Source organism: Novosphingobium sp. FG90 (assembly GCF_057808725.1).
Genome location: NZ_JBMDIO010000001.1, coordinates 225,643 through 280,056 on the forward strand (window position 1 = coordinate 225,643; position 54,414 = coordinate 280,056).

General features: G+C 66.7%; 55 protein-coding genes and 1 tRNA gene (2 of these 56 cut by a window edge). 36 read left to right on the plus strand and 20 right to left on the minus strand.

The window, feature by feature from the left end:
- The 5 genes from bamA to ACODRZ_RS01040 form a co-directional block, all read left to right on the plus strand.
- Nucleotides 1–1,958, plus strand: the 3' portion of a protein-coding gene (gene bamA / locus ACODRZ_RS01020) for an outer membrane protein assembly factor BamA (protein ID WP_488971172.1). 706 nt of this gene lie to the left of the window's left edge; the window shows 1,958 of its 2,664 coding nt (coding positions 707–2,664); its start codon lies off the left edge, out of view; it ends in the stop codon at nucleotides 1,956–1,958.
- Nucleotides 1,958–2,695: an OmpH family outer membrane protein gene (locus tag ACODRZ_RS01025; RefSeq protein ID WP_488971063.1), complete on the plus strand. Its 738-nt coding sequence runs from the start codon at nucleotides 1,958–1,960 to the stop codon at nucleotides 2,693–2,695. The genes bamA and ACODRZ_RS01025 overlap by 1 nt, the downstream gene beginning before the upstream one ends.
- A gap of 15 nt (nucleotides 2,696–2,710) precedes the next feature.
- Complete coding sequence (fabZ, locus tag ACODRZ_RS01030; protein WP_488971064.1) at nucleotides 2,711–3,163, plus strand: 3-hydroxyacyl-ACP dehydratase FabZ; 453 nt, start codon at nucleotides 2,711–2,713, stop codon at nucleotides 3,161–3,163.
- Nucleotides 3,164–3,308: 145 nt separating this feature from the next.
- Nucleotides 3,309–3,536 (plus strand): 50S ribosomal protein L31, encoded by a 228-nt coding sequence (gene rpmE, locus ACODRZ_RS01035; protein WP_008830262.1) that lies wholly within the window; start codon nucleotides 3,309–3,311, stop codon nucleotides 3,534–3,536.
- Between the two features lie 222 nt (nucleotides 3,537–3,758).
- Nucleotides 3,759–4,328, plus strand: coding sequence for a superoxide dismutase family protein (locus ACODRZ_RS01040; protein WP_488971065.1), 570 nt, complete (start codon nucleotides 3,759–3,761; stop codon nucleotides 4,326–4,328).
- A 139-nt stretch (nucleotides 4,329–4,467) separates the two neighbouring features.
- Here the strand turns inward: ACODRZ_RS01040 and ACODRZ_RS01045 are convergent, their stop codons facing one another.
- A complete protein-coding gene (locus ACODRZ_RS01045; RefSeq protein ID WP_488971066.1) occupies nucleotides 4,468–5,100 on the minus strand; it encodes a prolyl hydroxylase family protein in 633 nt (210 codons plus the stop codon).
- 178 nt (nucleotides 5,101–5,278) lie between these two features.
- Between ACODRZ_RS01045 and ACODRZ_RS01050 the strand changes: the two genes are divergently transcribed.
- The 10 genes from ACODRZ_RS01050 (at nucleotide 5,279) to ACODRZ_RS01095 (ending at nucleotide 13,746) form a co-directional block, all read left to right on the plus strand.
- Nucleotides 5,279–5,355 (plus strand) — tRNA-His (locus ACODRZ_RS01050).
- Nucleotides 5,356–5,489: 134 nt separating this feature from the next.
- On the plus strand, nucleotides 5,490–6,224 hold the full coding sequence (gene ccmC, locus ACODRZ_RS01055; protein ID WP_488971067.1) for a heme ABC transporter permease CcmC: 735 nt from the start codon (nucleotides 5,490–5,492) through the stop codon (nucleotides 6,222–6,224).
- Nucleotides 6,224–6,364, plus strand: a complete 141-nt coding sequence (locus ACODRZ_RS01060; RefSeq protein WP_197524414.1) for a hypothetical protein — start codon at nucleotides 6,224–6,226, stop codon at nucleotides 6,362–6,364. The genes ccmC and ACODRZ_RS01060 overlap by 1 nt, the downstream gene beginning before the upstream one ends.
- Nucleotides 6,364–6,834: a cytochrome c maturation protein CcmE gene (gene ccmE, locus ACODRZ_RS01065; protein ID WP_488971068.1), complete on the plus strand. Its 471-nt coding sequence runs from the start codon at nucleotides 6,364–6,366 to the stop codon at nucleotides 6,832–6,834. The genes ACODRZ_RS01060 and ccmE overlap by 1 nt, the downstream gene beginning before the upstream one ends.
- Nucleotides 6,835–6,847: 13 nt before the next feature.
- Complete coding sequence (locus tag ACODRZ_RS01070; protein WP_488971069.1) at nucleotides 6,848–8,815, plus strand: heme lyase CcmF/NrfE family subunit; 1,968 nt, start codon at nucleotides 6,848–6,850, stop codon at nucleotides 8,813–8,815.
- Nucleotides 8,812–9,363 (plus strand): DsbE family thiol:disulfide interchange protein, encoded by a 552-nt coding sequence (locus ACODRZ_RS01075; RefSeq protein ID WP_488971070.1) that lies wholly within the window; start codon nucleotides 8,812–8,814, stop codon nucleotides 9,361–9,363. Before ACODRZ_RS01070 ends, ACODRZ_RS01075 begins: the two co-directional genes overlap by 4 nt.
- Nucleotides 9,360–9,773 carry a cytochrome c-type biogenesis protein gene (locus tag ACODRZ_RS01080; protein ID WP_488971071.1) on the plus strand — a complete coding sequence of 138 codons (414 nt, stop codon included), beginning with the start codon at nucleotides 9,360–9,362 and terminating at the stop codon, nucleotides 9,771–9,773. Before ACODRZ_RS01075 ends, ACODRZ_RS01080 begins: the two co-directional genes overlap by 4 nt.
- Nucleotides 9,770–10,450, plus strand: coding sequence for a tetratricopeptide repeat protein (locus ACODRZ_RS01085; protein ID WP_488971072.1), 681 nt, complete (start codon nucleotides 9,770–9,772; stop codon nucleotides 10,448–10,450). Before ACODRZ_RS01080 ends, ACODRZ_RS01085 begins: the two co-directional genes overlap by 4 nt.
- Before the next feature lie 124 nt (nucleotides 10,451–10,574).
- Nucleotides 10,575–12,527, plus strand: a complete 1,953-nt coding sequence (locus tag ACODRZ_RS01090; protein WP_488971073.1) for a potassium transporter Kup — start codon at nucleotides 10,575–10,577, stop codon at nucleotides 12,525–12,527.
- A 103-nt stretch (nucleotides 12,528–12,630) separates the two neighbouring features.
- Complete coding sequence (locus tag ACODRZ_RS01095; RefSeq protein WP_488971074.1) at nucleotides 12,631–13,746, plus strand: TonB family protein; 1,116 nt, start codon at nucleotides 12,631–12,633, stop codon at nucleotides 13,744–13,746.
- A 115-nt stretch (nucleotides 13,747–13,861) separates the two neighbouring features.
- On the opposite strand, the gene ACODRZ_RS01100 is transcribed toward ACODRZ_RS01095, so the two are convergent.
- On the minus strand, nucleotides 13,862–14,527 hold the full coding sequence (locus ACODRZ_RS01100) for an extensin family protein (protein WP_488971075.1): 666 nt from the start codon (nucleotides 14,525–14,527) through the stop codon (nucleotides 13,862–13,864).
- A 197-nt stretch (nucleotides 14,528–14,724) separates the two neighbouring features.
- Between ACODRZ_RS01100 and ACODRZ_RS01105 the strand changes: the two genes are divergently transcribed.
- The 3 genes from ACODRZ_RS01105 (at nucleotide 14,725) to ACODRZ_RS01115 (ending at nucleotide 18,712) form a co-directional block, all read left to right on the plus strand.
- A complete protein-coding gene (locus ACODRZ_RS01105) occupies nucleotides 14,725–15,870 on the plus strand; it encodes a phosphoserine transaminase (protein ID WP_488971076.1) in 1,146 nt (381 codons plus the stop codon).
- Between the two features lie 199 nt (nucleotides 15,871–16,069).
- Entirely contained in the window at nucleotides 16,070–17,653 is a 1,584-nt protein-coding gene (gene serA / locus ACODRZ_RS01110; protein ID WP_488971077.1) for a phosphoglycerate dehydrogenase, read from the plus strand.
- Between the two features lie 150 nt (nucleotides 17,654–17,803).
- A complete protein-coding gene (locus tag ACODRZ_RS01115; protein ID WP_488971078.1) occupies nucleotides 17,804–18,712 on the plus strand; it encodes a bifunctional helix-turn-helix transcriptional regulator/GNAT family N-acetyltransferase in 909 nt (302 codons plus the stop codon).
- A gap of 4 nt (nucleotides 18,713–18,716) precedes the next feature.
- Here ACODRZ_RS01115 and ACODRZ_RS01120 read toward each other — a convergent pair whose 3' ends face one another.
- Nucleotides 18,717–19,463 (minus strand): EF-hand domain-containing protein, encoded by a 747-nt coding sequence (locus tag ACODRZ_RS01120; protein ID WP_488971079.1) that lies wholly within the window; start codon nucleotides 19,461–19,463, stop codon nucleotides 18,717–18,719.
- A gap of 156 nt (nucleotides 19,464–19,619) precedes the next feature.
- Here ACODRZ_RS01120 and ACODRZ_RS01125 point away from each other — a divergent pair, with 156 nt between their 5' ends.
- Nucleotides 19,620–20,744 (plus strand): ATP phosphoribosyltransferase regulatory subunit, encoded by a 1,125-nt coding sequence (locus ACODRZ_RS01125; protein WP_488971080.1) that lies wholly within the window; start codon nucleotides 19,620–19,622, stop codon nucleotides 20,742–20,744.
- Here ACODRZ_RS01125 and ACODRZ_RS01130 read toward each other — a convergent pair.
- A complete protein-coding gene (locus ACODRZ_RS01130) occupies nucleotides 20,741–21,598 on the minus strand; it encodes an alpha/beta hydrolase (RefSeq protein WP_488971081.1) in 858 nt (285 codons plus the stop codon). The two genes, ACODRZ_RS01125 and ACODRZ_RS01130, sit on opposite strands and share 4 nt — an antisense overlap.
- Before the next feature lie 272 nt (nucleotides 21,599–21,870).
- On the opposite strand from ACODRZ_RS01130, the gene ACODRZ_RS01135 reads away from it, so the two are divergent.
- The 7 genes from ACODRZ_RS01135 (at nucleotide 21,871) to ACODRZ_RS01165 (ending at nucleotide 28,976) form a co-directional block, all read left to right on the plus strand.
- Nucleotides 21,871–23,160 (plus strand): adenylosuccinate synthase, encoded by a 1,290-nt coding sequence (locus ACODRZ_RS01135; protein ID WP_488971082.1) that lies wholly within the window; start codon nucleotides 21,871–21,873, stop codon nucleotides 23,158–23,160.
- 5 nt (nucleotides 23,161–23,165) lie between these two features.
- Entirely contained in the window at nucleotides 23,166–23,660 is a 495-nt protein-coding gene (locus tag ACODRZ_RS01140; RefSeq protein ID WP_488971173.1) for a L,D-transpeptidase family protein, read from the plus strand.
- Between the two features lie 268 nt (nucleotides 23,661–23,928).
- On the plus strand, nucleotides 23,929–24,381 hold the full coding sequence (locus ACODRZ_RS01145) for a MarR family transcriptional regulator (protein WP_488971083.1): 453 nt from the start codon (nucleotides 23,929–23,931) through the stop codon (nucleotides 24,379–24,381).
- An 11-nt stretch (nucleotides 24,382–24,392) separates the two neighbouring features.
- The gene (locus tag ACODRZ_RS01150) at nucleotides 24,393–26,447 is read left to right on the plus strand and encodes an FUSC family protein (protein ID WP_488971084.1); all 2,055 of its coding nucleotides are present in this window, start codon (nucleotides 24,393–24,395) and stop codon (nucleotides 26,445–26,447) included.
- Nucleotides 26,444–26,659 (plus strand): DUF1656 domain-containing protein, encoded by a 216-nt coding sequence (locus ACODRZ_RS01155; RefSeq protein ID WP_488971085.1) that lies wholly within the window; start codon nucleotides 26,444–26,446, stop codon nucleotides 26,657–26,659. Before ACODRZ_RS01150 ends, ACODRZ_RS01155 begins: the two co-directional genes overlap by 4 nt.
- On the plus strand, nucleotides 26,656–27,564 hold the full coding sequence (locus tag ACODRZ_RS01160; protein ID WP_488971086.1) for an efflux RND transporter periplasmic adaptor subunit: 909 nt from the start codon (nucleotides 26,656–26,658) through the stop codon (nucleotides 27,562–27,564). The genes ACODRZ_RS01155 and ACODRZ_RS01160 overlap by 4 nt, the downstream gene beginning before the upstream one ends.
- Nucleotides 27,561–28,976, plus strand: coding sequence for an efflux transporter outer membrane subunit (locus ACODRZ_RS01165; protein WP_488971087.1), 1,416 nt, complete (start codon nucleotides 27,561–27,563; stop codon nucleotides 28,974–28,976). Before ACODRZ_RS01160 ends, ACODRZ_RS01165 begins: the two co-directional genes overlap by 4 nt.
- Nucleotides 28,977–29,090: 114 nt before the next feature.
- On the opposite strand, the gene ACODRZ_RS01170 is transcribed toward ACODRZ_RS01165, so the two are convergent.
- A complete protein-coding gene (locus ACODRZ_RS01170) occupies nucleotides 29,091–29,258 on the minus strand; it encodes a DUF1674 domain-containing protein (RefSeq protein WP_008832636.1) in 168 nt (55 codons plus the stop codon).
- Nucleotides 29,259–29,312: 54 nt separating this feature from the next.
- On the opposite strand from ACODRZ_RS01170, the gene ACODRZ_RS01175 reads away from it, so the two are divergent.
- The gene (locus ACODRZ_RS01175) at nucleotides 29,313–30,545 is read left to right on the plus strand and encodes an RsmB/NOP family class I SAM-dependent RNA methyltransferase (protein WP_488971088.1); all 1,233 of its coding nucleotides are present in this window, start codon (nucleotides 29,313–29,315) and stop codon (nucleotides 30,543–30,545) included.
- 4 nt (nucleotides 30,546–30,549) lie between these two features.
- Here the strand turns inward: ACODRZ_RS01175 and ACODRZ_RS01180 are convergent, their stop codons facing one another.
- Nucleotides 30,550–31,476, minus strand: coding sequence for a M48 family metalloprotease (locus ACODRZ_RS01180; protein WP_488971089.1), 927 nt, complete (start codon nucleotides 31,474–31,476; stop codon nucleotides 30,550–30,552).
- 116 nt (nucleotides 31,477–31,592) lie between these two features.
- Between ACODRZ_RS01180 and ACODRZ_RS01185 the strand changes: the two genes are divergently transcribed.
- Complete coding sequence (locus tag ACODRZ_RS01185) at nucleotides 31,593–32,219, plus strand: TetR family transcriptional regulator (protein WP_488971090.1); 627 nt, start codon at nucleotides 31,593–31,595, stop codon at nucleotides 32,217–32,219.
- Between the two features lie 130 nt (nucleotides 32,220–32,349).
- Here ACODRZ_RS01185 and ACODRZ_RS01190 read toward each other — a convergent pair whose 3' ends face one another.
- Nucleotides 32,350–33,525, minus strand: a complete 1,176-nt coding sequence (locus tag ACODRZ_RS01190; RefSeq protein ID WP_488971091.1) for an amidohydrolase family protein — start codon at nucleotides 33,523–33,525, stop codon at nucleotides 32,350–32,352.
- Nucleotides 33,526–33,694: 169 nt separating this feature from the next.
- On the opposite strand from ACODRZ_RS01190, the gene ACODRZ_RS01195 reads away from it, so the two are divergent.
- On the plus strand, nucleotides 33,695–34,675 hold the full coding sequence (locus tag ACODRZ_RS01195) for an NAD(P)H-dependent flavin oxidoreductase (protein ID WP_488971092.1): 981 nt from the start codon (nucleotides 33,695–33,697) through the stop codon (nucleotides 34,673–34,675).
- Between the two features lie 20 nt (nucleotides 34,676–34,695).
- Complete coding sequence (locus ACODRZ_RS01200; RefSeq protein ID WP_488971093.1) at nucleotides 34,696–35,478, plus strand: enoyl-CoA hydratase-related protein; 783 nt, start codon at nucleotides 34,696–34,698, stop codon at nucleotides 35,476–35,478.
- Between the two features lie 135 nt (nucleotides 35,479–35,613).
- Here the strand turns inward: ACODRZ_RS01200 and ACODRZ_RS01205 are convergent, their stop codons facing one another.
- Nucleotides 35,614–36,855 (minus strand): CaiB/BaiF CoA transferase family protein, encoded by a 1,242-nt coding sequence (locus ACODRZ_RS01205; RefSeq protein WP_488971094.1) that lies wholly within the window; start codon nucleotides 36,853–36,855, stop codon nucleotides 35,614–35,616.
- A 145-nt stretch (nucleotides 36,856–37,000) separates the two neighbouring features.
- On the opposite strand from ACODRZ_RS01205, the gene ACODRZ_RS01210 reads away from it, so the two are divergent.
- Nucleotides 37,001–37,783, plus strand: coding sequence for an SDR family NAD(P)-dependent oxidoreductase (locus tag ACODRZ_RS01210; protein ID WP_488971095.1), 783 nt, complete (start codon nucleotides 37,001–37,003; stop codon nucleotides 37,781–37,783).
- On the opposite strand, the gene ACODRZ_RS01215 is transcribed toward ACODRZ_RS01210, so the two are convergent.
- Nucleotides 37,780–38,691 (minus strand): GGDEF domain-containing protein, encoded by a 912-nt coding sequence (locus ACODRZ_RS01215; RefSeq protein ID WP_488971096.1) that lies wholly within the window; start codon nucleotides 38,689–38,691, stop codon nucleotides 37,780–37,782. The two genes, ACODRZ_RS01210 and ACODRZ_RS01215, sit on opposite strands and share 4 nt — an antisense overlap.
- Before the next feature lie 185 nt (nucleotides 38,692–38,876).
- Between ACODRZ_RS01215 and ACODRZ_RS01220 the strand changes: the two genes are divergently transcribed.
- A complete protein-coding gene (locus tag ACODRZ_RS01220) occupies nucleotides 38,877–39,353 on the plus strand; it encodes a VOC family protein (RefSeq protein WP_488971097.1) in 477 nt (158 codons plus the stop codon).
- On the opposite strand, the gene ACODRZ_RS01225 is transcribed toward ACODRZ_RS01220, so the two are convergent.
- A complete protein-coding gene (locus tag ACODRZ_RS01225; protein ID WP_488971098.1) occupies nucleotides 39,322–40,371 on the minus strand; it encodes a substrate-binding domain-containing protein in 1,050 nt (349 codons plus the stop codon). The genes ACODRZ_RS01220 and ACODRZ_RS01225 overlap by 32 nt on opposite strands.
- Before the next feature lie 170 nt (nucleotides 40,372–40,541).
- Here ACODRZ_RS01225 and ACODRZ_RS01230 point away from each other — a divergent pair, with 170 nt between their 5' ends.
- Complete coding sequence (locus tag ACODRZ_RS01230; RefSeq protein WP_488971099.1) at nucleotides 40,542–41,729, plus strand: acyltransferase family protein; 1,188 nt, start codon at nucleotides 40,542–40,544, stop codon at nucleotides 41,727–41,729.
- Nucleotides 41,730–41,885: 156 nt separating this feature from the next.
- Here ACODRZ_RS01230 and ACODRZ_RS01235 read toward each other — a convergent pair whose 3' ends face one another.
- The 8 genes from ACODRZ_RS01235 to ACODRZ_RS01270 all read right to left on the minus strand — a co-directional run bounded on the left by ACODRZ_RS01235 (nucleotide 41,886) and on the right by ACODRZ_RS01270 (nucleotide 50,341).
- Nucleotides 41,886–43,049: a thiolase family protein gene (locus tag ACODRZ_RS01235; protein WP_488971100.1), complete on the minus strand. Its 1,164-nt coding sequence runs from the start codon at nucleotides 43,047–43,049 to the stop codon at nucleotides 41,886–41,888.
- Nucleotides 43,049–43,453, minus strand: a complete 405-nt coding sequence (locus ACODRZ_RS01240) for a Zn-ribbon domain-containing OB-fold protein (RefSeq protein ID WP_488971101.1) — start codon at nucleotides 43,451–43,453, stop codon at nucleotides 43,049–43,051. The genes ACODRZ_RS01235 and ACODRZ_RS01240 overlap by 1 nt, the downstream gene beginning before the upstream one ends.
- 98 nt (nucleotides 43,454–43,551) lie before the next feature.
- Entirely contained in the window at nucleotides 43,552–44,472 is a 921-nt protein-coding gene (locus tag ACODRZ_RS01245; protein ID WP_488971102.1) for a TIGR03619 family F420-dependent LLM class oxidoreductase, read from the minus strand.
- A 40-nt stretch (nucleotides 44,473–44,512) separates the two neighbouring features.
- The gene (locus tag ACODRZ_RS01250) at nucleotides 44,513–45,715 is read right to left on the minus strand and encodes a CaiB/BaiF CoA transferase family protein (protein WP_488971103.1); all 1,203 of its coding nucleotides are present in this window, start codon (nucleotides 45,713–45,715) and stop codon (nucleotides 44,513–44,515) included.
- On the minus strand, nucleotides 45,708–46,868 hold the full coding sequence (locus ACODRZ_RS01255; RefSeq protein ID WP_488971104.1) for a CoA transferase: 1,161 nt from the start codon (nucleotides 46,866–46,868) through the stop codon (nucleotides 45,708–45,710). Before ACODRZ_RS01255 ends, ACODRZ_RS01250 begins: the two co-directional genes overlap by 8 nt.
- The gene (locus ACODRZ_RS01260; RefSeq protein WP_488971105.1) at nucleotides 46,865–47,620 is read right to left on the minus strand and encodes an SDR family NAD(P)-dependent oxidoreductase; all 756 of its coding nucleotides are present in this window, start codon (nucleotides 47,618–47,620) and stop codon (nucleotides 46,865–46,867) included. Before ACODRZ_RS01260 ends, ACODRZ_RS01255 begins: the two co-directional genes overlap by 4 nt.
- Nucleotides 47,617–49,047 carry an aromatic ring-hydroxylating oxygenase subunit alpha gene (locus ACODRZ_RS01265; protein WP_488971106.1) on the minus strand — a complete coding sequence of 477 codons (1,431 nt, stop codon included), beginning with the start codon at nucleotides 49,045–49,047 and terminating at the stop codon, nucleotides 47,617–47,619. The genes ACODRZ_RS01260 and ACODRZ_RS01265 overlap by 4 nt, the downstream gene beginning before the upstream one ends.
- A gap of 10 nt (nucleotides 49,048–49,057) precedes the next feature.
- Complete coding sequence (locus tag ACODRZ_RS01270) at nucleotides 49,058–50,341, minus strand: amidohydrolase family protein (RefSeq protein WP_488971107.1); 1,284 nt, start codon at nucleotides 50,339–50,341, stop codon at nucleotides 49,058–49,060.
- A gap of 192 nt (nucleotides 50,342–50,533) precedes the next feature.
- On the opposite strand from ACODRZ_RS01270, the gene ACODRZ_RS01275 reads away from it, so the two are divergent.
- From ACODRZ_RS01275 to ACODRZ_RS01285, 3 genes are all read left to right on the plus strand, one after another.
- The gene (locus ACODRZ_RS01275) at nucleotides 50,534–50,869 is read left to right on the plus strand and encodes a 2Fe-2S iron-sulfur cluster-binding protein (RefSeq protein WP_488971108.1); all 336 of its coding nucleotides are present in this window, start codon (nucleotides 50,534–50,536) and stop codon (nucleotides 50,867–50,869) included.
- Nucleotides 50,870–50,989: 120 nt separating this feature from the next.
- Nucleotides 50,990–52,321 carry a cytochrome P450 gene (locus ACODRZ_RS01280; RefSeq protein WP_488971109.1) on the plus strand — a complete coding sequence of 444 codons (1,332 nt, stop codon included), beginning with the start codon at nucleotides 50,990–50,992 and terminating at the stop codon, nucleotides 52,319–52,321.
- 67 nt (nucleotides 52,322–52,388) lie between these two features.
- Nucleotides 52,389–53,240: an SDR family NAD(P)-dependent oxidoreductase gene (locus ACODRZ_RS01285; protein WP_488971110.1), complete on the plus strand. Its 852-nt coding sequence runs from the start codon at nucleotides 52,389–52,391 to the stop codon at nucleotides 53,238–53,240.
- A gap of 46 nt (nucleotides 53,241–53,286) precedes the next feature.
- On the opposite strand, the gene ACODRZ_RS01290 is transcribed toward ACODRZ_RS01285, so the two are convergent.
- On the minus strand, nucleotides 53,287–54,069 hold the full coding sequence (locus tag ACODRZ_RS01290; protein ID WP_488971111.1) for an alpha/beta fold hydrolase: 783 nt from the start codon (nucleotides 54,067–54,069) through the stop codon (nucleotides 53,287–53,289).
- A 70-nt stretch (nucleotides 54,070–54,139) separates the two neighbouring features.
- On the minus strand, nucleotides 54,140–54,414 hold the 3' end of the coding sequence (locus ACODRZ_RS01295; protein WP_488971112.1) for an SDR family NAD(P)-dependent oxidoreductase. Its footprint extends 478 nt past the window's final position; the window shows 275 of its 753 coding nt (coding positions 479–753); the start codon falls outside the window, past its right edge; the stop codon is at nucleotides 54,140–54,142.

The window sequence follows — 54,414 nt, forward strand, 5'->3', positions numbered from 1 at the left end:
AGATGGTGACTAAGCAGGCGCGCTTCACCCGCCTGTTCAGCTCCGGCACCAGCTACGACCCTGACCGCATGGCCTTCGACCAGCAGAAGCTGCGCCAGTTCTACCTGACGCAGGGCTATGCCGATTTCCGCGTCGTCTCGGCCGTCGCCGAACTGACGCCGGACAAGAAGGACTTCATCATCACTTACGTGGTGGAGGAAGGTAAGCGCTACAAGTTCGGCGACGTGAAGGTCGAAAGCCAGCTGCGCGACTTCGACGGCGAAAAGATGGCGAAGAACCTGCCCATGCACAAGGGCGACTGGTACAACGCCAAGCAGGTCGAAGACACGATCGACAGCCTGAACGAGACTGCCGGTGCTTTTGGCTATGCTTTCGCCGACGTGCGGCCGCAGTACGATCGCGACAAGGAAAACCTCACCATGGGGCTGACCTTCGTGATCCAGGAGGCACCGCGCGTCTATGTCGAGCGTATCGACATCAACGGCAACACGCTGACCCAGGACAAGGTGATCCGCCGCGAGTTCCGTCTCGCCGAGGGTGACGCCTTCAACTCGCTGCAGGTCAAGCGTTCGACCAACCGCATCAAGTCGCTCGGCTACTTCCAGGAGAAGTTCGAGGTCGAGCAGAAGCCGGGCAGCGCCGACGATCGCATCCTGCTGGAAGCCAACGTCGAGGAAAAGCCGACCGGCGAACTCCAGCTTTCGGCCGGTTTCTCGAGCCTTGAAAGCTTCATCTTCCAGGCCTCGATCCGTCAGCGCAACTTCCGTGGTCGGGGGCAGACGGTCGGCCTTTCGGGCAGCATCTCGCGCTATTCGAAGAGCATCGAGGCGAGCTTCGTCGAGCCGTACCTGTTCGACAAGAACGTGTCGCTGGGCGTGAATATCTATCGCCGCGACTACAACAGCTTCAACTACTACAACTCCGACCGCAACACGACCTACGAGCAGTCGACCACCGGCTTCCAGGTCCGCGCGGGCGTGCCGCTGACCGAGTACCTGACCGCCGTGGCCAGCTATACGCTGAACTATGATGACGTCAGCCTGGATAAGAGCACGTACTATTCGTATCGTCAGGAACCCACCGACCTCTACCAGTGCGACCCGCTCTATGCTGGCCGTTACTTGTGCGATGCGATCGGCAAGCGCCTGAGTTCGATCATCGGCACTTCGCTGATCTACGATACGCTCGACAACCGGGTCCGCCCGACGCGCGGCACCACCGCTTCGATCAACGTCGATTTCGCGGGCCTGGGCGGCGACGTGAAGTACGCGCGCATTCGCGGCAATGCGTCGAAGTTCTTCAACATGGGGCACGGCTTCATCTTCTCGCTGTCCGCTGAAGGCGGCGCGATCAAGGGTCTGTCGGGTCAGGATATCCGCCTGACCGACCGCTTCTACCTCGGTCAGCCGCAGTTCCGGGGCTTCGCGATCCGCGGCGTCGGCCCGCGCGTGCTGCGCAAGCAACTCGACACCGACGGCAACGTCACGACCAATCGCGACAACTGGACCGATGACTCGCTCGGCGGCAACTACTACTACATGGGCCGTGCGGAGATGGAAATTCCGCTGGGTTCGGGCGCGCGTGAGATGGGCCTGCGCCCGTCGATCTTCGCCGACGTCGGTGCGGTCTGGAGCGTCAAGAAGCCGACGCTCACGCAGTGCGATCCCGGCTGTATTCCGACGTATTACACCAAGGATACCGACGGCAACAACACGACGACGACGACGACGTCTTCCACTGACTCGAGCGGTCGTCAGCTCACCGCGACCGGCGGCTATGCCTACAATTTCGTCGAGGAATTCGCAGGCGATACGTGGAAGCCGCGTGTCGCAATCGGTATCGGCGTGAACTGGAACTCGCCGTTCGGCCCGTTCCGCATCGACTTCTCGCGCGTTCTGCTCAAGCAGGACGGCGACGATCCCAAGGCATTCAACTTCAACGTGGGAACCCAGTTCTGATGACTACCAAGAACAAGACCGTCGCGCTGGCCGCGAAGAAGATTGGCGCGCTGGCTGCTGGCCTCGCGTTCGCCGCCGTCTCGGCACAGCCCGCGCTTGCCGCGAAGCCCGCTCCGGCTGCTGCTCCGGCAACCGGCGGCACCATCGTGCAGGGCCTCGGCGTCGCCAGCTTCGACGCGGTGATCGCCAACTCGAATGCGTTCAAGACCGCCGAAACCCAGCGCCAGACCACGTTCAAGGCGCAGTTCGACCAGGCGCAGACCCGCCAGAACGCGCTCAACGCTCAGATCAAGCCGCTGATCGACAAGTTCAACGCCGATCGCCAGGGCGGCAAGGCCACTCAGGCGCAGCTTGAGCAGCAGGCGGGGTCGATCCAGCAGATCCAGGAGAACGGCAAGGCCGAACTCCAGCGCATCCTGCAGCCGGTCGGCCTGTCGCAGGCTTACGTCAACGAGCAGATCGAGGACAAGCTGAACGACGCGGTCAAGGCCGCGATGACCAAGAAGGGCGTCTCGATCCTGATCTCGCCCGACGCGATCCTCGCGGTCAACGGCGGCGCCTACAACCTCAACCAGGACATCCTGAACGAGCTGAACACGTCGATCCCCTCGGCGCAGCTGGTTCCGCCCGCCGGTTGGGAACCGCGCCAGGTTCGTGAACAGCGTGCGCAGCAGGCTGCCGCGCAGGGCCAGGCTCCGGCCGGCGCGGCTCCCGCGACGCAGCCCTCGGGCCGCTGATCGGACGTCACGGGCATGAGCGATAAGGCCGAAATCGTGTACGATACCGCGAAGATCCTGGCGGCGCTTCCGCACCGCTACCCGATGCTGCTCGTCGACCGCGTGGTCTCGATCTCCGAGGAGGAGATCGAGGCGGTCAAGGCGGTGAGCTTCAACGAGGACTTCTTCCAGGGGCACTTTCCCGGCCGACCGATCATGCCCGGCGTCCTCCAGATCGAGGCGCTGGCGCAGGCTGCGGGGATCCTCGCGATCGAGAGCCTCGGCCTCGCCGGAACCGGCAAGCTGGTGTATTTCATGGCGATCGAGGACGCGAAGTTCCGCGCTCCCGTGACCCCGGGACACCTGCTGACGCTGCGCACCGGCTTCGTCCAGAAGCGTTCGCGCGTGTGCAAGTTCTGGGGCAAGGCCTCCATCGACGACAGGGTGACCTGCGAGGTCAACTTCACGGCGATGATCGCGGACGCCTGAGGCGGAACCTCTCATTCCCCTCCCGCTTGCGGGAGGGGGCAGGGGTAGGCTTCTTCACCCTTGCATTTCGCCGCGCTTCACTGTAAGCGCGCCGCTTTCCAAGCCAGGCCGGTCGGAACCGGCTACATGCGAAAGAGATAGACCCATGAAGGCCGATACGCATCCCGACTACCACACCATCACGGTGCAGATGACCGACGGCAGCACCTTCCAGACCCGCTCGACCTGGGGCAAGGAAGGCGACACGCTGGTTCTGGACATCGACCCGACCTCGCACCCGGCATGGACCGGCGGCAAGGCACAGCTTCAGGACGGCGGCCGCGTGGCCCAGTTCAACAAGCGTTTCGGCGGTCTCACGCTCAAGAAGAACTGATCGGGCGGGGCTTCGCGCTTCCGAACATCAGCTTCACGAAGAAGGCGGTCCTTGGGGCCGCCTTTTTTGTTGTCGGTCTCCTGCACGAAATTTCATCGCCAGTTGCGATTGCCTTTCATGTGCAGAGCTTTAGGGTCGCGGATGTTCACGTGGGGGCGGGGGAACGTCCATGCGTGCGGCTGCGTTTCGCAGCCATCCAGCCCGAAAGACCGGAGATACGATATGAAGCGATCCTCCCGCATCCTCGCCGCCTCGGCGGTCCTGCTCTCGCTCGCCGGCGCTGCCGGTGCGGCTGATGAACATACCGGCCACTCCGCAACGACAGCGGCTGCGGCGCCGATGATCCATGCCGATCTGATCGGGCTGGACGGCAAGACCATCGGCATGGTCATGCTGCAGGAGACCCCGGCAGGCGTCCTCGTCAGCGCCGAGGCCAAGGGCATTCCGGCGGGTGAGCACGGCTTCCACTTCCACCAGAAGGGCGTGTGCGACACCGCGACCAAGTTCGACAGTTCGGGCGGCCACTTCACCGGCGGCGATCACCAGCACGGCTACATGGTCGCGACCGGCCCGCATGGCGGTGACATGCCGAATCAGAATGTCGGCGCGGACGGCCTGCTCAAGACGCAGGTGCTGAATTCCGGCGTGACGCTCTCGCCGGGGCCGAAGTCGCTGCTCGACGCGGACGGTTCGGCGCTGGTGATCCACGCAGGCGTGGACGACTACACGAGCCAGCCTTCGGGCAATGCCGGCGGGCGCATCGCCTGCGCGGTGATCGCTGCGGCCAAGTAAGCCGGACTGCCAGCCGTCCCGGGCTCATCCCGGGACGGCTGGCGGCTTTTACCGATGGGGGTTCGACAAGCTCAGCCTGAGCGGATTTGAGAAGTCCTCTCTATTCCGCTCAGGCTGAGCTTGTTGAACCCCCATCGGTTCACCCCCAGGGCCGCTCGCGATACCATTGCGTGATGACGTACTTGCGGCCCTTGCGCACCTTCATCGCGTGATGAAGCGTCGCCGCGTTACAGCTGCCGTCGGCTCGGCGGTTGTTCCAGCCGATGAGCTTGCCGGTCTCGGGCTGGATCATCTTGTCGATGACTTTGAAGCGGGTCGCGCCCCCGGCCTCGACATCGTTCAGGTAGATCATGAAGGTCCAGGTCCGCTGTCCGGGCACCTTGCAGTATTTCTCGAAATCGGCGCTGTCGGGCTCGAAATAATCGGTGTGTGCCTTGAACTCCTGCCCGACTTCATAGCGCTGTCCCTGCAGTGGTTCCGCATGGGCAAGGTCGATGCCGGAAAGGCGGGATAGCGCCCGCGCCAGTTCGTCAACCACCGGATAGTCGCGTGACAGGTCGCAGGTCGAACTGGTGCGGAAGGCATCGTCTCCGTTGTAGTCGGCGATGGTCGAGGGGCGGTTGTTGGTTTCGATCAGGTCGACCAGTTGGGCGCAGCGATCGGCGTCGAGGAACTCGCGCAGAATGAACAGGTCGAGCCGGGACGATGGGAAGCGCTGAACGCCGGGGTGGGATAGCAGTCTTGCAGCCGATGATTCGCCGGGTCCGTCCATGTTCGGACCTTAGCCACGGTCGGGGCGCAGGAAAATCGCGAGCAGGGCAGCCGGCAGGTAAATTTCGCTCGCCCTCATTTTTGCTTTGCAAGAATCCGCGCGCTGTGCAAAAGGCGCGCTCCGCACCGGATGCAGCAGCGTCCGATGCAGGACGCGGCGCCTCTCGAGTGCGCCTGTGGCGATCGTAGCTCAGTTGGTTAGAGCGCCGGTTTGTGGTACCGGAGGTCGTGGGTTCGAACCCCATCGATCGCCCCATTTTCTCCCTTTTACCACAGTGTGATGCTCATAGCGGCATCATGATACCAATGCCCGATTGGCGCATGAAAAGCGCTGTGCTTTGATCTGAGTCACTTGCTCCTTTCAACACGCACTATAGAAGCGCGCCTGTCATGCACGGCTTTGCCAATCCCGCCCGTTTTCTGCGCATCGCCCGCTGGCTGATGCCCCTGTGCATGGGCACGGGACTGGTCGTCGCCTTCGCGGCGCTGGGCTGGGGGCTGTTCGTCGCCCCTGCCGAGCGCCTGCAGGGAGAGACGGTGCGCATCGTCTATCTCCACGTGCCCGCCGCCTGGCTGGGCATGGCCGGGTGGATGGGCATCGCGGGTGCGAGCTTCACCGAACTCGTCTGGCGTCATCCGCTCGCGGCCATCGCGGCGAAGGCTTGCGCGGTGCCGGGCGCGGTTTTTACCGCCGTCTGCCTGCTTACAGGTTCGCTGTGGGGGCGTCCTGCGTGGGGAACATGGTGGGTATGGGACGGACGGCTGACCTCGATGCTGGTGCTTCTGTTCCTCTACTTCGGGTGGATGGCGCTGTCGCAGGCGAGCGAGGCTGCGGACGGCGGCCAGAATCGTGCGCCCGCCATCTTCGGGTTCGTCGGCGCGGTGAATGTGCCGATCATTCATTACTCGGTGATCTGGTGGAACAGCCAGCACCAGCCGCCGAGCATCACCGTGGGCAAGTCCGCGATGTCGGGCGATTTTCTGGTGCCGCTGCTTGCCGCGATGCTCGGTTTCACGCTGATCTTCGCAGGCGTCGTGCTGGCGCGGATGCGTGCGATCCTGGCCGAGCAGCAGGCCGAGGCGCGGCTGCGCAGGAAAGCGCGTGCCGAAGTGGAGGCGTTCTGATGCGTGAGGCGATGGACCCATGGACCTTCGTGGTCGCGGCCTATGTAGTCGGCATCGGCGCGACGCTGGCGATGGTCGCATGGGCGCTGCTTTCGATGCGCCGCGCAGAAAAGCGCCGTGATTCGGCGAGGAACCGCTGATGGCGACGGTCGCCAAGAGCCCGATCAAGGCCAAGCACCAGCGCCTTGTGCTGCTGATCGTCGCGCTGGTCGTGCTCATCGGGGCGGCGTTGCTCGCCGCATGGGCGCTGCGCAATCAGGCGAGCTATTTCTACGTGCCGAGCGAGATCGTCGCCAAGCCGCCCGAGCCCGGCCGCGCCGTGCGTCTCGGCGGCATGGTCGAGAAGGGCTCGCTCAAGACAGCGGCGGACGGCGTGACGATCAATTTCGTTGTCGGGGACGGCAAGGCGCGCGTGCCGGTGACCTTCAAGGGCATCGTCCCCTCGCTCTTCGTCGAGGGATCGGGCGTCGTCGCCGAGGGCAAGATGGGGACGGACGGCACATTCGTCGCCGACAACCTCCTTGCCAAGCATGACGAGAACTACGTGCCCCGCGAGATGCAGGACATGTCCAGGGAACAGGCCCAGAAGGTCATGCAAGAAACCAAATGATCGCTGAACCCAAATGATCGCTGAACTAGGTCTTGCCGCCCTCTGGCTGGCCGCAGCGCTGGCGGCGCTGCAACTCGTTTCCGGGGCGCTGGGTCTGACGGAGCGCGGCGCGGTGCTCGGCGGGGCGGTGCGTCCCGTGGCAGTGGTGCAGGGCGCGCTGGCGCTATTGGCCTTTGCCTGCCTCATCTATGTCTTTTCGGTCACCGACCTGTCGGTGAAGCTGGTCGCGCTCAATTCGCATTCGATGAAGCCGCTGGTGTTCAAGATCGCCGGGGCCTGGGGCAACCATGAGGGCTCGATGCTCCTGTGGGTGACGGTAATGGGGCTGGGCGGCGCCTTCGTGGCGCTCGTCGAGAAGCGCCTGCCCGAGCGCACCATGCTGGCGACGCTGGCCGGGCAGGCGTTCGTGAGCCTCGGTTTCTACGCCTTCCTACTGATCGCCTCCAACCCGTTCGAGCGGCTGTCGCCGGTGCCGATGGAGGGCAACGGGCTTAATCCGTTGCTGCAGGATCTTGGCCTCGCGTTCCATCCGCCGACGCTCTACCTCGGCTATGTCGGGCTCTCGATCGCGTTCAGCTTTGCGATCGGTGCGCTGGTGACGCGCGAGGTCGGCCCGGCGTTCGCCAAGGCGATGCGCCCGTGGGTGCTGGGCGCGTGGATATTCCTCACCGTGGGCATCACCGCTGGTTCGTACTGGGCCTATTACGAACTGGGCTGGGGCGGCTGGTGGTTCTGGGACCCGGTCGAGAACGCCTCGCTGATGCCCTGGCTGGCGGCGACGGCACTGCTCCATTCGTGCGGCGTGCTGGCGGCGCGCAATGCACTGCGCGCCTGGACGATCATGCTGGGCGTGGTTGCGTTCTCGATGTCGATGATCGGCACGTTCCTGGTGCGCTCGGGCATCCTGACGAGCGTGCATGCCTTTGCCGTCGATCCGCAGCGCGGCACGTTCATCCTCGCGCTGCTGGCGATCTACATCGGCGGCGCGCTGGTGCTGTTCGGCCTGCGCGCCGCGACGGTGACCGAGGGTGAGCGCTTCGCCTTCGTCAGCCGCGAGGGCGCGCTGGTGGTGAACAATGTGATGCTCTCGGCGATCCTGGGCATCGTGCTGTTCGGCACGCTCTACCCGCTGTTCGCAGAGGCAATGGGAGCCAAGGTCTCGGTCGGGCCGCCATACTTCAATCCGATGAGCGCGCTGTTCGCGGTGCCGATGCTGGTAGTACTCATGGTCGGGCCGCTGCTGCGCTGGCGGCGGGACAAGTTCGGCCGCGTCGGCCGCGGGCTGGTGATCCCCGCAATGCTGGTCGTCGCGGGCGGGATCGGCGTGCTGGTTCTGGGCGGTGTTGCGCTGCTGCCCTGGATCGGTCTTGCGCTCTCGGTCGGGCTCGGCTGGGCCAGCCTGCTGCCGCTCAAGGGCCGCAACCTGCGCCGCACACCGCTGCCGATCTGGGGCATGGTCGTCGCGCACTTCGGCATTGCCGTCGCTCTGTTCGGCATGAGTAGCGAGAGCGCCTTCTCGGTCGAGAAGCTGGTCGCCGTGCGCATGGGCGAGGTCACGCAAGTCGGCCCATGGGGCGTCAAGCTCGACACCGTCGAGCCTGTCGCCGGTCCGAACTGGACGGCGATGGAGGCGCGCCTGCTGGTGCGCTACGGTATCGACGGTAAGGTGACGCGCATGCTCCCGCAGTCGCGCAGCTTCTGGGCACCGCCGCAGCAGACCAGCGAGTCGGCGCTGCTGACGCGCTGGAACGGCCAGCTTTACGCCGTGCTCGGCGGCGAGGCGCCCAAGGTCGATGGCGAGAAGGGTGCCCGCTGGCAGCTGCGCCTGTGGTGGAAGCCCTTCGCGCCGCTGATCTGGATCGGCGGCCTGCTCATCGCGCTGGGCGGCCTGCTGGCGCTGCTCGGCCGGGTGGCGGCAGACGTGCGGCGGATCGTCGCGAAGGACAAGATCGCTTATCGGCGCGAGAAGCAGGGACGATGAGCGAGAACACTCCGAAAGCCCCTCGTTGGGCGATCTGGCTGCCGCTGGCGCTGTTCCTCGGCTTCGTGGCGCTGGTGATCGTCGGGCTCTATCGTCCGGCGGACCGCAACGTCGCCTCCGCGCTCGTCGGCAAGCCGATGCCGCAATTCGACCTGCCGGCCGCCTTGCCGGGACGGCCCGGCCTCGACAGCAAGGTGCTCGCCAACGGCAAGCCGCACCTCGTCAACATTTTCGCCAGTTGGTGCATTCCCTGCCGCGTCGAGGCGCCGCAACTCGGAGCGCTGGCCAAGGCCGGGGTCCCGATCGAAGGCATCTCGGTGCGCGACACGACCGAGAACCTGCAGAGCTTCCTTCAAACGAACGGTGACCCGTTCCAGCGCATCGGCGCGGACGACGACGGCAAGGTGCAACTGGCGCTCGGCTCGTCCGGCGTTCCGGAGACTTACGTGGTCGATGGCAAGGGCACGATCGTCTACCAGCACATCGGCGAAATCCGGCCTGAGCACCTCGGCCTGCTGCTCGATAAGCTGAAGGAGGCGGACCAGTGAAGCGCCTCATCGCTCTCGTCGCTCTCGCATTTGCTTCGCCGGTATTCGCGCAGGAAGAACAGTCCACTGCGCCTTACGCCTACCGACAGCTCGACGATCCGGCGCAGGAAACCAAGGCGCAGGACCTCATGGAAACCCTGCGCTGCCTTCAGTGCCAGGGCCAGTCGATTGCGGATTCGGACGCGCCGATCGCGGGCTCGATGCGCTCGCTGGTTCGCGAGCGGATCAAGGCGGGCGAGACTCCCGAACAGATCCGCGCCTGGCTGATCGAGCGCTACGGCGACTACGTCAGCTATGCACCGCAGCTCACCGGCCTGACCTGGCCGCTGTTCGCGGTGCCGGGCGTGCTGCTCCTCATCGCCTTCCTGCTGCTGCGGCGCCGCTTTTCCGCAAAAGGAGCCGGGCAGTGACTTGGGTTTTCGTGATCGGCCTTGCCGTCCTCGTGCTGGCGGTGCTGCTTTTCGTATTCAAGGTGCCGCGCGGATGCCGCGAGGCGGTGGCTTCGGCGCTGCTGCTCGGCATCGCGGGATACGTGACGCAGGGCTCGCCGAGCTTGGCAGGAGCGCCGAAGGATTCGGCCGAGTCCGTGTCCGCCGACCCCGCTGCGCTGGTCGAAGGCCGCGCCAAGGTCACCAACAGCGGCATCCCGACCAACAACCGCTGGGTGGTGATCGCCGATGGCCTCGCCCGCAACGGTCAGTATGCCGATGCCGCCGAAGTCCTTCGTGGGGCGATCGAGGATGACCCGAAGAATGCCGACGCCTGGCTGGCGCTAGCCAATTCGCTGGTCGCCCACGCGGACAACATGCTGACGCCGCCCGCGCTCTACGCCTACCAGCGTGCGATCGACGCGGAGCCGGATGCGCCCGGCGCACGATTCTTCCTCGGCTTGGCTTACGCGCGCGAGGGCAAACTCGCCGAGGCGCGTGCCTTGTGGGTGGATGTTGTGAAGTCCGCACCCGAGGATGCGCCGTGGCGCCTGCCGCTCGCCCAGCAACTGATGCGTCTCGACGCCGCTATCGCGGCGCAAAGCGGGCAGGCTCCGGCCGAATCGGCGCCCGTTCAGCCCGGCCCGGCCAATCCCTGAACGGAACATTGCCGCCGGGCGCGGGGATTGTAAGTATCGTTGCTTGGCCCCATTCATGCTGCTAACGGCGCAAGCCTGCCGCAGCCGCTCTAGCGTGTCTGCGAGTCCATTACAGGACGCATGAATGAGTGATTCTCCAGCAGACACACCTTACGTTCCTTCGACGGCGGGTGAGTCTCACAGTTCGGGCGGCCATCACGGCCAGGGCTCGGGCAATATCACCAAGCTCGCGCTTGGCGCGGTCGGCGTCGTCTTCGGCGACATCGGCACCAGCCCCCTCTATGCCTTTCGCGAAACCTTCGTCGGCCCGCATCCGCTGGCGATCGACGAACTGCACGTTCTCGGCGTCGTCAGCCTGATCTTCTGGTCGATGACGCTGGTGGTGTCGGTGCAATACGTCGGCGTGCTGATGCGTGCGGACAACAAGGGGCAGGGCGGCAGCCTCGCGCTCGTCGCGCTGATCTCCGGCGCGATCCGCAAGTCCGGCTACGGCCCGCTGGTGGTGCTGCTGGGCGTCTTCGCGACCTCGCTGTTCTACGGCGACTCGATGATTACCCCGGCGGTGTCGGTTCTCTCGGCGGTCGAGGGCCTTACCGTCGTCCAGTCCGACCTCGCGCCCTTCGTGCTGCCGATCGCGCTGGTGCTGCTGATCGCGCTGTTCGTCATCCAGAAGAGCGGCACCGCCAAGATCGGCGCGCTGTTCGCGCCGGTCATGGTGACCTACTTCACCGTGCTCGCAGTGCTGGGCATCTACCATCTGGTCCAGATGCCCGAGGTGCTGGTGGCGCTGAACCCGTGGTACGCGATCCAGTTCTTCCTGACCGACAAGATCCTCGGCTTCCTCGCGCTCGGCTCGGTGGTGCTGGCGGTGACGGGGGCGGAGGCGCTCTATGCCGACATGGGGCATTTCGGGCGTGGCCCGCTGCGCCTTTCGTGGTTCGCCTTCGTGATGCCCTGCCTGCTCATCAACTACTTCGGGCAGGCGGCGATGATCCTCGGCCTCGACGATGCGCAGGCGGCGGTCGCGATGGAGAACCCGTTCTTCAACCTCGCGCCCGAATCGCTGCGCCTGCCGCTGGTGATCCTGGCGACCTGCGCCACCTTCATCGCCAGCCAGGCGGTGATCTCAGGCGCGTTCTCGATCACCCATCAGGCGATGCAACTGGGCTTCATCCCGCGCCTCTCGACCCGCCACACCAGCGAGCACGAGGCGGGGCAGATCTACATCCCCTTCGTCAACTGGGCGCTGATGACCGGCGTGATCGTACTGGTCCTGGTGTTCCAGAACTCGTCGAACCTCGCTTCGGCCTACGGCATCGCGGTGACCGGCGCGATGCTGATCGACACCTGCCTGATGGCGGTGATGCTGCTGGTCGTGTGGAAGTGGAACAAGGCGCTGGCGGTGCCGGTGATCGTCACCTTCTTCGTGGTGGACGGCGCCTACTTCGCCGCCAACGCCACCAAGATCCCCGACGGCGGCTGGTTCCCGCTGATGATCGGCGGCATCGCCTTCACCCTGCTGACGACGTGGAACAAGGGCCGCCGCCTCATGCGCGACCGCATGACAGAGGCCGCGCTGCCGCTCAACGTCTTCGCCAAGAGCGCCCACGGCAGCGCCGCGCGGGTGCCGGGCACGGCGATATTCATGGCGTCGAGCAACATGGGCGTGCCCTCGGCGCTGCTCCACAACATCAAGCACAACAAGGTGCTGCACGAGCGCGTCGTGGTGCTGACGGTGGAAGTGCAGGACGGCCCCTATGTGGAGCCGGAGGACCGCTTCACCGTCGTCGATCTGGGGCAGGGGTTCTATCGCCTGACGCTGCGCTACGGCTTCATGGAGGAGACCGACATTCCCGCCGCGCTCGCCCATGCGCCGATGTGCGGCGGCCCGTTCGAGATGATGAAGACCAGCTTCTTCCTCTCGCGCCAGACACTGGTGCCCTCAGAGAAGCCGGGCATGGCGATCTGGCGCGAAAAGCTGTTCGCGTGGATGATGCGCAATGCGGCGAGCGCGATGGAGTTCTTCCGCCTGCCGACGAACCGCGTGGTGGAACTGGGCAGCCAGCTGGAGATTTGATGCGTCGACTTCGGCGCCCAACCGCATCGATTGTGGTGCCGATCTGTCCTTGTCCTGTCTTGGCAACGTGTTAGCCTGAAATCTCCGGACAGGGAGATCAGGCATGGTGGCAGCGGCTCTGGCAGTTCTGATGGCGGTGGCGGCGCCTCCTGCGGTCCCTCCGCCGCCGGTCGTCGCCGATGAATTTCGCCGTTCGAGCGAACGCGGCCTTGCCGCCTGGACTCCCGGGGAGGTGCGCTGTGATGGCGGCGCTCTCGTCTCCGGCGCGCCGCTGCGCCGTCCGCTGAACACCATCGGCTGGCGCGGGCCGAACGCGCAGCAGTCGGTGACGCTGCGTTTCGACATCGACGCCAGTGGCCGACCTGTCTCGATCACGCGCGGGGATGCCCGCTTCGTGCCCAACGACGACATCGCGCCCGCGCTCGCCGCCAGTCGGTTCCCGTCCAAGGCGCACAGCGCCTGCTCGGTGACGTATGCGGTCGCGGTCGCGCCTTTCGCCACCGCCGCAGTGCCCGATCTGGTGTCCTACACGGTGACGCCGCTGAACGGACGGCTGCCGATGCCGGGCTGGGAGCGCATCCGCGAAGGCAGCAACTGCGCCGACGCCCCCCGCCCGCAGCCTCTGGTGCGCGCGCTCCCCGACTTCGGCAAGCTCCCTGGCACCCCCGGCATGAAGGAATGGGCGCTGGTGACCTACGACACCGATGCGGGCGGCAAGCCGGTGAACGTGCGGATCGGAACCGGCACCGGGAACAAGGCGCTCGACGCGGCGGCGGTCAAGGCGATGCGCGAATCTCGCTTCACCGGCGGCGCGCGCAAGGGGTGTTCCTATCCCTACTGGCGCCAGCCCGAAGTGCTGGCCGCGCCGCCGATGCCGGAAAAGAGCGCGTTTCCCGCAGGCGACAAGTGCCCGGCCGGGCAGGACTGGGCGAGCCAGCCGGTGCTGCGCTTCCCGCAGGCCTACAACCGCCGCCGGATCGAGGGCTGGGCGGTCGTCAGCTACGACATCGCGCCGTGGGGGGCGGTGGGCAATGCCAAGGTGCTGGCAGCGCAGCCTTCCGACGATTTCGGGCGGCAGGCGCTGCAGGTGATCCAGTCGGCCAAGGCGGTGCCCTCGCAGGAAGGCCGCAGCGGCTGCATCGAACGCATTCGCTTCGCGATCCATCCCGAAGCGGGCGACAGCGACGACGTAGCCGATCCGGTCATCCTCGGCGGCTGAGCCCCTCTGTTCGCAGAAAGCGTCACTTCGTCATTGCGAGCGCTGCGAAGCAATCCAGAGCGGTTTAGGCTGCCTTGGATTGCTTCGCAGCGCTCGCAATGACGAAGGGGCGTCGTCAGCGGCAGAAATTCGCGCCGTCCGCCTCCAGATGAAAGTGGTTCTCGTGCGCAGTATTGTAAGCGGGTCCCAGCGTCGTGCCGAAGCGCTTGCAGGCGCTGTCGTGGACTACGCGCAGGAAGCGGCGTTCGGCCGGGGTGCCGCCGTTCCAGTCGGCCAGCACGGTGATGCGCCGTCCGTCGCCAAGGACGAAGCCCGAGACGTCGATGGCATTGGCACTGGCATGACCCGACCGGCGTGAAGTGCCCGCGACGTTGCGGCACGAATAACTGCCGAACGTCTCGATCTTCACCAGTCGGCTGCCGAGGATCTGCTGCGCCGCACGGTCCACGCCGTAGCGTGCCCAGCCCGCAAATGCCGTCGATGTTGCGCAAGTCACGGGGCCGAGCCCGGAAACGGTCACCGTGGCGTCGTCTGTGTTGAGCGCGGCCAGCTTGACCGTCCCCACCGTGGAGCAGGCGCTGCCGTACCAGCGATCCTCGACCGGGGTGAACACGGCCTGCTGCGCGCTGAGAGTCGACAGGCACTGGCGCAGCTCAGGGCGCGGCGGCGAGGGTCGGGGGCGACTCGCCGTGTGATTCGGCCGTCGGTTCGAAGGCGCCGGACGGTCGATGCACCCGCTCATCAGGGCCAGCAGGGGAAGGGCGAACAAAATTCTACGCATGGTCCAAGCCCTTGGGGGGAGTGCCTTAACCTGTGCTTATCCGTGCCTTACACGGCGACAGGGCGCCATATGCGTGCGGTCGTTGTACACAGTGAACTGGCCTGCAAGACGATTGACATCCCCGTGGGCGACATTAGGAGCGGCTCCGGGCCACGCGGTCCCAACGCCGCGCGTGCTCTCTGTAAGGAGAGTCAGAAATGACTGATTTGATTGCCGTTCCCGCGCGTAAACCTGCTCGTCCGCATTTCTCTTCCGGACCTTGCGCCAAGCCGCCCGGCTATTCCCCCGAAAAGCTCGCTACCGAATCGCTGGGTCGTTCGCATCGTGCGAAGATCGGCAAGACTCGCCTCGCCTACTGCATCGACCTGATGCGCGAAGTGCTGCAGCTGCCCGACACCCACCGCATCGGCATCGTCCCCGGTTCCGACACCGGCGCCTTCGAGATGGCCATGTGGACCATGCTCGGCCAGCGCGCCGTGACCACGGTTGCATGGGAAAGCTTCGGCGAAGGCTGGGTGACGGACGCGGCCAAGCAGCTCAAGCTCGATCCCACCGTGATCCGCGCCGACTACGGCCAGCTGCCTGACCTCACCCAGATCGATTTCAGCACCGATGTGCTGTTCACCTGGAACGGCACCACCTCGGGCGTGCGCGTCCCCAACGCCGACTTCATCCCCGACGACCGCGAGGGTCTGACTTTCGCCGACTCGACCTCGGCGGTGTTCGCCTACGACATCGACTGGTCGAAGATCGACGTCGCCACCTTTTCCTGGCAGAAGGTTCTGGGCGGCGAGGGCGGTCACGGCGTCCTCATCCTCGGCCCCCGTGCGGTCGAGCGTCTGGAAACCTACACCCCCGCATGGCCGCTGCCGAAGGTGTTCCGCCTTGTTTCGAAGGGCAAGCTCGCTGAGGGCGTGTTCAAGGGCGAGACGATCAACACCCCCTCGATGCTCGCCGTCGAGGATGCGATCTTCGCGCTGGAATGGTCGAAGTCGCTGGGCGGTCTCAAGGGACTGCAGGCCCGTTCGGACGCCAACGCCGCTGCGCTGGGCAAGATCGTCGCCGAGCGCGACTGGCTCGGCCACCTCGCGGTGGACGAGGCGACCCGTTCGAAGACCTCGGTCTGCCTGACCGTCGAAGGTGCCGACGCCGACTTCATCAAGAAGTTCGCCGCCCTGCTCGAAAAGCAGGACGCCGCCTATGACGTCGCCGGATACCGCGATGCCCCTGCGGGCCTGCGCATCTGGTGCGGCGCCACGGTCGATACTCAGGACATCGAGGATCTCGGTCCCTGGCTCGACTGGGCCTACGCCACCGTCAAGGCCGAGCAGGTCGCAGCGTAAAATCTGACCGTCATCCCAGCGAAAGCTGGGATCGCTGGCCGCCACGCGCGCCCTGTCGTGCAAGGCCGATAGCGGTCCCAGCCTACGCTGGGATGACGGGGGGATTTCATCGCGCGATCCGATCTTACTCCGCGATTTTCTTCGAGAATTTCACTCCGCCACGGCCGCGCATTCCGGCCAGCGTGAAGGACCACATTCCATGACCAAGCCCAAAGTCCTCATTTCCGACAAGATGGACCCCAACGCCGCCCGCATCTTCGAAGAGATGGGCTGCGACGTAGACGTCATCACCGGCGAGAACCCGGAACAGCAGATCGCCCGCATCGGTGAATACGATGGCCTCGCCATCCGTTCGTCGACCAAGGTGACCAAGGAAATGCTGGCCGCCGCCAAGAACCTCAAGGTCATCGGCCGCGCCGGTATCGGCGTCGACAACGTCGACATCCCGGCCGCCTCCTCGCAGGGCGTCGTGGTGATGAACACGCCGTTCGGCAATTCGATCACCACCGCAGAGCACGCCATCGCCCTGATGTTCGCGCTCGCCCGCCAGCTGCCCGAGGCGAACGCCCAGACGCAGGCCGGCACCTGGCCGAAGAACGGCTTCATGGGCGTCGAAGTCACCGGCAAGACGCTCGGCCTCATCGGCGCGGGCAACATCGGCTCGATCGTCGCCAGCCGCGCGCTGGGCCTGCGCATGAAGGTCGTCGCCTTCGACCCGTTCCTGACGCCTGAGCGCGCCGTGGAAATGGGCGTCGAGAAGGCCGATCTTGAAACGCTGCTGGCCAAGGCGGACTTCATCACGCTGCACACGCCGCTGACCGACCAGACCCGCAACATCCTCTCGGCCGAGAACCTCGCCAAGACCAAGAAGGGCGTCCGCATCATCAACTGCGCACGCGGTGGTCTGGTGGACGAAGCCGCGCTGAAGGCGGGCCTCGATTCGGGCCACATCGCGGGCGCCGCTCTCGACGTGTTCCAGACCGAGCCGGCCAAGGAATCGCCGCTGTTCGGCACCCCGAACTTCATCTGCACCCCGCACCTGGGCGCATCGACCACCGAAGCGCAGGTCAACGTGGCGCTTCAGGTTGCCGAGCAGATGGCCGACTTCCTGGTCAATGGCGGCGTCACCAACGCGCTCAACATGCCGTCGCTGAGTGCCGAGGAAGCCCCCAAGCTCAAGCCTTACATGAAGCTGGCCGAAGTGCTGGGTTCGATGGTCGGCCAGCTGACCGTGGACTCGGTTCCGCGCATCTCGATCCACGTCGAGGGCGCTGCCGCCGAACTGAACCAGAAGCCGATCACCGCCGCCGTCCTCGCCGGTTTCCTGCGCGTGCAGTCGGCCACGGTGAACATGGTCAACGCCCCGTTCCTCGCCAAGGAGCGCGGCCTCGAAGTGCGCGAAGTGAAGACCGAGCGCGAGGGCGACTACCACACCCTGATCCGCGTCTCGGTGAAGACCGAAGCGGGCGAGCGCTCGGTGGCAGGCACGCTGTTCAACAACGTCGAGCCGCGCCTTGTCGAGATGTTCGGCATCAAGGTCGAGGCCGAGTTGGACGGCTCGATGCTCTACATCGTCAACGAGGACGCGCCGGGCTTCATCGGCCGCATCGGTACGCTGCTGGGCGAGAACGCGATCAACATCGGCACCTTCAACCTCGGCCGCCGCGCGGCTGGCGGCGAAGCGGTGCTGCTGCTCTCGGTGGACGGCGACCTCTCGGCCGGACTGCTGGAGCAGGCGCGTGCGCTGCCGGGCGTAAAGACCGTCAAGGCGCTGACGTTCTAAGCTGACGCTTTAATAGGCTCCCAACGGAAGAGGGGTCGGTGCCTTGCGGCGCCGGCCCCTTTTTTCGTTTTCGGGGCGCCGCTCATTTGTCGGGCGCCGGCGGCTATTGATATTGTTGACTCAGTCAACATAATGCATCAAGGCTGGCGCATGAGCCAGGCCATCGACGCGATCCGCACCTTCAACCGCTTCTTCACCAGGCACGTCGGCGCCATCGACGCGCGCTTTCTCGACAGCGATGCGAACCTGCCGGAAGCGCGCCTCCTGTTCGAGATCGCCCGGCTCGGGCCGGTGCTGGCCAATGTCCTGCAGGCGGAGCTGGGCCTCGATCGCGGTTACCTTAGCCGGATGATCGCCCGGTTCGAGGAGCGGGGCTGGGTGGCGCGGGACCGGCTCGACAGCGACGCGCGTGCCCGCCCGATCCGGCTGACGGAGGAAGGGCAGCAAGCATTCAGGGAGATCGACGGGCGCCAGCGCGATGCCGTCGCGCACGATCTGAAACGCCTGAGCGCGACCGAGCGCGACGATCTGGTGCAGGCGCTGACGCGGGCGCGGCTGCTGCTCGATCCCCATGCGCCCGATGCCTTCACGATTCGCGATGCACGGGTTGGCGAAGTCAGTCAGGTGGCAGCGCGCCAGTCGGTGCTTTACGCCGAGAGCCACAGTTGGGGGCACGGGCTCGAAGTGGTCGAGGCGGAAACCACTGCGGCGTTCCTGCGAAACTTCGATGCGGAGCGAGAGCGCTGCTGGGTCGCGGATATGGGCGGTGTCATGGCCGGCGCGGTGTTCCTCACCGACGAGGGGGAAGGCACGGCGCGGCTGCGCCTGCTCCACGTCGAGCCTTTCGCGCGGCGGCGGGGTATCGGCGACGCGCTGGTCGCCGGCTGCCTCGATTTCGCGCGGGAGAAGGGCTACCGGCAGGTGGTGCTATGGACGCATACCGTGCTCGAAGCCGCACGCCGCATCTACGCGCGCAACGGCTTCGAGTGCATCGACACTCAGGTCCACCATACGTTCGGCGAACCGGTTCAGGGCGAAACCTGGCGCGTGTTGCTCTGAAGGATCAGCGCGGCGGCGGGCCGCCCATCGGGCCGGGGCCGCCGGGACCGCGCATGCGTTCACCGTCCTTGCCCTTGGGGCGCAGTTCTTCCATCGACAGGTAGCCGTCGTGGTCGGTGTCCGCCGCATCGAACAGCTTGCCTTCGTAGGCCAGCAGTTCCTCCAGCGAGACGCCCGCGTCGTAATTGGTGTTGGCGCGGGCGATGACGGTGCCGCTCAGGGGCTCGATCAGCTGTGCGAGAGCGCGCTCGTCGCCGACTTCGGGCATCACCGCTTCGGCGATCGGGCCGCCGCGGTCGCCGGTGGCGGCATCGTCGCTGGCGGCGGCCGAACCCATCTTTCCCTGCCAGGCGCTGAATTCCGCCATGGAGATCGCGCCGTTGCGGTCAGTGTCGATCGCGGTGAAACGGTCCTTGATGATGACCGCGCGACGGGCTTCGACCATGGCGTGAAGCTCGTCGAGCGTCACCGTACCGTCGCGGTTGGTGTCGGCAGCGCGGAACATGTCGGTGACGATCTTGTCGAAGCGGGCGCGCTTGATCGGCTTGGGCGGCTGAGGGGCGCGAGCGCCACCGCCCGGAGGCCCACCGCCGTCCATGTCTCCGCCGCCCATATCGCCGCCCATGCCTCCACCCATGCCTCCACCACCCATGCCGCCGTCCATTCCTCCCATGCCCTGGGCAAGGGCAGGCGGAGACAGCGTCATCAGCAGTGCGGCGAGAAGCGGGGTAATGGTGCGGGCAGGGCGCATGGTTCGGCCTTTGTCGGTTGCAGGGAGTGCGTCCCGCCAGACGCCCGGCACGACTTAGCTGCTTGGCGCTTCGCCGCCGATGGAAAATTCGTCGCCAATCGTCGCAGATTTGTACATTCGACATCGGCGCGCACTCGGGCTAAGGGCGCGGCCATTATGCAGGAAAACGACCGCGATCTTCTGCCCGAGGGCTTGGGCGACCGTCTGCCGCAGCAGGCATGGGCATCCCAGACGGTGCGCCGTGCCGCCCATGACGTTCTCGCGAGCCACGGCTACGCGCGGGTCGAGACCCCGGTGCTGGAATTCGAAAAGGCGCTGGCGCACCGCATGGCGGGCGTGCAGGTGCGCCGCATGTTCCGCTTCGTCGATCCGGTTTCGATGCGAATGCTGGCGCTGCGTTCCGACATCACCGCGCAAGTCGCGCGCATCGCCGCGACCGGTCTGGCGCAGGCGCCGCGTCCGCTGCGGCTGTCCTATTCGGGGCAGGTGGTGACCATCAAGGGCGACGGCCTCGATCCGGCGCGTGAGCGGCTGCAGCTGGGCGCGGAACTCGTCGGTGCCGATTCGACCGAAGCGGTTGCCGAGATCGTCGAACTGGCGATCGAGACGCTGCGCGCGGCAGGCGTGACGGGCGTGTCAGTGGACTTCACGCTTCCCGACCTCGTCGACACGCTGTCCGCCGGGGCGCTGCCTTTGCCGTCGATGAACATCGAGGCGGTGCGCCAGATGCTCGACGCCAAAGACGCGGGCGGGCTGGTCGATGCGGGCGGCGAGGCGTACCTGCCGCTGCTCTACGCCGTCGGTCCGTTCGACAGCGCGATCGAGCAGCTTGCGGCGTTCGATGTCGGCGGTGTACTCGCCAGCCGCATCGCCGCGCTGCGGGCGATCGCCGCGCGCGTGAGCGGCAAGGCGCGGCTGACGCTCGACCCGTCCGAGCGGCACGGCTTCGAGTATCAGTCATGGTTCGGTTTCACGATCTATGCCGACGGCGTGCCCGGCAGCCTGGGGCGCGGCGGTACGTATTCGATTCTCGGGCAGACCGGCCGCAATCCGGAAGCCGCGACGGGCTTCTCGCTCTATCCCGATCCGCTGATCGAGAGCCTTTCGGCCGCTGCGGGCGAGGAGCGCCGCCTGTTTCTGCCGCTCGGCCACGATCGTGAGATTGCAGAGCGCCAGCGCGCGATCGGCTGGGTGACCGTCGCGGCGCTTTCGGAAGCGGACGACGCGCTGGCGCTCGGTTGCTCGCACATGCTGGAAGGCGGCGAGGCGGTCGCGCTCTAGCCGAACACGCGGGCGAGCCAGCGATCGACTACGCCGGTTGCGGCATAGTCCGGATTGCCCAATTCGCGGTTGATCTGCATGTGCCCCGGCAATCCACGCCCGGGGAAGCCTTCGCGCGTGACCTTGGTGCCGGCCTTGCGCAGGGCGGCTTCCAGTTCCTCGGCCTGGCGTATGCCGTCGGCGCGCTGGACGTGGAGGAGCAGGAACTCCGGCGCGTTGGGCGCGGCCGCCTGCAGAGAGGGCGAGAGCGCACGCTGGCGGGCGGGATCGGTGCCGAATGCCTGCTTGTATGTCCCGCCCATCAGCCGCCCGGCGTTCTGCATCTGGGCAGACACGTCGTAGGCCGCGCCGTCGATCGGGATCACGCCGCGAATGTCGGCGTAGGACAGGCCGGCGTTTCGCAAGTAGCGCGGATCGGTGCCGACCAGCGCCACCAGATGCGCGCCCGCGCTGTGGCCCATCAGCACGACCTTGCCGCGGGCAATGCCGAGGGCGTCGGCGCGGCGCAGCAATGCGGCGAGGGCGTCGGCAACGTCCTGTGCCTGCTGCTCGACGGTCGCGTCGGGGACGAGGCGGTAGTTGACGCTGGCGAAAGCGTAGCCCTCTTCGGTGTAGTGTGCGGCCTTGTAGCGGCCGGTGGCGCTGTCCTTGTCGCCGCGTTTCCATCCGCCGCCGTGGACGAAGACCACAAGCGGGACCGGACCCTTGCGCGCGGGTCGCCAGAAATCGAGCGTCTGAAGCACACTGGTGCCATAGGCGAGCGGCGCCGCCTGCTCCTGCGCAAGCGCCGGGGTAGCGGCAGCCAGCAGCAGCGCGCCGATCAGTGGAGTGGCTATCATCGGGGGGGTCTTCATCGTCGCATGTTCCCGCAGTGTGCCTTGCAAGGGTCGCAACCACGGCGGGCCGGAGCAAGTCGCCAAGTGTAATGAAGAGTAACCCGGCGGTGTCGCCGTTCTGTCATCGGCACCGCGGCTTCCCCTGCCGTCGCCCCTTGACTACCCGCCCGCCTTCCCCTTAGGGCGCGCACGAAAAGCCGGGGCGCGGTTGCCCCAAAGACAATCCTTATCGCCGAGTCCTGTCGAAGGGCGTTATAGGATCCGCCTTGGCAGGGTGGAGGAGTATATCCATGGCCAACGTAACCGTGATCGGCGCCCAGTGGGGCGATGAGGGCAAAGGCAAGATCGTCGACTGGCTCGCCAGCCGTGCGGACGCAGTTGTGCGTTTCCAGGGCGGCCATAATGCGGGCCACACGCTCGTCGTCGGCGAACAGGTCTACAAGCTGAGCCTGCTGCCTTCGGGCATCGTCACCGGCACGCTTTCGATCATCGGCAACGGTGTCGTGCTCGACCCGTGGCACCTCAAGTCCGAAGTCGAGAAGCTTCGCGGGCAGGGTGTCGAGATCAATCCCGAGAATTTCGCGATCGCCGACAACTGCCCGCTGATCCTCCCGGTCCACCGCGAACTGGACGGCCTGCGCGAAGCGGCTGCCGGTGCGGGCAAGATCGGCACCACCGGTCGCGGCATCGGCCCGGCTTACGAGGACAAGGTCGGCCGCCGTGCGATCCGCGTCTGCGATCTGGCGCACCTCGATGCGCTGGAGCCGCAGCTCGATCGCCTCTGCGCGCACCACGACGCGCTGCGCGCCGGTTTCGGCCAGCCGCCGATCGACCGCGAGGCGCTGCTGAACGAGCTGCGCGAGATCGCGCCCTTCGTGCTGCAGTTCGCCCAGCCGGTGTGGAAGCGTCTCAACAAGGTCCGCAAGGCGGGCGCGCGCATCCTGTTCGAAGGCGCGCAGGGCGTGCTGCTCGACGTCGACCACGGTACGTATCCCTTCGTCACCAGCTCCAACACCGTGTCGGGCACCGCCGCCAGCGGTTCGGGCCTTGGCCCTTCGGCGACCGGCTTCGTGCTGGGCATCGTCAAGGCCTACACCACCCGCGTCGGCTCCGGCCCGTTCCCGACCGAGCTGGAGGATGAGACCGGCCAGCGTCTGGGCGAGCGCGGCCACGAATTCGGCACCGTCACCGGCCGCAAGCGCCGCTGCGGCTGGTTCGACGCGGTGCTGACGCGCCAGTCCTGCGCGATCTCGGGCGTCACCGGCATCGCACTCACCAAGCTCGACGTGCTCGACGGTTTCGAGAAGGTGAAGATCTGCACCGGCTACCGCCTCAACGGCAAGGTGCTTGACTACTACCCCAGCCACGCTGCCGATCAGGCCGGGGTCGAGCCGATCTACGAGGAAATGGACGGCTGGCAGGGCACCACCGCGGGTGCGCGCTCGTGGGCCGACCTGCCCGCACAGGCGATCAAGTACATCCAGCGCGTGCAGGAACTGATCGAGACCCCGGTGGCGCTCGTGTCCACCAGCCCCGAGCGCGAGGACACCATCCTCGTGCGCGATCCCTTCGTGGATTGATGATGATGCGGGGCGTCCTGAGGTTCGCCCCGCTTGTCTTGCTGCTGGGTGCCACCGAGGCCCCCCGGCCTCTGAAACTGCCTGACATCGACCAGGTCCGCGTGCGCAAGGCGGCGCGGATCATGGAACTCTATTCCGAGGGCCGCCTCGTCCATGTGATCGAGCATATCCAGCTCGGCGACGAGCCTGTCGGCCCCAAGCGCTTAGAAGGCGACGAGCGGACCCCGGAGGGGCGCTACGTCATCGACTGGGGCAATCCGGCGAGCGCCTATCACCTCTCGCTTCATATCTCTTACCCCAACGCCGACGACCGCGCCTTTGCGGCGGGGCGGGGGCGCTCTGCGGGCGGGATGATCATGATTCACGGTCAGCCGAACGATTGGGCTGCGGGGCGTGTACCCGGCGACTGGACCGACGGCTGCATCGCGGTTTCCGACGAGGAAATCGAGGCGCTGTGGGAAGCGGTAGCCGACGGCACTCCGATCGACATTGAACCCTGAACCAATCCTCCCTGTCGCGCAGCGATGGGGTGGGGAACCGCCGACGTAGTCGGTGGTGGAGGGGAGAGGGCGTAACCCCTCCGTCAGTCGCTTCGAGACTGCCACCTCCCCATCGCTGCGCGGCAGGGAGGATATCGTGACCCCAACGTCCCACTTGCATGAATTGCAATTTCCGGCATTGCTGGCTTGTAAATCGCAAGGGCAACCCGGTTGCCCGATAATAGTTAGGAGCCTAAGTACCCGCCACCCCCCCATCCCCCCTGGACCCATGACCGACCGATCAAGCCTCGCCCACGATCTCGCCACGCAACTCGCGCCTGTCGCGCGGGCGTGGCGACAGCTTGCCGACCGTATCCTTGCCTCGTTGGAGATTTCCAACTCGGCGGGCTGGGCGCTCGTGCATCTGGAACGATTGGGTGCCGGTGCACGGCAGGCGGATCTGGCGCGGGCGATCGGCATAACCGAGGCCTCCCTGACGACCACGGTGCGCCAGCTCGAAACGGCGGGCCTCGTCGAACGCCTTGCCGATGCGGGGGACCGCCGGGCCAATCTTCTCCATCTGACGGGCGAGGGCGCGCGTATCGCCCGCAAGGCGGAAGTGCGGCTGGTGGCCCTGCGCGGCGAACTGCTCGACGGCATTCCCGATGCCGATCTCGAGGCTGCCGTGAAGCTGATAACCACCGTTGGCAACCGCGCCGCCGAGATGCGGGGGCGGTCATGAAGGGGGGAGGCATGAATGGGCCGGCCTTCCAGCGCTGGGGCGTGCCGGCGGCGATCTTCTCGATAAAGGCGTTCGCGGCGGCGATCCTGGCGGCGTATATCTCGTTCTCGATCGGGCTTGAACGGCCTTACTGGGCCTTCCTCACCGCCTATATCGTCGCTGCACCGCTGGCAGGGGCAGTGGTGTCGAAAGCCCTTTTCCGTGTCATCGGTACGTTCATCGGCGCGACTGCCTCCGTGCTCATGGTGCCGCCGCTCGTCCAGTCGCCCGAGTTGCTGACGTTGGCGCTGGCGGCCTGGCTGGGACTTTGCGTCTTCGTCTCGCTGCTCGATCGCACGCCGCGCGGCTACATGTTCGTGCTGGCAGGCTACACGGCCTGCCTGATCGTGTTGCCGACGGTGAATACGCCGGACCTGATCTTCGAGGATGCGGCGCTGCGGGTGCAGGAGATCACGCTGGGCATCCTGTGCGGCAGCCTGATCCATGGCATCGTCCTGCCGGGCTCGGTTTCGACGTTCCTGCTCGGCCGCGTGGCGATGATGCTGCGCGATGCCGAGCGCTGGAGCCGCGATTCGCTGGAACTGGAGCCCGATCCCTCGATCGAGGCGGAAAAACGTCGTCTTGCGCAGGACGTGACCGAGCTGCACCAGCTTTCGATCCACCTGCCGTTCGAGACGAGCCGCCTTGCGCCGCGCGTGCGCACGGTACGGGCGCTGCAGGACCAGCTATCGCTGCTGATGCCGCTGGGTGCCGCCGTAGCTGACCGCATCGCCGCCCTGCGCGAACATGACGCGCTCGGGCCGGATGGCGAGGCACTGCTGGCCGATACCCGCGCCTGGCTTTCCAACATCGAGACGGGCCGCGAGGAGCGTGAGCGGGTGGCCGCCGAGCTCAAGGCCCGCTGCGTCGCGCTGGAGCCGCAGATCGATGCCGGGTCCGACTGGAACGACATGCTCGTTCTCAGCCTCGGCTCGCGTCTCGCCAGCCTGATCGAGGCGCACCTCGATTGCCGCGACCTTGCGGAGCAGCTGGGCACGCGCAACCGCAAGCCGGTTTCCGCGCGTATCCCGCCGCTGCTGGAAGGGCGCCGCAACCGCGAGGTTCATCGCGACTACCGCGGCGCGCTGCGCGGTGCGGCCGGGGCGGCGCTGACGATCATCCTGGGATGCACGCTCTGGATCGGCAGCGGATGGAGCGACGGCGCCACCGCCGTCATGCTGGCGGGCGTCTTCCTTGCGCTGTTTTCGGCTTCGGACAATCCGCTGCTGCCGCTGTGGATGTTCTTCAACGGCACCCTGATCGCGACGATCCTGGGCATGATCTACGCCTTCGCGATCCTGCCGCGCATCGACGGCTTCCCGATGCTGGCGCTGACCCTGGCGCCTCCGCTGCTGGTGCTGGGCTCTCTCATGCATTCGCCGCGCTACGCCGGCGTCGCGCTCCCCGCGTTGCTCGGCATGGGCAGCCCCTTCATCATCGCCGAGAAGTACAGCGACAATTTCGCAAGTTTCACCAACGGCTCGCTGGCACAGTTGCTGGGTACGCTGTTCGCGATCATGATGGCGCGCCTTTTGCAGACTGCCGGGCTCGAAAGCGCTATCCGCCGCACCCTGCGCGCGGGCTGGCGCGATATCGCCGAGCGTGCCAACCTCTACGGACCGCCCGACGTGCGCGGCTGGATCAATCGCATGCTTGACCGTATCGCGCTGCTCAATCCCCGCCTTGCTCTCTCCGGCAAGAAACCGGGCGCGCCGCTCTACGACGTGCTGCGCGACTTGCGCACGGGCGTCGCCATAGGCGAACTGCGCGAGCTGCGGCTCGACCTGCCACCCGCCCGCAGCGCGCCGCTGACCAGCGTGCTGGCCGACGTCGCCGCCTACTATCGCCGCCTCGAGCCCGATCACCGTCCGCCCGCCGCACCCGAACTGCTGGAGGACATCGATGCGGCGCTGCGTGTCTTCACCCGCGACGAGGACCCTTCGGTGCGCCGCAAGGCTGCTCTGGCGCTGGTGTCGCTGCGCCGTAACATCTTTCCAGAAGCCGCCGCGCTGAAAGGCCAGCCATGAACGGCGAAGTCTCCATCCTGGGCGTCTACATGCCCACGCTCCTGCTGATCGCGGTGATCGCCTCGGTCCTGACCATGCTGCTGATGCGGGTGGCGGACTTCGTCGGCTTCTACCGCATCGTCGCCTATCGCGCGCTCGTCGATCTGTGCCTTTATGTCATGGTGTTCGGCGCGCTTTCCTTCCTCGCCACCTGGTCCGGTCTCCACCCATGAAGAACCTGCTTCCCGCCATCGGCCGCAGCGCCGCCACCATCGTCATCGTCCTCGCCGCGGCCTTCATCGCCTACTGGATGTGGATGCATTACGAGCGCAGCCCCTGGACCCGCGACGGCCGCGTGCGCGCCGACGTGGTGCGGGTGACGCCGGACATCGGCGGCCTCGTGACCTCGGTGGCGGTGCACGACAACCAGGTGGTCAAGGCAGGCGACCTGCTGTTCGTGATCGACAAGCCGCGCTACTCGCTGGCGGTCGAGGAAGCGCAGGCGAGCCTCGCCAGCGCGAAGGCGACCTTGGGGCAGGCGCAGCGCGAAGCCTCGCGTGACCTTGCGCTCGGCGATCTTGTCGCTACCGAATCCCACGAGCAGAACGTCGCCAAGGTCGCTACCGCCCGCGCCGCCGTGCAGGAAGCGGTAAGCGCGGTCGATCGCGCGAAGCTCGACCTCCAGCGCACGCAGGTCCACGCTTCGGTCAACGGCACCGTGACCAACCTTGACCTGCATCCGGGCGACTACGTGGCCGCAGGGAGTCAGGCTATGGCGCTGGTCGACGGCGATTCCATCCGCGTCGAGGGCTACTTCGAGGAAACCAAGCTGCCTCTGATCCACATCGGCGCGCCGGTCAGCGTGAAGCTGATGGGCGAGGGGCAAGTGCTCAAGGGCCGGGTCGAGAGCATCGCGGCGGCCATCAACGACGACACGCGCAGCGATTCGGGCAATCTGCTGCCCAATGTCGAGGCGACGTTCTCGTGGGTCCGCCTTGCCCAGCGTATCCCGGTGCGCGTGAAGCTTACGCAAGTGCCCAAGGACGTGCGCCTGATCCTCGGCCGCACCGCAACGGTGACGATTGAACAGCACGGCGAGAAGCAGAAGCAGCCCGCACCGCAGGGGACGGCGCAGTGAATTTGGCGCGCTTCCTTTCCTCGGCGGCTTTGGCGCTAACGCTTTCGGCCTGCGCCACGGCGGGGCCGGATTACCATCCGCCGGAGAACGCCGTCTACAGCACGCCTGCCGCGCAAGGTGCCTTCGCTTCGGCCAAGGGCGCGGCATTCTCGCAGGAGCCGCTGCCCGATCGCTGGTGGAAGCTCTACGACGACCCACGCCTCGATGCGCTGGTGGAGCAGGCGCTGGCCGCCAATACGGACTTGCGCGCCGCCGATGCCAACCTCGACCGCGCCCGCGCCGTGCTGCGTGAGGCGGCTGCTGCGCGCACGCTGTCGACAGCGGTGAGCGGCGGTGTCGACCTGTCGCGCCAGTCCTCCACCGGCGTTTCGATCCCCGGCGTGGTGACGGACAACCTCGGCCTTGCGCTCAGCTATCCGCTCGACCTCAGGGGCAAGCTGCGCCGCGCGATCGAGGCCAGCGCCGCCGATGCCGAGGCGACCGAGGCCGCGCGCGATGCCGTGCGCGTCAGCGTCGCCGCTGCGACCACCAGCGCTTATGCCAAGGTCTGTGCGGCCAATTACCAGCTCGCGGTGACGCAGCGGGTGGTGCAGTTGCAGCGCCAGACCCTCGACGCGACGCGGCGGCTGCAGAAGGGCGGGCGCGGCACCGCGTTCGACGTCAGCCGCGCCGCTGCCGCCGTCGAGACCAGCGCGGCTGCGTTGCCGGCGTTCACCGCCGCGCGGCAGAACTCGCTTTACCTGCTGGCGACGCTGCTGGGCCGTCCGCCTGCCGATTTCCCCGCCGAGGTCGCCGACTGTGCCACGTTGCCGCGTCTTGCGGGCGGCGTGCCGGTCGAGGACGGCGCCGCGCTGATCCGTCGCCGTGCGGACATCCGGCAGGCAGAGCGCACCATCGCCGCCGACACCGCACGCATCGGCGTGGCGACGGCGGACCTCTACCCGTCGGTCAGCATCGGTGGGTCGCTGGGCTTCTCCGGCCCGATCCACGACTTCGGCACCGGCGACAGCTTTGGCATGAGCCTTGGCCCGCTGCTTAGCTGGACATTCCCCAACCGCCCTGCCGTGCGGGCGAAGATCGATCAGGCCGACGCACAAGTACGCGCCGATCTCGCCAATTTCGACGGCACGGTGCTGGAAGCGCTGCGGCAGGCGGAATCGTCGATGGAGACGTATGCGCGCGACCGCGAGCGTGAGGCGGCGCTGGGCCGCGCGGCGGATGCGGCTGGGCTGTCGGCTTCGCAGGCGGGCAAGCTGTTCCGCTTCGGCCGCAGCGATTTCCTCGACCTGCTGAGTGCGCAGGCGAGCCTTGCCTCGGCGCAGGTGAGCCATGCGTCGGCGCAGACGACGCTGGTGGACGACCAGATCGCGGTGTTCCTGGCGCTCGGTGGCGGTTGGCGGCAGGCTGAGTGATCGCGTGTATGGACGAGGGGGCTTCGACAGGCTCAGCCTGAGCGGTTTTTAGAGCAGATCTTCAAACGCCGCTCAGGCTGAGCCTGTCGAAGCCCCGTCGTTCGAACGCAAAGCTCAAAAATCGATCGCGATGCCCTTTTGCACCCAGTCGCCGTAGCGGGTGGGCGAAAGGCCGTCGGGGTCCTGCTCGTCCTTGGCCTTCACGGGCGGGGGAGCGGGGTCGTTGGTCCAGTGAGCGGGCTTGGTGAAGGCCGCCGGACGTTCAGTGGCGCGCTTGGTCATGGACCCCATGTGGTGCGGGTGGCGGAAAAAGGCAATCCGGTATAGGGGCCGACGATGGACATACCCGGACTTCCTGCGCGCCGTGCCGCGCTCAACCTCATCGATGCCGTTCTGCGCAGGGGCGAGACGCTCGACCAGGCGGGCGGTTCCGCGCTCGCGCGCATCAAGGGCGACGCCGACCGCGCGCTCGCCCGCGCCATTGCCGGGGAGGTGCTGCGCTGGCGTGCGGACCTCGATGCGCTGATCGACTCCGCCACCCGCCTGCCGCTGGCCGACGATGCCAAGGCGCGCGCCGTGCTGCAGATCATGCTGGCACAGGTCCTGCGCCTGGAGACGCCCGCCCATGCCGTTATCGCCACCGGCCTGCCGCTGCTGATGGGCGGCCCGCGCCGTCTGGCGCACGGCGTGTTCTCGACCCTGACCAAGCGGGCCGTGACGCTGCCCGAAGTGCCCAGCCTGCCCGAGCCGGTGATGGAGCGCTGGGGTATCCGGGCCGAGACAATCGCCGCAGGTCTCGCCGTGCCGCCGCCGCTGGACCTCGCGCTGCGCGATGCGGGTGCGACGGCGGAGTGGGCCGAGCGTCTTGGCGGTGTCTCGCTGATGCCGGGCCATGTGCGCCTGCCGCGCGGGATCGCCGTGGAGCACCTCGAAGGCTTCCGCGACGGCGCGTGGTGGGTGCAGGACCTTGCCGCCAGCCTGCCCGCGCGGATGCTCGGCGCGGGCGAGGGCAGGACCGTGCTCGACCTCTGCGCCGCGCCCGGCGGCAAGACCATGCAGCTTGCGGCGGCGGGCTGGAAGGTGACCGCGCTCGACAACGCCAAGCGGCGGCTGGAGCGCCTGCGCGAGAACCTTGAACGCACCTCGCTGGACGCCGAAGTGGTCCTCGCCGATGCCTTTGCGTGGGAGCCCGAAGAAAAGTTCGATGCGATCCTGCTCGACGCGCCATGCACGGCGACGGGCACCTCGCGTCGCCATCCGGACGTGCTCCACCGCATCGGTCCGCGCCAGATCGAGGAGATGGCCGAAATCCAGACCCGCATGCTGGCACGGGCGGCCGAATGGCTGAAGCCCGGCGGCACGCTGGTCTACGCGGTGTGCTCGCTGGAGCAGGAGGAAGGCGAGGACCGCGCGGCGGAGGTTGAACTCTCTCTGGCGCCCATCACGGCGGCGGAATTGCCCGAAGGTCTGTCACCGACGGGCGAGGGCTGGCTGCGCACCGATCCCGGAATGCTCGCCGAGGCGGGCGGCCTCGACGGCTTCTTCATCGCGCGGTGGGTGGAGGGTTGAGGCGTCAGCCCCTGCGATTCGGATCTAGCGCCGACCGGCCACGCGGCGCGCTACTGCGCGGCACCGAGGCCATGGCCGGTCGGGCAGGCGCCGGTCGCGGAGGCACAGCCCCGCCGTCCATCGCCATCAACGCGGCGATGCGCTTCTCCGTCGCCGGGTGGGTCGAGAACAGGTCCGACACCGACGAGGGCACGATGTAGAGCTGCGCCGCCGCCGGGTTGCGCTCGACGGTGGGGTTGCGCAAGTGGGCGGCAGGCCCGGCGATCTTCTGCAGCGCCGAGGCCAGCGCGCGCGGGTTGCCGCTGATCTCGGCGCCCGCCTTGTCGGCGCCGTATTCGCGGGTGCGGCTGATCGCCATCTGCACGATCATCGCCGCGAACGGCGCCATGACCATCGCCGCGATCGCGGCCATCGGGTTGGGGCGATCCTCCGAATTGCCCATGTGGCCGAAGAACATGCCGAAGTTGGCGATCATCGAGATGGCGCCCGCGATCGTCGCCACCATCGTCATGACAAGGGTGTCGCGGTTCTTCACGTGGCCCAGTTCGTGCGCCATCACGCCCGCCACTTCCTCGCGGCTGAGCATGTCGAGCAGGCCCGTGGTCGCGGCGACGGCGGCGTGCTCGGGGTCGCGGCCGGTGGCGAAGGCGTTGGGTGCCTCGGTGTCGATCACGTAGACGCACGGCATCGGCAGCCCGGCACGCTGCGCCAGTTCGGCGACGAGGCGGTGGAACTCGCTCTCCGGGCCGACCTCGCGGGCGTTGTGCATCTTCAGCACGATGCTGTCCGCGTTCCAGAAGGTGAACAGGTTCATGCCCGCCGCCACGACCAGCGCGATGATGGCGCCGCCGGTTCCGCCTAGCATGTAGCCCAGCCCCATGAACAGCGCCGTCAGCGCCGCCAGCAGCATGGCCGTCTTCATTCCGTTCACTTTCAATTGTCTCCTTGAGCGTTTCTCCCGGCGAATCTAGGGTCTGGTGGAAGGGTTTCAATGGCGCGCGCCGTGCCCGACACACGCAGTCACGCAAGCGAAACCGGCAGGAAAGATTGACCGCCCCCGACCCGAAACCGAAACGTCGCCGCCGCTCCTCCGGGGAAGTGGCCGACCGCATCCTCGAAGCCGCTGCCGAGGAGTTCGAGGCATCGGGCTACGCTGGGGCGACGACCGCCGCCATCGCCCGCCGCGCCGATGTGACCGAGGCGCAGATCTTCCGCTTCCACGAGAGCAAGCAGGCGCTGTTCCGCGCGGCGATCTTCACGCCGCTGAACCGCCACTTCGCGGATTTCCAGGCCCGGACCGCCGGAGCGGGCGAGGGCAAGGACGTGGCGCGGGCCTACATCGGCGAACTGCTCGATTTCATGGCGAGCCATTCGAAGATGTTCCTCTCGCTGGCCGTCGCCAACGCCTATTCCCCCGAAGCTTCGGGCGGGATCGAGGCGCTCGACGGGTTGCAGGACTACTTCCGTAAGGGCGAGGCGATGAGCCAGGCGAGGGTCGGCGACGCGCCCCGGATCGCGCCGGAACTGATGGTGCGGGTGTCGTTCGCGGCGGTGCTGGCGAACCTGATGTTCCGCGACTGGCTGTTCCCGCCCGGCATGGCCAGCGAGGCGGAGATCAGGGACGCCATCGCGGCTTTCGTGATCCAGGGGATCGAAGCCAACGGGCCGGTCTAAGTTCCTCCCCGAGCTTGCTCGGGGAGGGGGGCCGCCGACGCAGTCGGTGGTGGAGGGGGAGAGTTCGAACAATTCCCCCTCCGTCAGCGCTTCGCGCTGCCACCTCCCCGAGACAAGCTCGGGGAGGAATTCAGAGGTCGAACCCGAATACCCTAGCCGCGTTTTCTGACAGCGTCGTGCGGGTGTCTTCCGGCGTCAGATCCGCCGTCATCTTCAGCGCCACGTCGCGAGAATGCGGCCAGATCGTCGCCGAGTGCGGGTAGTCTGACGAGAACATCGTCATCTTCGCCAGCCACGGCCAGAGCCCGGTCTGGATCATCTGGTAGCCGCACCAGTCGTCCACATTGGTGGTGAAGACGTTGCGGCCGATAAACTCGGTGGGCGAATGCCTGAGCTTCACCGGATGCCACGAGTTCTGGATCTCCCAGTGGTGCTCCATGGTCTGCACCCAGAACGGCGCCCAGCCGCAATCGACCTCGGCGCCGACCATCTTCAGGTTCGGGTACTGGTCGAAGATCCCAGCGAAGATCAGGTACGAGAACGGCTTGAGGCACGAGAAGTAGCGCGTCACGATCCCGCCGATGGAGACCTTGTCCTCCTGCAGCCGGTCCCAGTCGGTCGCGTCGGGCGGGCCGCCGTGGTTGCGGTGCATGCACAGCGTCAGCCCCAGTTCGTCCGCCGCCTGCCAGACGGGGTGATAGTGCGTAGGGTGGTTGTAGGGGATCGTCGGATTTCCGGGAATATACATCGCCCGCGCACCCTTCCTCGCGCAGCGGCGCATCTCGGCGACGGCGTGCTCGATGCCCAGTTCGGTCGGATTGATGGCGAGGCCGCACAGGCGCTTGGGGTCGGCGGACTGGAAGTCGTCGAGGATCCAGTCGTTGTAGGCGACGAATCCGGCGGCAGCTACTTCCGGATCGGGATGGGTATAGAACGACGGGCTGAAACCCGGATAGGTCACCGAGGCCCAGACCCCGTCGATGTCCATATCCGCGAGATGCGCGGCGCCATCGTAGTTGCCCCGCCTGAGGTCCGCGTGGCGCAGGCCGGACATGCGGTATTCGCTCTTGTCGTAGCCCGCCATGCATTCGAGGCCATAAGTGCGCTTGGGCGGCGTGCCGTCGATGCTCCAGCCTTCGCCGCCGTCGCGGCCCTCGATCACGCGCGGGGCCTTGTCCTTCAGGTGCACGGGGAAACGGTCGATGAACAGGCCCCGCGGTTCGTTAATGTGGTTGTCGGCGCTGATGAGCTTGATGCCCAGTTCCTCGATCCGATCCTGAACAGGTTCCAGAGCGGCGGTTGCCATGGCGATTCTCCCTTCTCGTTTGCAGGGGATCATACGCTTCTTGATTCATGTAGCAAGCGCTTGGTTATTCGCTGGCGCGATGCCCGCTCGCTCCCGCACCCGCTGCTTGAAGCCCCGCGCGGCATGACATAGCCCCGCATGCAACCATCAATAGGGAGCAGCGAGAACCATGCCATTCAAGACCCGCGTGACCGAGATGCTCGGCATCGAACATCCGATCGTCCAGGGCGGCATGCAGGGCGTCGGCTATGCCGAGCTGGCGAGCGCGGTGTCGAACGCCGGCGGCCTCGGCACCCTGACCGCGCTGACCCAGCCCAGCCCCGAGGCGCTGCGCGAGGAGATCGAGCGCTGCCGCTCGATGACCGACAAGCCCTTCGCGGTGAACATCACCGTGCTGCCCACGATCCTTCCGCCCGATTACAAGGCTTACGCGCAGGCCGTGATCGACGGCGGGGTCAAGATCGTCGAGACCGCAGGCACCCAGCAGGTGCGTGAGATCTGGGAGATGGTGAAGCCCCATGGCGTCACCGTGCTGCACAAGTGCACCGCCGTGCGCCACGCGCTTTCGGCCGAGAAGCACGGCTGCGACATCATCTCGATCGACGGTTTCGAATGCGCCGGGCACCCCGGCGAGGACGACATTCCTGGCCTGATCCTGATCCCTTCGGCGGCGGACAAGGTGAAGATCCCGATGCTGGCGAGCGGCGGCATCGGCGACGGGCGCGGCCTCGTCGCGGCGCTGGCGCTGGGGGCGGAGGGCATCAACATGGGCACCCGTTTCTGCGCCACCAAGGAAGCGCCGATCCACGACAACGTGAAGGCGAAGTACGTCGAGAACGATGAGCGTGGCACCAACCTCATCTTCCGCAAGTTCAAGAACTCGGCGCGCGTCGGCAAGAACGACGTGTCCGACGAAGTGGTCGCGATTTCCGAACGGCCGGACTCGACCTTCGAGGATATCCGCCATCTCGTCGCGGGCGCGGTGGGCCGCGAACTGCTGCAGAGCGGCGATCTCACCAAGGGCATCTTCTGGGCCGGGATGGTGCAGGGCTTGATCCACGACGTGCCCACCTGCAAGGAACTGATCGAAAGGATCGTTGGCGAGGCCGAGGCAATCGTGAAGGAACGCCTGGGCGCCATGCTCGCCTGATCGACGGAGAGGGAGATTCCATGAGTTACGAGCACATCCTCTATTCGCTGGAGGACGGCGTCGCACGCATCTCCCTCAACGATCCCAAGACCATGAACGGCGTCACCGAGGCGATGGGGCTGGAGATGGTTCACGCTCTCGACGTGGCGGCGCGCGATGCCCGTGCGGTATTGCTGACCGGCGAGGGCAAGGCGTTCTGCTCGGGCGCGAACCTTGCGGCGGCGCAGGATATGCTGGCCGATCCGATGCGCGACGTGGGTGGGCAGCTCGACCGGGCGTTCAACCCGGTGATCATGCAGATCAAGACCATGGAGCAGCCGGTCGTCACCGCGATCCGCGGCCCTGCGGCGGGCTTCGGCGCCGGGCTGGCGGCGGCGGGCGACGTGGTGCTGATGGCGGAGGGTTCGTATTTCTTCTGCGCCTTCTGCCACGTCGGCCTCGTGCCCGATGGCGGCGCGACGTACCTGCTGGCGCAGGCGGTCGGCCGGGTGCGCGCCATGCAGATGATGCTGCTGGGCGAGAAGGTCGATGCCGCCACCGCGCTCGACTGGGGCCTCGCGACCAAAGTGGTGCCCGAGGACGACCTCGATGCCGAGGCGATGAAGCTGGCGAAGCGGCTGGCCTCTGGCCCGCGCTCGCTTGGCCTCATCAAGCGGATGGCATGGGATGCGCTGGATTCGAGCCTCGAAACCGCGCTGCAGGCCGAACGGCGCGGCCAGCGCGAGGCGGGGCGGACCGAGGATTTCCTCGAAGGCGTCAACTCATTTCTCGAAAAGCGCAAGCCCGCGTTCAAGGGGCGCTGAGAGTAAATCCTCCCTGTCGCGCAGCGATGGGGAGGGGGACCGCCGACGCAGTCGGTGGTGGAGGGGAGAAAACCCCTCCGTCAGCCCTGCGGGCTGCCACCTCCCCATTGCTTCGCAACAGGGAGGATTGGGAGTTCATACCACCTTCGCGTCCCGCAATGCCGTGACTTGCGCCGCGTCGTAGCCCAGTTCCGTCAGGATGGCGTCGGTGTGCTCGCCCAGCATCGGCGGCGCCATGCGGATCGTTGCGGGGCTCACCGACATCTTCGCCAGCGGGCTGGCGATGAGATCGACCGAGCCGCTTTCTGCCCAGGCATGCGGAGTCGTTGCCTTCAGGCCGCGATGCTGCACCTGCGGGTCTTCCCAGACGTCGGCCAGTTCGTTGTAGCGCGCCGCCGGAATGCCTGCACCGTCGAGCATGGCCTGAACCTCCGTCACCGGGAAGCGGCCGCTCCAGTCGTTGATGATGGCCATCAGTTCGGCGCGATTGGTCTTGCCGCGCTTCAGGTTGGAATCGAAGCGGGGATCGTCGTTCAGTTCGGGCTGCTCCATCAGCACCGTCAGGCGGCGCCAGTGCTCGTCGGTCCCGGCGGTGAGGTAGATGATGCCGTCGGCGCAATGGATGAGGTCCGCCGGGCCGCCGCCATTGCCGCCGTTGCCGAGGCGGGGCGGGGCGTTGCCGCTTATCAGGTAGTCCTGCATGATGTGGCTGACCATCGCCACTGAACTGTCGAGCAGGGCGATGTCGATGTACTGGCCCTCGCCGGTGCGGGTGCGGTGCATCAGCGCGCCGAGGATCGCGAGCGCGGTGTTGTGGCCGGTCACGAAGTCGACGAGGCTGGGGCCGGTCTTGAGCGGGCCTGAGCCCGGCTGGCCTTCGGGAATGCCGGTCACTGCCATCATGCCGCCGGTCGCCTGGAACAGCCCGTCGTAGCCCGGCAGCGCGGCCATCGGCCCGGTCTGTCCGAAGCCCGTCACCGAGCAGTAGATGAGGCCCGGGTTGATCTCCCGCAGGCTCTCGTAATCCAGCCCGAAGCGTTTGAGGTCGCCGACCTTGTAGTTCTCGATCAGCACGTCGGCGCTCTTCACCAGATCGCGCAGGATCGCCTGACCCTCGGGCCGGGAATGGTTGAGCGTGATCGAGCGCTTGTTGCGGTTGGACACGGTGAAGAAGCTGGAGTGCCGGGTCTCGATCCCGTCCTTGCCGGGCACCCACGAGAAGCCGTAGCCGCGCCCGTCGTCGCCCACGCCCGGGCGCTCCACCTTGATGACGTCGGCGCCGAGGTCGCCGAGGATTTGCGCGCCGACGGGGGCGGCGAAGACGCGGCTCATGTCGATGACGCGGATGCCTTCAAGGGCGGCCTTGGGAGTGCTCATTGTGCCTGTTCGCTCATTGTCTGAGCCTTCTGACTAATCCTGTGCGGTCCGGGGACAAGGCAGCCCCGGGCAATACCGCCGGGGCGGTTCGACGCTTGCCGGGGCGGCGGCTAACACGATGCGGACAGCATGGGAGACAGGCGAAGTGAAGGTAGCGATCATCACCGGCGCGGGCAGCGGCATCGGCCTCGAAACCGCGAAGATCCTGCACGGCGAGGGCTTCGCGATCGTCGGTGTCGGCCGCTCGAAGGACAAGCTGGCGGCGCTGGAAGCCGCGATCGGCAATCCCGACCACGTCCTTGCCATCAGCGCCGACCTGACCGACCCGGCCGCGCCCGGGGCCGTCGTCGCGCAGGCGCTGGCCCGCTTCGGCCGCATCGACGCACTGGTGAATAATGCTGGGGTGGGCAGCCCCAAGCCGCTCGACGAGACGGACGACGATACGCTCGACGACTTCCTCGACATCATGCTCGTCGCCCCGTTCCGGCTGTGCCGCGACGTGATCCCGCATCTTGGGGAGGGCGCCAGCGTGGTCAACGTGACCAGCACGTTCGCGCATATCGGTGGACGGCGCGGCGGGGCCTATTCGGCGGCCAAGGGCGGGCTGAAGTCGATGACCGAGCACATGGCCTGTGAATACGGCCCGCGCGGCATCCGCTCCAACTGCGTGGCGCCGGGCGTGACGATGACCGACATGGTGCGCCACCGTTTCGAGGATGAGGGCTTCAAGCGCGCCAATGTCGAGACGACGCCCTATCCGCGCCTGGCGCAGCCGGAGGACATTGCCTCGGTCATCGCGTTCCTGTGCCTGCCGGGGAGCGAGATGATAAACGGCCAGTCGATCGTCGTGGACGGCGGCTGGACGGCAACGAAGTATCTCTCCCCGCGCGTCACCCGTACCACCTGGGTCGAGCCGGAGGGCGCTTAGGCCGCCACCCGCAGCACGTTGCGGCCGCTGCGCTTGGCGGCATAGAGCGCGGCATCGGCCGCCGCGAAAGTGGCTTCGGGCGATCCGCTGGTGAAGGCAAGGCCCGCACTGACGCCGATCGGGATCAGCGTGCCGCGCCACTCGACCCGGGTGACGAGGCGGTTGATGCGGCGGCGCACGGCGGTCTCCAGTGCGGTGGAGGGCACCGTGGCGGGCAGCAGGGCCGCGAATTCGTCACCGCCGATGCGGGCGATCAGGCGGGCGCCCGGGAAGGCACTGGCCAGCCGCTCGCCGAAACGGGCGATGCAGGCGTCTCCGGCGGCATGACCCCAGCGGTCGTTGATGCCCTTGAAGTCATTGAGGTCGAACATCGCCAGCGCGCCGATGCGCGACAATCGCTCCGAACCGGCAGGCAGGTCGAGAAATTCCGACTGGAACCGCGCGCGGTTGCCGAGGCCGGTGAGCGGGTCGTTCTCGGCAAGGCGGCGCAGCTGCTCCCACTGCAGGCGTTCCTGCGTGACGTCCTGCTTCATGCCGTAAAGCTGGACCGCGCGGCCTTTCTCCAACCGTGTACTGGCGGCAAGGCGCAGCCAGCGCATCTCGCCGCCCGGCTGCCGGATCTGCGCCTCCATCGAGAAGCCGGAGCCCGCCTCGATCGCCTGCGCGCGCAGGCGCAGCATGATCTCGCGCGATTCCTCGCAATAGAGCGCCACGGTGTCGCGGCGTTCGAAATGGGTATCCTGCGGCAGACCGAAGATCTGGAATACCCCGTCGGACCACTCGAGCTGTTCTGTGGCGAGATTGCAGCTCCACGCGCTGAGGCCGACCAAGGCGGCGGCCTGCGAGACGAGGCGGCCGTCGGTCAGCGGGCGAATGGCGGTGCGATGCCGGTTGGTCTGCAGATACAAGATTGGCCCCTTTGCGCCATCCCGCCAGATGGATCCACAATGGTTTAATCCCTTATGGTAAAATGTTGCCTAACGGAACTGCCATTCGGGTGTGGGCCGTGCTCCGATGGGGTCAAGCATGCGATGTTGTCATGCCCTTTCAATCTCCGGATATTGTGCCGCCGGGGCTTATGAGAGAGCGCGCCATGATCCGTGGTATCCATCACATCGGCATGAACTGCCGCGACATCGCACGGATGAAGCGCTTCTACTGCGAGGCGCTGGGCTTCGAGCCCGTGGACGAGGACGGCTTCGCCTGGGCGCACGAACCGGTCATGGACCATATCGTCGACTTGAAAGGCTCTGTTGCAAAGGGATTCATGCTGCGCGCCGGCAGTTGTTACATCGAGATGTTCGAATATGCCGCGCCGTCCTCCGACCTCGATCGTCCCTTGCGGCCCAATGATCGCGGTTACACGCATTTCTGCATCGACGTTACCGATATCGAGCGCGACATGGCCCATTTGAAGGCCTGCGGAATGACGTTCAACGAACGCGATTTCGTCGACGTCGGGCACGTCAGGACGCTCTACGGCTACGACCCCGAGGGCAACGTGATCGAGGTGCAGCAGTGTGCCCCCGGCAATGGCTTCACCCTGGAGGAGCTGCCGGCCCTTGCCTGAGCGGGCCGAGTGATTCGCGTTCCATCAACCGCCCCTCGAACGGTTCGAGCGGCGTGGCGCTTTCGTCCCGTATCCGTTTGGCGGCCTCATGGCCGATGCGTTCCCACGGCAGGCGCACCGAGGCCAGCGGCGGCAGCATGCGGCGGGCGAGGGGCGTGTCGTCGAACCCGACGACACAGAGCGCTTCGGGAACCGGTACGCCCGACTGCGCCGCTGCGTGCAGAACGCCCGCCGCCATGTCGTCGGAGCAGGCGAGGATCGCGGTCGGCCGGGGGCTGATTTCCAGCAGCAGGCGCCCGGCCGCAATGCCGGATTCAAAGCTGTCGTCGCCCGGCACGATCAGCGCGGGGCCACGGTCCAGTCCCTGTTCCGCCATGGCGTCGAGATAGCCCAGTTCCCGCTCGCGCGCGCAGGGCGACGTTTCCGGCCCGGCGACAAGGCCGATCCGCGCATGGCCCAGCGCGACCAGGCGACGCACGGCCAGCGCGGCGGAGGCCCGTTCGTCGCAGGACAGGCCATGCTGCGCGCCGATGCGCAGGCAGCGCGTGTGCGCATGCTGGCATATGTCGGCAAGGTCGGGCCGTGCGGCGAGCGGCGGTATCAGCACCACGCCGACCGGCCGGTGCCTTTCGAGAAGGTCCCGGAATGCAGCGACACTTCCGTCCGGCGGCAGGGCATGGATGGCGAGAAGGTGCGTTCCCGCCGCCAGCGCCCCGGCCATGCCGTCCTGTACGGCCTCGCGGATGGGGGATGCCCGTCCGTCATGGACAAGGAGCACGATGGCCCTGTCTGCCGTCAGGCCTGCCGTCCCGTTTCCCGCTATGTCCCCGATCCCCTCGACCGGGCGCAGCGCCCCGCCGCTAAGGTCGGGGACATAGGCCGCGCGTTCTATGGATGTGCTGCCGGCGACGAAAGTATCACCGGGAGGCGCGGGGCGTTTGCGTCGAGGCCGGGGCGCGACGGGCGCTTCGGGGGAAGTCATGCCCGCGATGTTCGGCGTTTCGGCGCGAGAGACCAACCACAGTTGCCTCCGGAATCGATGCGAACGCGGATAATCGTTGCGTTACCCTCTATTACAAGCCCGTGATTGCAGAGCGGTGACAACGCGCTTAATGAGCCCCAAAACCTACGCCGCTGCATGCGGGCACCCCTGACCCGCGTGGCGGGCCGAAGACTTGACGGATTGCGATGAACCCCGCCCCCAGCCAGCGCCACTACGGAATGGATTGGCTGCGCGTGGGCGCTTTCGTGATGCTGATCTTCTACCACGTCGGATTTTCATTCACGCCCTGGGGCTACCAGACGCCCTCGCGCGGGGTGGTGTGGTGGGCCGAAATCCCGCTGCTGGGATTGAGCGCCTGGCGCCTGGCGCTGCTCTTCGCGATTTCGGGATATGCCAGCGCGGCGCTGTTCACGAAGGAGCGGGACGCCGGGGCCTTCCTCAAGAGCCGGTTGCTGCGGCTCGGCATACCGCTGCTGTTCGGCCTGACGGTGATCGTGCCGCCGCAGCCATACATGGGACTGCTCAACAGCGGTTACACGCATGGCTACGGCTACTTCCTGTTCCATGATGCCTTCAGCTTCCGCCGGGTCATTCACGAGAACCTGCCGGCGATCATGCACTTGTGGTTCGTGATCTACCTGCTCGCCTACACGGTGGTGCTCTGCGCGGCGCTGATGGTGCTTCCTGCACACTGGCGCGCGGGACTGGCGCGTGGGGCGGAGAAGGTCCTTTCCGGGCCGTGGCTGCTGCCGTTCGGGTGCCTTGCCGTCTACGCCGTGCGCGCGCCGGGTGATGGCTGGACCGACACCCACAGCGTGCTGACCGATTTCTGCGCGCATCTTCATTATGGCGGCATGTTCCTGTTCGGCTACCTCCTGCGCGGGTCCGAGACCTTGCGGCAGGCGATCGCCCGGCAGTGGAAGGCCGCGCTGGTCGTCGGGCTGGCCGGTTACGCCTTCGTGGCGCTGGAAGCGTGGTACTTCCCCGGCAACGTGCGGACGCCGCGAGCGTGGATGGAACCGCTGGATTTCGCCAAGTCGGTGCAGTGCTGGGGCACGGTGATCGCCCTGTTCGGGATCGCCGACCGCTTCTGGAACCGCGACGCGCGCTGGCGCGGCACTCTGGCCGAGGCGGTGTTCCCGGTGTTCATCGCGCACCAGACCGTCATGGTGCTCGTCAGCTACTGGCTGCGCGACAAGGGGCTGACGGCACTGCCGGAATTCCTGGTGCTGTGCGCCACGGTGGCGGGCGGTTCCTGGCTGTTCTACCTCGTCGGGCGGGAAGTCGGCCCGCTGCGTCCGCTGATCGGCCTGAAGCGCGCCAACCCGGTGAAGCGGCCGGGGGCGAAGACACTGCCGTCGACGGTGGTTTGAGGCGCTGGTTTCGTGCTGGGGGCTTCGACAAGCTCAGCCTGAGGGGGTTGAGAGCAGGTCTCTAAATTCCGCTCAGGCTGAGCTTGTCGAAGCCACTGCGGCATCAGCCTGCCATCCCCGGCCCCGCAGGAGGAGAGCCCGCGAGGCCGGAGCCGTTCAATCCTTTGCCAGCAGCAGCGCCGCCGCCAGCGGTCCGCCGCCGGATGTGGCCACCGCCACCCTCGGGTCGCCCGGGATCTGTCGATCGCCCGCGTTGCCCCGCAACTGTGTCACCGCTTCGTGCGCGAAGCCGAAGCCGTGCAGGCGCCCGGCGCCCAGCTGCCCGCCCGCCGTGTTGAGCGGCAGTTCGCCATCTCGCGCGATGCGGGTGCCACCCTCGATGAAGCGGCCGCCTTCGCCCTTTTCGCAGAAGCCCAGCCCTTCCAGCCAGGTGATCGGCAGGAAGGCGAAGCCGTCGTAGAACTGGGCGGTGTCCACGTCGTCCACGGTGTAGTCGGTGTGCTGCCACAAGTCGCGGCCGGCATCGTAGGCGGCGGGCCACTCGACCTGGTCCCATGAATAGCGATCGACCGAGCCCGACATCGCGGCGATGCGGATCGGCTCGCACTTTATCTCGTCGAGGGCGTCGCCGGCGGAGACGATCACCACGGTCGATGCGTCGGAGAAGCGGTCGCAGTCGTAGAGGCACAGCGGGGTCGAGATCATCCGCGCCGACATGTACTTGTCGAGCGTCAGTTCCTCTTTCGTGATTGCCCGTGCCCGGGGATTGAGCAGCGCGTTCTTCGACCCGTTGATGGCGATCTGGCCCAGTTGCTCGCGCGTCAGCCCGTACTTGTGGACGTGGCGTGCGGCATACTGCGCGGTCCAGCAGGCGGCCGAAGTCGCCCAGAACGGACTCGTCCATTGCGAGGCGCCCGATACGGTATCCGACCTTGCTGGCATGTACTGCGCCGGGTCCGCCATTCCGCCCGCCTCGTAGACGGTGCGGTAGCACAGCACGTGGCGGCAGATGCCCTGCTTCACCGCCCATGCGGCCATGCCGATGGCGGAGAGCTGCGCGGGCTGCTCCATGCCGCCCATCTGCCACTTAGACTTGATGCCCAGCGCCTCGATCACCTCGTCGGTGCCGACGGGCGAGAAGGCGAGGTAGCCATTGACCTTGCCGGGAAAGGAGAACACGCCGTCGATCTGCGCGAAGGTGAGGCCCGCTTCGGCGATCGCCTCCTTCGCGGCGTCGAGCGTCAGCAGCAGCGGATGGCGCGGCAGGCGCACGCCCACCTCGGACTGGCCGACGCCGGTGATGTAAGCTTCGCGTGCCATCAGATCGCTCGTTCGAAGAGGGGATAGAATATGCCGTCCTGTTCCTCGAACACGACGCGCACGGGATCGCCGAACGCCACCGCATCGACCGGGCAGTTCACGATGTTGGTGGTGAGATAGACCCCCGGCACCCCGTCGAGCGCGACGCGGGCGATGATGTAGGGGACGGGCAGGTCCTTGGCCCAGGGCTGGTGGTTGATCGTGAAGGTATCGATCACGCCGGTGCCGGCGACAGCCTGGGCAGCGATGTTCTCGGACTGGCAGTGACGGCACAGGACGCGCGGCGGATGGGTGTACTGCCCGCAGTCGCCGCAGTGCACGATCCGCAGTTCACCCTCGGCGCCGCCGGTCCAGAACGCGGTGTTCTCCTGATCCAGCTTGGGCCTTGGCCTTGGTGGGCTCATGATCGTCTCTCCCCGGCCTTGGTGCCGCTGTGTGCCGTTAAGTGCCGCTGTGTGCCGGAGGTCAAGCATGTCCCGTCAGGCATCGCGGCGACGTTCGCTCAGCGGATGGCGGGCATGATCTCCTCGGCGATCCACTGGGTGTAATCGTAGTACGCGGCGATTGCGGGGAGCGCCGGAATGGGAACGGAACTCCATGTAATACCAAGGGATTTCAGCCATCCGAGGCGGTCGATGATTTCCTGCCTGGTCTGTCCGGGGCGGGCGGTGGGATCGTCGATCACCGCATGACCCTCGCCGACGCGGCTGGTGGACATGCCGTAATAGACGTCCGCCAGCTGGCCGTTGTAATCGGGCCGCGATCGGATGAAGTCGATGCGCGCGGGAATATCCTCGGGCTTGGTCAGGAACGGCCACCAGCCCTGCGCGTAGCGGGAAACACGCCTGAGAACGGCCTCGGCGTCGCCGCCGAACCACACCGGAAGATGAGGCTTCTGCACGGGCTTGGGTTCAAAGGCGACATCGCGGAAGGACACGTATTTTCCTTCGAATTCAGGACTTTCCTGAGTCCATAGGGCGATGATCGCCTGGATGTATTCTTCCGCCATCGCGCCGCGCTCGTGGAACGGAACACCCAGCAGTGCGAACTCCTCCTCCAGCCAGCCGACCGCGAAGGTGATCGTCACCCGGCCGCTGGAAAGCCAGTCCATCGTCGACAGCGCCTTGGCGGTGACGATCGGATGCTGGGCGGGCAGGATCGCAATGCACGAATTGACCCGAACCCGCTCGGTCGCCCCCGCGATATAGGCCATCGCGGTATAGGCATTGAAGTAGAACGGCCCGGAAAGGTCGATGTGCTTCCTTGGAATGACGTGATGCTCTGGCACCGCGATCATCTCGAAACCCAGCTTTTCCGCCCATTTTGCGAGGCGGGTCTGGTCGGCTCCCGTGACCTCGGTTTCCCACGGTTGCATCGTCGCCTTGAGCCGCAGCATGTGCGGCATCGCAAAGCCCAGTTTCATGGTGTCCTCCCCGGTACATGTCTCGACCGGGAGAGTGCTCCTAGTCGATCACCTTGCGTGCGATCAGATCGTCCATTTCGTCTTCCCGCAAGCCCAGCAGTTCGCGGTAGACATAGGCGTTGTGCTCGCCGAGCAGGGGGGCGCCGCGTTCGACGAGGGGCGGGTCGGGGGTGATCCGCCACGAAGGCCCGATGACCGGCCGGGTGCCGTGGCGGTGGTCCGAGACCATGCGATAGGCCTCGCGCTGCCACAGGAAAGCGTCGGTGGCGAGGTCCAGCGAACTCATCGACCTGAATGCCGGAACGCCCGCTTTCCTGAGCTTTTCGGCCAATTCCGTCGCATCGCTCAAGGCGGTTATCGCGCCGATCTGAGCGTCCAGCGCATGACGGTTGGCGAGGCGGTCGGCGAAGGTGGCGAAGCGTGCGTCGGCGGCCAGCGCCGGAGCTTCCAGCACGTCGCACAGCGCCAGCCATTCGGCCTCGTTCGCCACCGCGATACTTGTCCAGCCATGTTCCGCGCAAGCGTAGGCACCGTGGGGGCACATCCCGGGATGGTAGTTGCCGTCAGCCTCGGGAACCTCGCCGGTGACGCTGGCGGCGAAGAGGCTGTCGCCGACGAGGCTCGTCATCGCCTCCACGGCGGACAAGTCGATGAACTGGCCTTCGCCGGTGCTTTCGCGGTGATGGAGCGCCGCCACGCAGGCGAGCGCGGCGCACGCGCCTGCGGTCGAATCGCCGTAGCGGATGTTCATCCCCCCGGGTGTCTCGCCCTCATGCCCGACGAGCGCGGTGAGGCCGGAAAGCGCGGCGAAGCAGGGCGCGTAGCCCGTCTGGTAGCCGAGCGGACCTTCGCTGCCCCACATTTTGATGGCGCACTGGATGAGGTTGGGCCTGATCGCCTTGAGGCTCTCGTAATCGAGGCCGGAACGCTCCATGGCGCCGGGGCGGACGTTGTCGATCAGGATGTCGGCCGTAGCGATCATGCGCCGGACGAGGTCGAGGCCATCGGCAGTCTTCAAGTCGACCTGTACGGAAAGGATTTCCTGGTTGATCGACAGGAAGTAGGGCGCCGCGTCGATGTCCACGCCGCCGTATGCGCGCATCTCGTCGAGGTTGGAGCGGCTTTCGATCTTGATGACCTCAGCGCCGAGATGGGCAAGCAGCTTGCCGGCGTAAGGACCGGCCCAGACCTTTGTGAGCTCGATCACGCGGATACCCTTGAGCGGACCGCCCCGGTCACGCATCCGTGATCTCCCGCTGGTCCGCGCCGAGTCGCGGGGCGGGGGAGCGTACCTGCACGGGCGTCGCGCTCAGGCGGTAGCAGGCGCCGGGGTAGGCGACCTCGCCGAAGACCGGGTGTTCGCCGTGCTGGAAGAATCCGCGGTCGATGAACTGTGCGTGGCGCGGCAGGTCGCTTGCGGTGTTTACCGGGACCATCGAGACGCCCGCCTTCTGCGCCGCCTCGGTGGTCGGGAGCTTGCGCTGCAGGGCGATCCATGTGGCGAAATGCTTGCGGAAATCGGCCACGTTTTCCGGCGTACAGTCGAACTCCAGCCAGTCTTCGCGGAAGCGGGCAGTCCATCCGGGATCGCCCATCAGGCCGCAGAGGGCCTTCCAGTGATGGCGCGTGGTCATGAACAGGAAGACGTGGCCGTCCGCGCAGGCGAACGAAGCGCCGGGTCCGCCCATGTCGTAGGCCGTTCGCGCGTCGCTGGGCTCCGCCTCTCCTGCGAGCATTCGCCCCAGCACCGCGTCGATGCGGTTGAGTTGCACTTCGACTTCGGAGACATCGACGAACTGGCCCTTACCGGCCCGGCGCAATCGCAGCAGGGAGGCCATCGTGCACAAGGCCGCGTCGATACCGGCCTCGTAATCCGGGAGGAACCGGCCCGCGCCCTTGAGCGGTGGCTTGTCGGACGGGGTCTCGCTGGGGCTGTGATAGGCCCAGCCGCCGGCGTTGATGACGTTGATCGGGTGCAGATGCTGCAACTGTGCGGGCGCGCCTTGCCCGAACGGCGTGACGATTGTGTGGACGAGTGCGGGGTGGTCTGCCGCTACCAGCTCGGGCGTCATCCGCGAGCGCTGAGCCCAGGCATCCCCGTGGTCGTCGACGAGAGCATGGGCGCGGGCGAGCAGGCGATTCAGCAGGAGGCGGCCCGCCTGGTCCTGCAGGTCCAGGACGACCGACTGCTTGTTGGCGTTGAGATAGGCGAACAACGTGCTCTCGCCCTTGTGGAATGGCCCCATCGTGCGGGTGGGGGCGCCGCCGGGCGCCTCGACCTTGATAACCTGCGCGCCGAGGTCGGCCAGCAGCTTGCCGGTATATTCGCCACTGACCCGCTCCGCCGTCTCGATGATGAGGAGGCCGGCGAGGGCGCGCGGGGTTCCGGTGTTCACAGCGATTGCCCGTCGTCGAGGGTGAAGGTCGCGCCCGTCACTTGCGCCGAGGCGTCCGACAGCAGGTAGAGCAGCATCGGGTCGAGGGCGTCGGGGGCGAGGAGGCGTCGGCGGTGCAGGGCGGCAATATCGGTGCGGCCGCGCTCGCTTGCGAACCAGTCGGCATTGATCCCGGTCGGTATCCAGCCGGGCTGGAGCGTGTTGACGTTGATGCCCAGCCGCACCCATTCGCGCGCGAGTTGGCGGCCGAGGTGCGCAAGGCCTGCCTTCGTGGCGGCGTACATTGCATCGCCGGTGCCGTTCTGCTGCGCGGTGATCGAGCCGATGAGGACGATCCGCCCATTGCCCGCTGCGCGACTGCCGCTGGCGATCAGCCGTCGTGCGCCTTCGCGGGCGACGAGATAGCTGCCGAGCAGATTGGTATCGAGCACGCCGGAAAGACCGTCGACCGCCACGTCCGTCGCATGGCCGCCGGTGCCGATACCGGCGTTGGCGACGATGCCGTCGACGGTGCCGAAGCGGGCTTGTGCCGTGTCGAAAGCTGCGATCACCGAAGCCTCGTCAGTGACGTCGAGCGGCACGGCGAGCGCCTGATCGCCGATCTCTCCGGCCAGCGCCTGCGTGCGATCGAGGCGGCGTGCGCCCAGTACGACACGCCCCCCGGCCCTGGCGATGGCACGCGCGAATCCGGCGCCGATCCCCGACGATGCGCCGGTGACGAGCGTGGTTCGTCCTTGCAGCGAGACGCTCACCGGCCCTGCAGCGCCGTCCAGTCCGGGCGCTTCGGGGGCATGGCGATGTACTTGTCGATCGCCAGTTCGAAGTGCCGGATGCGGATTTCCTGGTAGTCGCCCAGCGTCAGGCCGGGCTTGGCAGAGGCTTCCAGCCCTTCCTGCTGAGCATGGAGATTGTCGGTGTCCTGATCGAGGATCACGCCGAAACCGGGGTCCATGCCTTCGGCCTCCGCGAAGGACTGGTGATCCTGCAGCACCTGCACTTCGGCGGTCTCCACCGCGCTGCCGTCGCGCGGCTTGGGGCGCATGAACATGACTTCGTAGATCGTGCGGCGATGGTCCTTCGCGTCCGGCCGGAAGCGGTAGACCATTGGCAGCGAGATGCCGGGAAACAGGAACAGGTTGGGGAAGAAGGTGTAGCTGTAGGTGTCGAGCAGTTCGGTGTCGGACACGGCCGAAAGGTCGGTGTTGGTCGCGGCTTCGAACATCTGGCGGAACATGTCGGCCATGACCTGCCGGGCGCGCTCGCCCTCTTGCAGCACCGGCTTCGAGCCACCCAGCGATGAACTGTCGCCCAGGGTGAAATTGGCGATGATGTCCTTTTCGGAGTAAATGTCGCGCAGTTTGGGGCTGACCACGCCCAGCGTCGAGATGAAGCGGTTCACGTGGCTGCCGTAGACGTCGTACTGGGAGTTCACGTCACCGTTGGCGGGCGCGACCTGCGGATGGGTGTCGCCGACGTGGTAGGCCTCCATGAATGCCTCCATCGTCAGCTTCCAGTTGGCCGGATAGCTCTTCTGGACGTGGAGGGTGATGTAACGCTCCTCCAGCTTCCAGGCCTTCATGTGCGCCATGATCTCTGGGCCTAGATAGTCGGCGAGTGTGGGCGCATCGGGGGCCATGTTGATCCACACGAAGCCGCCGAGGCATTCCACCCGCGCTTCGGGCAGGCAGTTCCTGCGGTGCGCGGTATGGGCGAAGTCCCACTTCTCGGGAATGTTCTTGAGCGACCCGTCGAGGTTCCAGGTCCAGCCGTGGAACGGGCATTTGAGGTTTGCCGCATACCCCGCCGTGCCCGAGGGCTTGAGCTTGGTGCCGCGATGGAGGCAGGCGTTGAAATGGGCGTGGATATCGCCATCGTCGTCGCGGATGACGACGAAGGACCAGGGTCCGATGTCAAAGACGTAGTAGTCGCCGGTTTCCGGGATGTGGTCCTCTCGGCAGGCCATCTGCCAGGTGCGGGTCCAGAGGCGTTCGAACTCTGCGGTGGCGAAGGCGGGATCGACGTAGCGGTCCTTGGAGACGTCCTCGCTGCCGAGGTATTCGTAACTCTCGCTGGCGGCCCAGGCGGGCGCGGGAACCTTGTCCCGGGCGATGATCTCCTGCGTGGTCTCGGCCGGGCACCGGGCCTCGCCGGGCTGCAACATGCCGGTTTCGACGTTCATGGGCTTTTCCTTATTCCGCGGCCTGGAGCACGGGCGAAGGCCGGCGCGCCCCGGCACAGAGGGTGGACTTCTGGACCGCGCCGCCCTTCATCACGAAGACGACCTTTTCCGGCCCGGACAGTACGGAGATGTCGGCGAGGGGATCGCCGTCGACGAGGATGATGTCGGCGAGTTTGCCCGCCTCCAGCGTGCCGAGGTCGGCATGGCCCATCGCCAGGCCGCCGTTGCGCGTGGCGCATACCAGGGCCTCGGCCGGGCTGTAGCCGTAATGCTCGACGAAGAACGCGAGGTCGCGCCCCTGCGTACCCTGCTTGCTCCATCCGAAGCCGTAGTCGCCGCCAATGAGGTGGCGGATGCCGCGCCTGCGCAATTCGGCGTGCGTGCGGATCGAATTCTCAAGCAATTCGGGGATGTTCATATAGCCGCCGACCTCGGGTGTCAGGCCGTGGGCGGATGCCTCGCCCGCCATGATCTGCGCGAAGAGGCCGACGGTGGGGACGACGAAGATGCGATCGCGTGCCTCTTCCATCAGGTCCAGCAGTTCCTCGTCCGAATATTCGGTGTGGAACAGGCCATCGACGCCGGCCCGCACGCAATGCTTGGAACCCTCGATCGAGCGGGTATGGGCGTTGATCCTGCGGCCGAAGGCATGGGCGGTCTCGGCGGCGACGCGAATTTCCTCGAAGGTCATCGGCGTCGTGTGACCGGGTGTGTTAGGGTAGAACGGGTCGCCCGAGACGTCGAGCTTCACGTTATCGACACCTTCGCGGCAGTGGAAGCGCACGGCGCGGCGCATCTCTTCAACGCCGTCGACGATGGTGGAGGGGCCGATACGCGGGTTGTGCAGCCTGCTCTCGTCGCCCATGCCGCCAGTGACGGTGATCTCCAGCCCTCCGGCACGGATGCGCGGCCCCGGCAGGCGGCCGGCATTGACCTCGTCGCGCACCGCCACCGCCAGCTTGAGCTTGGCCTCGGAGGCTCCGTAGGCGCTGGTGAAGCCCGCCTCGATCAGCGCCTTGGCCCCGCGCGCAGCGGTGAAAACCTGCGTTTCGGGGCAAGGGGCGATGAGGTCTTCGGTGGTGCAGACGTTCTCGAACGAGAGATGCGCATGGCCCTCGGTCATGCCGGGCATGCAGAACAGGCCCTGCGCCTCGATGACGATATCGTCGGGGCGGGCTTGCGTGCCGGGGCCGACCGAGACGATCCTTTCGCTTTCGACGACGAGGTCGCCGTCAAAGGCCTTCGCGCCGGTGGCGGGGAACAGCGTCGCGTTGCGGATGATGGTGCGGGCCACTCTTTCCTCTCCTTGCGGGACGAAGACTAGGCGGGGCCGTCACGGCGGCAAATGACTGGCCGGGCAGGGCTCATGTCCTCTGGCGGTGGGGCATTCCCGAACAGTCAAGCAGCCGGGCAGCGCTGGCAGTTCCAACGACGTCGCGGTCGAGGCATGACGGGCGGAACAAGGCGTAAGAGGATGGCGCGAAGCATGGGCACCCTGACAGTCACGATGACCGACGCGCAAGGTGAGGCGCACACCTTCGCCGGGGTGGAGGAAGGCATCAGCCTGATGGAACTGGGCCGCCGCAATGGCGTCGCAGGGATCATGGGCGACTGCGGTGGCGGCTGTGCCTGCGCGACCTGTCATGTCTACGTGGACGAGGTGTGGTGGGACAAGGTGGGCATGCCGGACGACGTCGAGTTCGCAATGCTCGACATGGTGGCGGACGTGATGAAGGAGACTTCGCGGCTCGGCTGCCAGATACGCATGTCACCGGATCTGGACGGGCTGGAAGTCACCGTGGCGCCGGCCTCTTCGTATTGAGGTATCAGCGCCATGAGTGCAGGTCGGGACAAGCGCGGCTTCGAGCGCGGGCATGGCCGATGCGGGGCCGTGCTTCCATAACCTGCAGGATAAAGCCGCAGGCAGGATGACAGGACGGACATGGCAACCCAGATTTCGCAGGATCGCATCTCCGAGCGGCAGCCCCTTAGCCCGGAACAGGAAAGGCTGCTGTCCGACGGCTCCCTGGCCGACACCGCGATACAGGCGCGGCCGCGCGAGTTCTACGCGGCGATGCGCCACGGCGATCCGATCCACTACGACGCGCGGCTGGGTTCCTGGCTGGTGACGCGGCACGAGGACATCGTGGCGGTGCAGTCTGACCCGGTCACCTTTTCGGTCAAGCACGGCTACTCCGAACAGCAGGCGCGCGGCATGCGCGAGGAGTTCGAGGCGTACCTGCGCGAGCATGGCGGTGGCTACTTTCCCGACGCGATCATGTCCGACCCGCCCTATCACACGCGGGTCCGCAAGCTGATGGAGCGGGCCTTCACCGCCCACCGGGTCAAGGAACTGGAGCCCCGGATCACCGACGTCGTGCGCGGCGTCATCGCCGAGGCCATCGCGAAGGGCGGGGACAGGTGCGACGCGGTGAAGGACATCGCGATCCCGCTTACCATCCGCGTGATCGTCGAGCAGCTCGGACTCGACCCGGGCATGGAGGCGCAGATCTCTCGCTGGTCGGTGGCGGTGACGGCGCAGATCGGCGCCATGCAGACGCGCGAGACGATGCTGGAGAATGCCGCGCAGATCGCTGAACTCCAGCAATACCTCATCGCCAGGATGAAGGCCTGCGAGGAGAACCCTGGTGAGGACATGATCTCCGACCTCGTCCACGCCGAAGTCGCCAACGAAGACGGAACCACGGAAAAGCTGACCTTCGCAGAGGCCGTCTCGCTCGTGCGGGCCACGCTGATCGCGGGCAACGACACCACCGCGACGGCGATCGGCAACTTGTTCCACGTCCTTACCACCCGGCCAGGAATGGCGGAACTGCTGGAAAAAGTGGTGGATGACGAGCGCCAGCTCAATCGCTTCATCGAGGAACATCTGCGCAGCGAACCGCCGGTGCGGGCGCTGTCGCGCATGACCACGCGCGAGGTCACGGTGAACGGCACGACGATCCCGGCCCATGCGCACATGCTGCTGGTCTACGGCTCCGGCAACGATGACGAGAGTGTATTCCCGGAACCGCGAACGTTCGACATTACGCGCCCGAATCTGGGGCGTCACGTGGCTTTCGGAGGCGGCCCGCATCGCTGCATCGGCCTTGCGCTCGCCCGCATGGAAGTGAAGGTGGCGGCCCGCGAAATCGCCCGGCAGATGAAGAACATCCGTCTCGCAATCCCCGAAAGCGAGATCCGCTACACGCCGACCGTGGCGACGCACACCATCGAATCGCTGCCGATCACGTTCGAGAAGCGCGGCGACTGACACGGATCGAAGGCCGACAGAGAGCGTACAGCGGCACACAGCGGCACTCAAAAGGGACACAGGCAGCGTGGAACAGGAACTGGGAGGCAAAGTCGCGATCGTAACTGGAGGCGCCGGTGGCATCGGCCGCGCCACGGTGGAATTGTTCGTGGCGCAGGGGGCGAAAGTGGTCATCGCCGACCTCGCCGACGAACCCGGCGAAGCGCTTGCGGAGCGGCTTGGCGACGCAGCGCTCTATCTGCACACGGACGTCAGTGAGCCCGAGGCGATGCAGGCGCTCGTCGATGCGGCGGTCGATCGCTTCGGCGGGCTGGACGTGATGTTCAACAACGCGGGCATTTCGACCCGGCCCTGGCCAAGCTTCCTTGACGATGGGCTCGATGACTTCGACCGCGTGATGCGCGTCAACGTGCTCGGCCCGATGCTGGGGACGCGCAATGCGGCGCGGGTGATGCAGCGGCAGGGGCGAGGCGGGGTGATCCTCAACAACGCCTCGATCGCGGGGACGCTGGCGGGGATGGGCATGATGACCTACCGCGCATCCAAGGCGGCGCTGATCCAGTTCGCCAAGTCTTCGGCGATCGACCTTGCGCGGCATGGCATCCGGGTGAACTGCCTGGTCCCGGGCCATGTCCGCACCGAACTGTCCTCGTTCGGGCAGGCCGGGGCGGACGCCGCGCTTGCGGCCCGGATCGAGGCGGGGGTGGACGCGGTGTATCTCTCCAACCAGCTCATCAAACGGCGCGGCGAGCCCGAGGACGTGGCGCAAGTCGCCCTGTTCCTCGCCAGTGATCGCGCACGGCACATGACCGGAGCGGTGATCCCGGTCGAGGGCGGGGTTACCGTCGGCGATCCGGTCAACCACCTTCAGGATATCCTCGACGCGCGGCATGCGGCGATGACGGTGGAGCAGGTCTAGTACCCGGTTCGCAATGACGAAGGATGGCTGGACCAAGGGTAGTGGTTTACGACAGGAAGCGCTCCATCTCGCCGGCCATGACTTCGGGGATTTCGAGGTTCAGCATGTGGCCGGCGCCTTCGTGGTCGATGCGGGTGACGGCCCGGCCCATGGCGGCGATCGCATCGCCGATCATACGGAAATCGGCGGTGTCGCGCGCGCCGGTCAGGAGCAGGGTGGGCACGGAAAGGTCGCCCAGTCGCTCGCTGTCGGGGAGGGCCGGGCGCTGTTCGTCGAGAACCCACTGGCGACCGTGGAATGATTCGATCGATGCGCGCATTACGGCGGCGGCAGAGGTTTCACGCAGCGCGTCGAACAGGGGATGGCTCCACCACAGGCCCCGGGCCTGCGTCATGTCGCCGGCGCGCGCGGCGCGGCCGATGGCTTTCCAGCGCTCTATCCAGTCGTTCGTCCAGGTCCAGCCGACCATCAGCGGGCTCACCAGCACCAGCCGCCTGACCCGTTCCGGGTGGTCCATCGCGAAGTTGAGGGCGGTCGCCCCGCCCAGCGACATGCCGCAAAGGTCGGCCTCGGCGATGTCGAGGGCGTCGAGCAGGGCGAACAGGTCTTCGGCGTGGGAGTAGGGACCGCCTTCAGCCTCGGAGGCACCGAAGCCGCGCTGGTCGTAGGCGATCAGGGCGCGGTCGGGGGCGAGCCCGGCCACCAGCGGGTCCCAGTCGCGCCGGGATCCGCCGAAGCCGTGGACCAGCACCAGCGGCGGTCCTGCGCCCTCGCGCCGTTCTCCCGAAAGCACGGCGCCATCGACGGCTATGCGAAACTGAGTCGGCATCCCGGCACGCTAGCGCGCCGGGATGGGGTAGCAAGACCCGTCAGGCTGCTCCCCTTCAGGCCGCCCACCTTCAGGCCGAGCCCATGTAGCGGCCGCCGTTGGTGCTGATCGTCTGTCCGGTCATGTAGCTGGCTTCTTCGGAGGCCAGGAACGCTGCCGCTGCGGCGATGTCCGCAACCTGGCCCAGTCGTCCGACCGGCAGCGAGGCGCCATAGGCGTCCGCGTCGATCGGCGCGCCGCGCAGCATCGGGGTGTCGATCGAGCCGGGCGGGATCATGTTGGCGGTGATGCCGGTCTTGCCCAGTTCCATCGCCAGCGCCTTGGTGAGCCCGAGCAGTCCGCCCT

What these genes read in the sequence shown, in the direction of transcription:
- ACODRZ_RS01195 (WP_488971092.1), top strand. Translation starts at nt 33,695, where the DNA reads ATGCCATTCAAGACCCGCGTGACCGAGATGCTCGGCATCGAACATCCG.
- ACODRZ_RS01095 (WP_488971074.1), top strand. Translation starts at nt 12,631, where the DNA reads ATGGTGGCAGCGGCTCTGGCAGTTCTGATGGCGGTGGCGGCGCCTCCT.
- ACODRZ_RS01265 (WP_488971106.1), bottom strand. Translation starts at nt 49,047, where the DNA reads ATGAACGTCGAAACCGGCATGTTGCAGCCCGGCGAGGCCCGGTGCCCG.
- ACODRZ_RS01140 (WP_488971173.1), top strand. Translation starts at nt 23,166, where the DNA reads ATGCGGGGCGTCCTGAGGTTCGCCCCGCTTGTCTTGCTGCTGGGTGCC.
- ACODRZ_RS01025 (WP_488971063.1), top strand. Translation starts at nt 1,958, where the DNA reads ATGACTACCAAGAACAAGACCGTCGCGCTGGCCGCGAAGAAGATTGGC.
- ACODRZ_RS01290 (WP_488971111.1), bottom strand. Translation starts at nt 54,069, where the DNA reads ATGCCGACTCAGTTTCGCATAGCCGTCGATGGCGCCGTGCTTTCGGGA.
- ccmE (WP_488971068.1), top strand. Translation starts at nt 6,364, where the DNA reads ATGGCGACGGTCGCCAAGAGCCCGATCAAGGCCAAGCACCAGCGCCTT.
- rpmE (WP_008830262.1), top strand. Translation starts at nt 3,309, where the DNA reads ATGAAGGCCGATACGCATCCCGACTACCACACCATCACGGTGCAGATG.
- ACODRZ_RS01160 (WP_488971086.1), top strand. Translation starts at nt 26,656, where the DNA reads ATGAAGAACCTGCTTCCCGCCATCGGCCGCAGCGCCGCCACCATCGTC.
- ACODRZ_RS01230 (WP_488971099.1), top strand. Translation starts at nt 40,542, where the DNA reads ATGAACCCCGCCCCCAGCCAGCGCCACTACGGAATGGATTGGCTGCGC.
- ACODRZ_RS01090 (WP_488971073.1), top strand. Translation starts at nt 10,575, where the DNA reads ATGAGTGATTCTCCAGCAGACACACCTTACGTTCCTTCGACGGCGGGT.
- serA (WP_488971077.1), top strand. Translation starts at nt 16,070, where the DNA reads ATGACCAAGCCCAAAGTCCTCATTTCCGACAAGATGGACCCCAACGCC.
- ACODRZ_RS01075 (WP_488971070.1), top strand. Translation starts at nt 8,812, where the DNA reads ATGAGCGAGAACACTCCGAAAGCCCCTCGTTGGGCGATCTGGCTGCCG.
- ACODRZ_RS01100 (WP_488971075.1), bottom strand. Translation starts at nt 14,527, where the DNA reads ATGCGTAGAATTTTGTTCGCCCTTCCCCTGCTGGCCCTGATGAGCGGG.
- ccmC (WP_488971067.1), top strand. Translation starts at nt 5,490, where the DNA reads ATGCACGGCTTTGCCAATCCCGCCCGTTTTCTGCGCATCGCCCGCTGG.
- ACODRZ_RS01045 (WP_488971066.1), bottom strand. Translation starts at nt 5,100, where the DNA reads ATGGACGGACCCGGCGAATCATCGGCTGCAAGACTGCTATCCCACCCC.
- ACODRZ_RS01220 (WP_488971097.1), top strand. Translation starts at nt 38,877, where the DNA reads ATGATCCGTGGTATCCATCACATCGGCATGAACTGCCGCGACATCGCA.
- ACODRZ_RS01235 (WP_488971100.1), bottom strand. Translation starts at nt 43,049, where the DNA reads ATGGCACGCGAAGCTTACATCACCGGCGTCGGCCAGTCCGAGGTGGGC.
- ACODRZ_RS01200 (WP_488971093.1), top strand. Translation starts at nt 34,696, where the DNA reads ATGAGTTACGAGCACATCCTCTATTCGCTGGAGGACGGCGTCGCACGC.
- ACODRZ_RS01040 (WP_488971065.1), top strand. Translation starts at nt 3,759, where the DNA reads ATGAAGCGATCCTCCCGCATCCTCGCCGCCTCGGCGGTCCTGCTCTCG.
- ACODRZ_RS01145 (WP_488971083.1), top strand. Translation starts at nt 23,929, where the DNA reads ATGACCGACCGATCAAGCCTCGCCCACGATCTCGCCACGCAACTCGCG.
- ACODRZ_RS01060 (WP_197524414.1), top strand. Translation starts at nt 6,224, where the DNA reads ATGCGTGAGGCGATGGACCCATGGACCTTCGTGGTCGCGGCCTATGTA.
- ACODRZ_RS01105 (WP_488971076.1), top strand. Translation starts at nt 14,725, where the DNA reads ATGACTGATTTGATTGCCGTTCCCGCGCGTAAACCTGCTCGTCCGCAT.
- ACODRZ_RS01150 (WP_488971084.1), top strand. Translation starts at nt 24,393, where the DNA reads ATGAATGGGCCGGCCTTCCAGCGCTGGGGCGTGCCGGCGGCGATCTTC.
- ACODRZ_RS01155 (WP_488971085.1), top strand. Translation starts at nt 26,444, where the DNA reads ATGAACGGCGAAGTCTCCATCCTGGGCGTCTACATGCCCACGCTCCTG.
- ACODRZ_RS01130 (WP_488971081.1), bottom strand. Translation starts at nt 21,598, where the DNA reads ATGAAGACCCCCCCGATGATAGCCACTCCACTGATCGGCGCGCTGCTG.
- ACODRZ_RS01190 (WP_488971091.1), bottom strand. Translation starts at nt 33,525, where the DNA reads ATGGCAACCGCCGCTCTGGAACCTGTTCAGGATCGGATCGAGGAACTG.
- ACODRZ_RS01240 (WP_488971101.1), bottom strand. Translation starts at nt 43,453, where the DNA reads ATGAGCCCACCAAGGCCAAGGCCCAAGCTGGATCAGGAGAACACCGCG.
- ACODRZ_RS01135 (WP_488971082.1), top strand. Translation starts at nt 21,871, where the DNA reads ATGGCCAACGTAACCGTGATCGGCGCCCAGTGGGGCGATGAGGGCAAA.
- ACODRZ_RS01120 (WP_488971079.1), bottom strand. Translation starts at nt 19,463, where the DNA reads ATGCGCCCTGCCCGCACCATTACCCCGCTTCTCGCCGCACTGCTGATG.
- fabZ (WP_488971064.1), top strand. Translation starts at nt 2,711, where the DNA reads ATGAGCGATAAGGCCGAAATCGTGTACGATACCGCGAAGATCCTGGCG.
- ACODRZ_RS01070 (WP_488971069.1), top strand. Translation starts at nt 6,848, where the DNA reads ATGATCGCTGAACTAGGTCTTGCCGCCCTCTGGCTGGCCGCAGCGCTG.
- ACODRZ_RS01205 (WP_488971094.1), bottom strand. Translation starts at nt 36,855, where the DNA reads ATGAGCACTCCCAAGGCCGCCCTTGAAGGCATCCGCGTCATCGACATG.
- ACODRZ_RS01245 (WP_488971102.1), bottom strand. Translation starts at nt 44,472, where the DNA reads ATGAAACTGGGCTTTGCGATGCCGCACATGCTGCGGCTCAAGGCGACG.
- ACODRZ_RS01170 (WP_008832636.1), bottom strand. Translation starts at nt 29,258, where the DNA reads ATGACCAAGCGCGCCACTGAACGTCCGGCGGCCTTCACCAAGCCCGCT.
- ACODRZ_RS01115 (WP_488971078.1), top strand. Translation starts at nt 17,804, where the DNA reads ATGAGCCAGGCCATCGACGCGATCCGCACCTTCAACCGCTTCTTCACC.
- ACODRZ_RS01275 (WP_488971108.1), top strand. Translation starts at nt 50,534, where the DNA reads ATGGGCACCCTGACAGTCACGATGACCGACGCGCAAGGTGAGGCGCAC.
- ACODRZ_RS01280 (WP_488971109.1), top strand. Translation starts at nt 50,990, where the DNA reads ATGGCAACCCAGATTTCGCAGGATCGCATCTCCGAGCGGCAGCCCCTT.
- ACODRZ_RS01125 (WP_488971080.1), top strand. Translation starts at nt 19,620, where the DNA reads ATGCAGGAAAACGACCGCGATCTTCTGCCCGAGGGCTTGGGCGACCGT.
- ACODRZ_RS01250 (WP_488971103.1), bottom strand. Translation starts at nt 45,715, where the DNA reads ATGCGTGACCGGGGCGGTCCGCTCAAGGGTATCCGCGTGATCGAGCTC.
- ACODRZ_RS01175 (WP_488971088.1), top strand. Translation starts at nt 29,313, where the DNA reads ATGGACATACCCGGACTTCCTGCGCGCCGTGCCGCGCTCAACCTCATC.